Below are 52400 nucleotides of genomic sequence, written 5' to 3' on the forward strand. Positions count from 1 at the left end.
CGGCGGGGCCAATACCAAGCCATGGCCAACAGACCAGTGATCAACACAACCGGGATCAAGCGCTGGTCAAACAAGCTGAGTGCCAGAAAGACCACCGCAGCAAGCAACAAAGCAACCCGATCATTCCAATACTGATCAAGAATCTTGAAGCCCATGGAAAGGGCCATCCCTGCTGCCGCAGCCACCACCCCGGCCAACACCCGATCTACCGAGGGGATGGTGTGGAAATGGAAGTAGGCCAAACCCAGCCCCATCAACAGGCTGAAGGGGAGCAGCAACATGCCGGCCAGGGCTCCCAAAGCTCGTGAAATGGGGTCCTTCGGACCGGTTGCAATAACTGGATTTACTGGCTCAAAACCATTGTTGTCACTGGCTTTTGCCCTGCCAGCCGATGGCGGGCAGTGGCGGAGCGTGCCAAGCTTAAAAGGTGATTCTCTTGCAGATTCTCTTGCAAGGGGTGTCGTGCGTGCCTGATTTCCTAGAGCCGTGCCAAAAGCCACCACTGCCTCTCGCCCAGCACGGGCAGCCAAAGACCGTGGCTGGGTAGCAGCGCTGCGCTTGTCGCTCACCTCGGATCTGGGACCTCGCAGTGGCTGGACTGTTTCTGAGATGCGTGGGCGGGTTCTGCTGAACGTCTCAGCTTCTGCCGCAGGTGGTGCACGCCAGCAGCGGGTTTTGCTATTTGATTGGGCCGCTTCTGAGCGGCAGGCCATTCATGCAGCCATTCTTGCTATTCATGCCGATTACAGCGATGGCGTACCCCTTGATCTAGCCATCGAGACTCACGCGCGAATTCCTACGGAGGAATCAAGCCATATCAGATTGACGGTTAGCGAAGCAATCAACTGGCCTCAATTAATTCAAGGATTCAAAGATCACAAACTCAGCAGTGGGGCAATCAAGCAGAGCACCTGGGATCAGCTCTATTGGCGGCGAATGGGTGTAATCCTCGAGGCCGTTGGCGGAAAGCGTCGACCCATTTCACCTAAACAATTACTGGAGGGCGTGATTGAGTCCTGGAAGGACAGGCCCGGATCGCGTGGCCGTCAGTTACAGGTTCAATTCACGGCAGCACTTTTACGTTGGGGCGTCGATTCAGAACGCTTACCTTCATCCTGGGCACCGCCGCTTGATCTCTCTATCTATGTGGGCCGCAAGCGAGAAGAACGGGGGATTACAACACCCATTGAGACCAGCCATGTGCTGGATTTGGCAGAGGCCATACCTGATCTGCGCTGGCGATTGGCGTTTCAGTTAATGGCTGCCTACGGTCTGCGGCCGGAAGAATTGCAACACCTGGAGTTCCAGAAAGGGCAGCTCTGGACCACCTACCAGAAGGTTTCCAGTCGAGGTCGCACCCGATCAAGGGTTTTGCGACTGCTGCCATGTGACGAATGGGCCAAGCCCTGGGAGCTCGAGAAAGCATTTCGAGCTGACCGCATGCCGCCGATGCGACCAGGTCATGGCGCTGAGGACCTTGGCACCTATATGCGGCGGCGTCCTCTCTGGCAACAGCTACGGCGCGAATATGAAGAAAAGGGCGAAAAGCTGGTTCTCTATTCCTGCCGCCACGGTTATGCCCATCGCGCTCACGTTATTTGCGAGCTACCGCCCAAGGTGGTTGCAGCAGCCATGGGCCACTCAGTGGAAACCCATCTTGCTGCTTACAGCCGTTGGTGCGGAGATGACGTGGTTGATGATGCCTTTGCGAAAGCAGCGCGCCGCTTAAGCGATGAAGCACTTTGACGCAGGTTGAGATGGGCAGGATCCTTGCACTGACATAGAGGCCTAAAGCTTTTTGCCTGAGCCGGTTGTATTCCTGCTCATCAATCAGACCCTTCTCACGCAGCTTCATGAGCTCGTTAAGCCTTTCTTCCACTGATTGAATAGATGAATCAACCATGCGTGGCGGTTCGATTTCATCATTTTGGTTGAGCACCGCGACTAGCAGCTTCCGAGATTCATCCCCAACCCTGTAATTGCGATACTTATCCCATGTCGTCTTAATAGTTACAGGGATGCCGTCACTAGCCACCATCGCCTGCCTTAGCGCAAGTGGCAAGTAATATCGATACCGGCTCTCGTCGGTCATTACCACATCAAACTCTTGGCTCCCGACGCTGATCTTTATACGAGAGTCAGGCTTTGGGAAGGTGATTGTATTGCAGCCGCCAGCCAGTGCAAAACATGTGCTCTCGTATGGCTGTAGCTCCAAGTAATAACTACTCCACTTTGAAGTGTAGCCGTCATAGAAATGACAAGAGATGAAGCAAAGCCTGCCCCTGTAAGCCTGATCGAAAAGCACCTTTCGATGCCACCTTGACCCGTCGAGAGTACTTTTGAAAAAGGTAGCGCCTTTGCCTTGTAGTCCCTGATGTACAAATCAAGGTAGTTGACAACTTCATTGCTGCTGGAAGGCATGTTCTCGACCGCTATCACAGGCAGTGCAATGTGAAAGCAGACGAGAGTTGCTATCAAGGCACTTCTTCTTGTTCTCATCGGAGGGGCTAGCGCAACCCACTCCTAGCCGCTGCCGACTCGAGGGGATTCATTACAGGCATGAATCTTTGCCTAGAGAAACTCAGATCTCCGCCGGCCATTCGCTACTAGATCTCTCCTGTAGTTGCAACTTCCTGGCTTGAGCCTGCAAGACAAGCCACTCTTCGGTAGGAGCGTGTGCCTCTGTTGAGGCTGCGCTTGCTGGCCATTTGGCTACGGGAGGGCAGGCATTAGGCCAAGCGTCTGTGCCGCTTGCTGCATCCGAATATCGAAGCTGGCCAGCTGGGTGCAGCGGCTGTGCAGCGCCACCGCCAAATGCAAGGCGTCACCAGCCCGCAGGCCGAGGGCCGGATCCTGAAGCAGCTCGGCCGCCTGACGGAAGCGGCCGCGATCGAGCGAGCGCAGTTCAACTCCGCCCTGCAGCAGGCGCTCGAATTGCTCCCCAGCGGCCAGGCGTGCCTCAGCACTGAGGCCGTGAAGACGCTGCTTCATGCCAAGGGCGCTGTGGGTTTCGGTGATCAGCCAGTCGCTACTGATCAAGGGTTCGCGGGACTGCGCAAACCAGTCGAGGGCGAGCGAACTGCTCTCTTCCGGGGTGAGCAGAGCCACCACGACGCTGGTGTCGAGATAGATCATTGATGGTCTGTCATCACCAGCGCTCACCAGCGCGGCACTGCTCGATCACCGATGGGGTGAGGGGCATGGTGGCCTGCAGCTGGCGCAGATCGGTGGCAAGAGCAGAGCGATCCAGCTTGCGCAGAGGCTCCAGGCTCAGGCGGCCGTCTGGTCCAACGACGATGTCGATCTCATCGCCTTCTTGCAGCCCGGCCTGACGCAAGCAATCCGCCGGGAGCCTGACCGCCAGGCTGTTCCCCCAGCGGCGGATCGCTTGCGGGAAGTGCTGGCTGGCGTCAGCTGAACGACCTTGAGGTTTGGACTGGGTCAAGGAACGCCTTGGGCCGTTCCCGGCCACCCGTAGAGACACGACTCTACGTCCGGCTTGTGGCTTTCAGTGCCGCAGATGCCGCCTGCTCCAGCCCGTGATGCTGGCCTCCACGTTTTCCAGGTGCCACTGCAGGGGCCCTTTGCCTTCGGTGCAGCCCCAGCGGCGAAAGTGCTTGCCGGGTTGCAGCACCCCGCGCAGCCGCAGCTGACGCAGGGTTTCGCGGCTGATGCCGAGTAATTCACAGGCTTCGGCGGTGCTGATCCAGGCCCGAGCTGCTCGAGGAAAGGAACTGGTCATCGCAGCAGAGGGCTAATGATTGATCTCGGCACCGGTCCAGCGGTGACCAGCAGCAAGGTGCTCACCTGAAAGATCAGCACCAGCCAGAGCAACTGATGCAGGTGCCGCAGGTTGGTGATCGACACCAGGGTGTGGCGATGCTGCGCCCGGCGGCAGAGCGGCGGCAGCTGGGGTCGCCGTGGGGTGGAAGGCCTGCTCATCAGAAGGGCAGCTCCTCGTCGTCACCGAACTCGTCGGCGAAGTCATCGCCGGCGTCCAGGGGGATGGCGCGCTGCTGACGTTCAGCGCTCTGGTCATTGCGATAGGCCTGCTCCGCCGCTTCTATCCACTGGTTGCTGGTTCCTTCTGTGAGGTGCACCGGCCCGTAGAAGCCCACCGTGACGTTGCGGGGCACCGCATCAGCCTCGGCCTGGGTCTCAATCTTGGTGCCCTTGGGGTTGCCGTCCTGGTCGTATTGCAGCGCCCAGCGGGTCTCCAGCGTCAGCACGTCGCCGACGTTGAGCTTGCCGCGGCGGTGCTGCTTGCGGGCTTCGATCCAGTCCCCGAAGCCCTTGGCCTTGAGGATCACGCGCACCCGCTCGCCGGGTGCCGGCACCGCGGCCTCATCGCCGAGCTTGGCCTCCATCGTTGTGCCCGGCATCGCCACGCAGTGGATGACGATCTCCTGCTTGACCTTGGGGTTGCCGCTGCGGTCCTTGCCGTTAGGGATCGGCTCCATCTCGCCCGTAGCCAGGTTCTTGCGCAGCCGGTTGCGTTGCTCGGTGCGCACCACCGCCAGCTGGGCCACCTCGCCGAGGCGCTGCAGCCGGATCACAGGGGCGGCGCTGCGGGCGCCGTCGTTCAGTTCAATCGCCATGAGAAGAGGTGTGGGTGTTGAGGGGAGGGAGGGGATCGAGTCCTGCGCCCAGGCGCATCAGGTGATGGGCGGCGCCACTGATCGAGAGGCCGTGCTGCTGGCGCAGCTGCTCCAGCACCTGCCAGACATCGCTGCGCACCTTTGCTTGCAGGTAGTGGCCCGGGTCTCGGCTGGCGGACTGCTCGTGTTGCCGGTGGCCGTAGGCAATCCGGCGGTGGCCGCCGCGTGGTGCGGGAGGTGCGGGTATGTGCTCAGCCATCGACGATCCACTGGGGCGTCCGCCCCGGCGCAGGTGGGCACCGCTGGATCGCCACCAGCCGCAGCTCCTCGATTGCCGCGCCGAGTCCATCGACGTCATGGATCAGGGCCGTGGCCCGCTGGGGCAGGTGGAACTGCCAGGCCGCCTCAGGGCTGGATGTCCAGACCGGCATCCACTGGCAGATGGTCTGCAGGAACTGGCCGGTGACCTTGTGCTGCAGCAGCCAGTGGCGGCTCGCAGCAGCTTTCGACGGCGCTGGCGAGCCAGCGCAGCAGATGAAGGTCACAGGCCCCCCGCAGCAGACCCTGGATGCGGCCATCGGGGACATCCCGGTAGAAGCGATCGGCCAGGTCGCGCTCGCGTTGATCGGCCACGGCGTTGAGCAGGAGAACGGCATGGCGCAGTTGCAGCTGCTCATCCGATCGGCTCCGCGAGTTCCCGCTCGAAGCGGTCGATGAAGTCGGCATGGCGGCGCTGGGTGACGCGATCGGTGATGGTGCGGGCGGTGCTCGGCACCTGGAAGTGGGAGCGGAAGGCGATCGTGAAGCGCTTCCAGCTCTCCTTGTCATTGCGGGCCATCGCCTTGAGCATCGCGGTGAGGGTGGTGATCTCTTCTGCGCTCAGCGGCTCGAGCTGGGGATCGAGGGGCTCAGCAGTAGAGGGGGTCTCCAGCTCAGGATCCAGAAGCTCCTCGTCGCCTTGCTCGGGCATGACTCCCTCTGGCGCGTGCTCAATCACTGCCTGAGCTCCAGCGGCTGATGCGGATGGGGCCGTGGTGACAACCTCGGCCTTCTGCTTTGGAGTGCTCTCCTCGTCCTTGCTGGGGCGAGGAGATGCGAACACGGGAATGCCTAGCAGGCCGGCGAGCAGGCGGGCGCTGATCGAGAAGTCGGCGTCGTAGCTGTCGTCATCGGCACTCTGCTGGGAGCCACCCTTGTGCATGAGCAGCACCGTGGTGCCGCCGCTGCCGCTGCGCACCGAGAAGCTGAAGCCGCGCGCAAAGGCCGGCTTGGCGGCCTCGATCACAGCCAGCAGCGTCAGCTCACTGGCGGGTTGCAGTTGGGCCTGGAATTCCGAAAGGGCCTCCGCCATCTGGGCTTCCGCGCGCCAGTGCTGCTGATGGGGCGAGAGCGGCTCCGCCTCAGGCGGAGCATGGTGAACAAGGGGATCCATAGGGCCTAGGGCGGGACCGTCGCCCGCATGGCGCGAATCTTAGGGGCTCGCTAACGCAAGCCGCAATACCTCCTCGGAACTACGAGGCCTTGCTGCTTTGCTTGGTTGCTGGTGCTGAGCAGCTCTCCTTCCAGCTGCGGATCCAGCACTCCGGCAGCCATTCGCCGTCCCATAGCTCCTGCAGGTCGGCCGGCTCGTAGTCGCCAAAGGAGGTGAGCACGGTGCGTAGCTGCTTGCGTTGGCCCGCCGGAGCCAGCCGGGCAATCGCCTGAATCGCCTCGAAGGGATCCAGTCCACTGCTCTCCACCGCCTGGCTGACCTGATCTCGCCAGGCGCGGCTCAGCTCCTGTGCCTCCTTCATGGCAACCGAGGGGGCCTCGGGACGGGGCTTGACGGCGTAGGCGGTTGGTACTGGCCGCAACCCGACGTAGCAGCTCCAAAGCTCGATCGGCCCCCAGGGGCTGCCGTCGTCATCGACGATCGGCGTGGCGTCCTTCAGCCGCTCCTTGAGGGCCTGGGTCTTGATCCGGCCCCAGTCCTTTTCAATTAGACGGCGATTCACCTCGGCGAGCTGGAAGAAGGCCGGCCGGCGCAGCTCGCCGGCCTTGCCCTGCTCGATCACGCTGAGGTTGCCGTAGCTGATCGCGGCGAAACCAGCCTCCTTGCCCCAGTCGGCCACGGTGTACTGGGTCCAGCCGTTGCGCTCGCGCCACTGCCGCAGCATCCGCCCGAAGGCGAGGCGCGCATCGGCCTGGCGAGCCTCGATGTCAGCGAAGGATTCGGCCATGCCTCACAAGGCTGAGGTTTTCAGGGCAACGCTAAGGCATAGGACGCGATACGCCCAGCAATCACAAGCCTTGCTGCAGCTTGGCTCTCCTGGGTGCCTTCTCGTCCTTGGTGCTGCCCGAGGACTGGAGCGGGCCCCCTTTTGCTCGGCCGCTAATCCGCTGCAGCTGCGCCAGGGAGATCAGAGCGGCCGCCTCCTGTTGCAGGGGCGCCGGCCAGCAGCAGGCTGTGCGCAGCCGCTGCTCCAGCGCCCGACGCGATGCGGCAGGTAGCAGGGCCACCGGATCGAGAACCCTGGCCTGCGGCCCCAGCGTCCAGTCGTCGCGCTGACATCCGTAGACCCAAGTCCGGCCATCGGGAGCGGTGGCCGACTGGCAGGCCCCCAGCTGATCGCGCTCGATCCCAATCGCCAGGCGCCAGCCGCTGAGCAGGTCGAGCCGCATCACGCCCCACCAGATCTGCTGCCAGGGGCGATCCGCCAGAAAGGCCTCGCCGGCAATCAGGCGCTCCAGCGCGGCGGCGATCTCGCTAGCGCAGCAACGGCTCATGGCGGCAGGACGCGGCGTCTCCACGCTCTTGCCGGCGAGTCCGCCATAGAAGAATTTTCCTCGCCCTTGCAAGGCTGGGGCAATCGGGATACGGTGCAGCTCCCAGCGATGCCGAGCCTTGCGTCCTCTTGCAGTACGCCTGCCCGCCGAGCTGATCCTCTGGCTGGACGAGAACCGCGGCGGTGAGCCGCGCACCACCTTCCTGCGTTGGATCCTGCGCGAGCACATCCGCCGCCAGCAGAAAGCCGCCCAGCGCCTCAGCCGCTCCCATGGCCAGCGCTGATGGCCCGCCCCAGGGCAGCTGGCGGCCCCGCAGCCCCGCCCATCGCCGTCTGGCCCGATCGCCCCGGGACTTCTCCGCGTTCCGCCGCGGTGATCGGGTTGGGGTGTTCCTTGGCTGCCACTGGAGCGGCGGACTGGTGGTGGCGCTCAGCGGCGCCTCCGCCCTGATCAGCGCCCGCCGTCTGCCCGGCGGTCCCCGCCGCTGCATCGCTGTTCACGACGCCCGCAACCTGGTGCCCGCCGCTGAGCTGCGCCCCGTTGACGCAACGGCGTCCTGCCAGCCCCGCCTGCTCTGACCTCCCTTCGCCCTCAGGTCTCCTGATGCCCCTGCATCCCCAGCTGATCGAGAGCCTGCAGGCGATCGATTCCGACTGGGCTCTTTTGCCGATCGATGGCCGCAAGCGACCGGTAGACCCCCAGAGCGGTCAGCCCCTGGAGGCCTGGGCCCGTTGCCGCTACGACCTCGACGCGATTGCCGCCCTGGCGGCTAATCCCCATGTTCAGGCGGTGGGTCTGCTGCTGGGCTCAGCATCGGGGGTGTTGGCAGTGGATTTTGACGGCCGTGGCGCCGGGGCCTGCTTCCGGCGGATCTACGGGCGTTCACATCGGGAGCTACCGCCGACGGTGGGCTGGTCATCGGGCCTGCCGCACCGCGGCCAGCTGGCCTTTCGGGTTCCCCGTGAGCTCTGGCCGCTGCTGCGGGGGCGCCGCTGCTGGGTCAGTGGTGGCGAAGTCGCCTCCAGGCGCACGGTCTTTGAGCTGCGTTGGGAGGGTCATCAATCGGTAATCGCCGGCGCTCACCCCAGCACTGGCGGCTACCACTGGATCACCGGCCAGTCGCCGGCAGAGCGGCAGGTGGCTGATGCACCCGAGTGGCTGCTGGAGCCGCTCTTTAAGCAGCCGGATGAGCCGACCACCGCCGAGTACGCACCCTCGGCCCAGGACGTGCCTCGAGCCCTGGAACTGCTGCGCCACATCCAGCCCCGGGAGGACTACGCCAGCTGGTTGGCGATCGGCATGGCGCTCCACGCGGTGGACCCGGGCCTGCTGAGCGACTGGGTGAGCTGGTCACGCGGCTGCACCAACTTCGATGAGGCCGAGTGTCTCGCCAAGTGGAGCTCCTTCAAGGGGAGAGGGGTGACGATCGGCACCCTGCACCACTACGCCGGGCTCGATGGCTTCCACTACAGCCGCGAGCCAGCTGCCAGCCTGGGCCCAGAGCGCACCGGCCAGGCCTCGCTTCCCCCACCCGCTGAACCACCGCGGGATGAGCAGATCGCTGAACTGCTGGAGCAACTGCTCAATCTCCTGCTCGAAACGCGGGACACCTGGGCGCAGGAGCAGGCCGTCCGCGCCTCCCTCTGGAGCCTCGGGGTGAATGGCCAGGCGATCGACGAGCGTCTTTATTACGCCCTGGCAGTGCGCTGGCAGCTGCCGCTGCAGAGCTCCCATGGCGGTGGCAGCCGCAATCGCCGGCTTTGCGATCCGATCGCCTCGCCGGCGGAAGACCTACTGCCGGGTTTCCTGCTCTGGCGCCGCGATCACCTGCTCTTTGGAGCGGGCGGCACCGGCAAGACGATGGCGGCGGCCGCCATGGCCGTTTGCTGCATCAAAGGGCTGCCGTTCCTCGACCAGGAGATCCCACCCACCCGCAGCGGCCGGGTGCTGTGGATCGGCACCGATGGCGGAGAGGGCGCCCGGGCCATGGTGCGCGAATACCTGGAGGACCTGGGCTATGCCGATGACCCGGAGGTCATCGAGCAGCTGACCATCTGGAGCGCCGAACCGGCCGAGGCCATGCCCTCCTGGTGCTGCACCCCATCGGGTCTGCAGGAACTGCGCCAGGAGCTGGCCGCCGGCGACTACGCACTGGTGGTGATCGATTCGCTCAAGGCGGTGCTCGAGCTGGCCGGGGTGAACTTCGGGATCGGGCCGGTGGGCACCCTGCTGCGGCTGATGCAGGCGCTGGTCTGCCGTCATTGCTCGCTGCTCTGGCTGCACCATCCAGCCGGCGGCAAGAGCGCCGGTAAGGGACTGCAGGCCGCGGCCGGCAACCAGAACATCAACCAGATCCCCTCAGCGGTGCATCAGCTCACCCGCAAAACCAGCGACCGCGGCCCCTGCAATGTCTGGAGCGTGCACAAGCTGCGCGGCAGTCAGCCTCGGGAGTTCAGCTACCGCCTTACCGAGGACGGCTTTGAGATCACAGAAGGCGTGATCACCCGCAACTGCCGCGTGGCGGTGATGGATGCGATCGAGCTGCGCCAGGCCGGTGGCCTGCCCAGCAGCACCCCCTACCTCTGCAACGACCTGGGCACGTTCCATGAGGGCTCCGTGCGCAACAACCTCACCTGGTTGCGCAAGCGCGGCCTGGTCCGCAAGGGCGGCACCGCCTGGTGTCTGACACCCCAAGGCCAACGGGTGCTGGAGCTGACCCGCCAGGGCAGTGGCGGCTGTGAAGGCTGGTTGCGATGACCTCTGCCAACCCTCACTTCCACCCTCTCTCCCTCCCCCTATCCAAAGAATGAATGGATGATTTTTTCTCTGATAAAGCCTGCAGTGCAGTGGTTCTTAGCGTTCAGAGCGGATGGAAAAAAAGATGAACGGCGATGAAACCTCCGTGATTTCACCGATTCACCTGTGCTCATCGCTGAATCAAGCTGGCGCAATCCTCGAAAGCCGCTGCTGCGCGGAGGATCTGCCGGAATTTTTCACGCCTTCACGCCCCTCTCCTAGGGACACCCCCTCCCCCTTGCTGCGTCCGGCATGAACACCACCTGGCTCGATCCCATCCCCGGTCTGCAGCGCCGTGATCCGGAGCACCGCTACTGGCTGGGCGACCACCTGTTCCCGGTGTCGATCACCGGTGTGCTGCAGGTGGCCAAATCCAGCTATGCCCTGGCGCGAATAGAAGCCAGCCGGCCGGTGTGGGAACCGCGGGGCAACACCTGCCACCTGGCCCTCGAGCTTTTCCTGGCCGGCCGCTACCGCCAGGACGGCGATGTCGATCTTGCCGAGGTGCTCAACCGCCTGACCAGCGAGGAGGACTTTCTGGATTACCGGGAGTGGATCGAGCCCTTGATCAGCCACGAGCGCTGGGACGAGGTGGAGGTGCTCGCCTCGGAGCGAGCCACCTGCTGTCTGGTGCGCAACGTCGCGGGGACCTTTGATGTGGCGTTCGTTGATCTGCAGCTTCCGGTGAGCGGCGGCCGGCCGGCTGGCGTGAGCGGCCCGGCGCGGGTGCTGGCGGATCTCAAGAGCCTCTCGGCCAGTGGCAGCACCTACTGCACCCGGGCCCAGATCGGCGGCTACATGGCGCTCGAATGGAGCCATGGCCACTGGTACGACTACGGCCAGACGCTCTGGTGCCGTCCTGGCCGCAGCCAGTTCTCGCCGCTCTATTCACGGTCGGAGTGCCTGAGCGCCTGGGCCGCGGCCTGGGCCCACTACGCCGGCCACTATCGGCCCTTCTGATAGCCGCAACCTTGCAATCGAAAGGTATTACTTGCGGCTTGCATTAGCGAGCCGCTAACTTTCCTCGCAATGGCAGGGCTGTTCGTCCCTGTTGCTGAGGCTCCGTGGATCTCGCTCCTGCTGCCCTGCGCCCTGCGCAGGCCGATGTCTCGCCAGGCGTTGGCCTCGGCGCTGTTGCGGCTGACCCTGCTGATCTCGATGCGGTGCTGGATCGGATCACGGCGCTCAAGGCTTCCCAGAAGACAATCGACGCCGAGCTGGCGCCCCTGCTCGACGCCCTCAGCAGCGCCCTCGATGCCGGCGAGCTCGATGCCTCCTTCTGCCACAACGACTTCAGCTTCTGCTGGTCCGCCGGCCGCACCAGCTACGACTACCCCGAGCCGCTGCGGCAGCAGGAGCAGCGGCTCAAGCAGGGCCAGAAAAACGCGATCGCTTCAGGCCAGGCGACGGCCAGGACCGGCCAGCCCTTCTGGACCGTCAAGGCACCCCGGTCCAGCTGAGCAGCGCCATGGCCAATCCCCAGAAGCGCAAGGGTGACGCGGCAGAGCGGGAGGCCTCCCAGCTGATCGCCGATCTTTTGGCAATGCCGGTGCGGCGCAAGCTCGGTGCCGGCCGCACCAACGGCGCCGGCGGCGACATCGGCGACATCGATGGCGTGCCCGGTCACGCGATTCAGATCGCCAGCTGGTCAGACGTGGCCGCGGCCGCCCGAATCAAGCCCGGCGAGGCCCAGCTCCAGGCCGCCAATGCCGGTGTGCCCTTTGCCGCCACCTGGGTGCGCTTCCGCGGCGGCACCTGGCGGGTGGTGCTCACCCCCGAGCAGTGGGCCTCCTACGTGCGCGCGGCGCTGCCGCAGGGAGCGGTGGCCGCATGAGCCGAGCCCAGGCCACGACGGCGGAGCTGTTTGAGCTGCTGCGCGATGCCGCCCCCCAGGAAGACGACGACGGCACCCCCCGCTACCCAGACCCCCAGCCGGCCGGTTCCCCGCGGGGTCTGGCGACTCGCTTTCCGCACCAGAAGCTGCCGCCCCGCCCCTCCGTCGCCGAAGTGGAGCGCCGCATCGCCGAGGCCCAGCTCTGGATCGCCCAGCGCCTACCACTGGTGACGATGCGGGCAAATGCGGCCGCTTCCTGGGGGGTGAGCAACACCCGCACCATCAACCGCTACCTCGATCTGGCTCGCAAGCGGATGGTGGAGGAGCTGATCAGCAACCGGCTTGAACACCAGGCCCAGCACATCTATGCGCTCTACGACTGCGCCCGCCGCGCCATGGATGCCGAGCAGTTCTCTGCAGCCGTCGGCGCCCTGCGGGTGATCGCCGAGATCGGCGGCCTGCTGCGGGCACCGATCAAGCCGCCCGACCCCCAGGGGGCCAAGGCCCCATGAGCACCAGCGCTGTGCCCTCTGCCGGCGGGCTGTTGCTGCAGGGCACCACCGACCTCTGGGCTGACTGGGGTCTGCTGGGGGTGCCCGATCCCGACCGCCAGAGCCAGCGCCGCCTGCCCCAGAGCTTCCAGGCCTTCATTGCCGAGGCCTACCCCAGCTACCGCTTCCACCGCTGGACAGAGGTGCTGATCGGCCTGCTGCAGGCCGTGGCTGACGGCCAGCTCTCGCGTCTGATCGTCACCTGTCCGCCGCGGCTGGGCAAATCGCTGCTCGTCTCCAAGCTGTTTCCCGCCTACTGGATCTCCCGCTACCCGAACCTGTTCTGCGCCATCGCCTCCTATTCCGGTGAGCTGGCCTATGCCCACTCCCGTGAGGCGCGCCACTTCTACAGGGTGAGTGGCCATCCGCTCTCCAAGGATTCCGCCGCCGTCGGCAACTGGCTCACCCCCCTGCGGGGCGGCTGCATCGCTGCCGGCGTCAACGGACCCTTCACGGGCAAGGGCTATTCGCTCGGAATCATCGATGACCCCTACAAGGGTCCGGCTGATGCCAGCTCAGCTCTTATCCGCGAGCGGTTGATCGACTGGTTGCGCACCGTCTGGTTCACCCGCTCGGAACCAACCGCCAGCACGATCGCGGCCCAAGTGATCGTGCTCACCCGCTGGGATCACCAGGACATGGTGGGCTGGCTGATGGAGCAGGAGGGCGGTGATGCCCCCCAGGGCTGGCACCTGCTCAACCTGCCCGCCATTGCCGAGGTTCCCGCCGAGCGGCAGCAGTTCCCGCCCACCTGCACCGTGCAGCCCGACTGGCGCCAGCCGGGTGAGGCCCTCTGCCCGGAGCGCTTCCCGCTCGAGGAGCTGCTCAAGATCCGCTCCCGCATGGGCTCGTACTGGTGGCAGGCCCTCTACCAGCAGCGACCGACCCCGGCCCAGGGCTACGTGTTTCTGCGCCAGTGGCTGCAGCCACCCCAGAACCGCCGGCAGCGGCGCTACAGCCCGCTGGTGCTCTCCTGCGACCTGTCGTTCAAGGGGGAGGACGACTCGTCCTATTGCGCCTTCATCCTCCAGGGACTGCTGCTGCCGGAACCCCACAGGGCAGAAGCCCAGACCAGCCCGGCCCCAGCCAGGCAGGAGCTCGACATCGAGGTGCTCTGGGCCACCCGCCATCACTTCGGGTTGCCCGAGACGATCCGCTTCCTGCTGCAGACCCTCTCGGCCCTGGAGCAGCAGGGCCTGCGTCCCCATGCCGTCCTGATAGAAGACGCCGCCAACGGCCCGGCGGTGCTGCAAACCCTGCGCCGCAAGGTGCCAGGCCTGCTGCCGGTGCCCGCCCGCGGCAGCAAGGAGGCCCGCGCCCACGCTGTTGCTCCCCTGGTGGAGGCGGGCCAGGTGCGCTTTCACCACCGCGCCGATCCCCTGGTGCAGGAGATGCTGCGCTTCCCCAAGGGCACCAAGGATCTGGTGGATGCCTTCTGCCATGGGGCCCTGTGGCTGGAGACCCGCTACTGGCGCGGCCTGGGCATCCAGAAGGAGCCGGTGCCGATGCTCCTCTCCCGCTGAGTCGCCATGGCCGTCTTGCTCTACGCCGCAGCAGCCAGCACCCCGTCCGGCAGTACCCAGCTGCCGCTGCCCCTACGCCCCGCCGTGCCAACAGCGCCCCACGCCCATCAACGCCGCAGGCTGCCCTGCAGCCACCGGCCCCATCCGCCCGCTTGGCACATGCAGCTGGTGCTGGCCTTCCCCGATCCGATCCCGCCACCACCACCGCCGCCACCTCGGCACCGGCACCGGCAGCGATCTCAGCCGAGGCGGCGTCCCGTTCACCCCCATGCCGCCGCCAATGCCCTGGTGCTGCAGCACCTGGATCTGGCCGAGAAGATCGCCGGCAACTTTGCCCGGCGCACGGTTCACTGCCGCGACGACCTGCTGCAGCTGGCCACCCTCGGGCTGATCAAGGCCGCCCGCCGCTACGAGCCCGGCCGCGGTCCGTTCCGGCCCTATGGCCGCACCTTTGCCAACGGCGAGATCACCCACTGGCTGCGGGACCATGGCTTTTTGATCAAGGTGCCGCCCACCTGGCGGGAGCTGCATGTGCGCGGGCAGCGGCTGCTCCAGCAGGGCCGGGCTCTCGCCGAGCTGCCGGGACTGCTGGGGATCACTGCCGAGCAGTGGCAGGAGATCGTCCTGGGTTGCAGCCAGCGGGTGGTGGCCTACGACAGCGCCGCCATGCCGGATGACAGCAGCGACCTCCCCTGAGGGCCGGTGGCAATAGCCAGCAGTTCCCCCGCATCCAGTGGCCCCTGCTTCCGCCAGACGCCGGCGCGCTGCCAACAAGTGGGCGCCGCCCACCCCGGAGGAGCTGCTCGCCGATGCCCAGCAGCCCAGCTCCGCTTCCTTCATCCCCTGGATGGAGCACCCCACCCTCTCGGGACTGCGCGAGCGGCTGCAGCTGACCTTCGATTGCTGGAACCTGCTGGATGCCCCCGATGGCAGCAGCCGGCGCTCGATCTACCTACCCCCCGGCCAGCAGGAGCCGCCCGATTGCTACCGCCGCCGCCTGGATGCGGCGCGGCCAACCGGCTTTTTCCGTGATGCCTTGCGCACCTACGCCGGCATGCTCGCCCACTGCCATTGGCTGTCGCTGCCGGCCTCGCTGCTGTCGGTGCTCACCGATGTGGATGGCCGCGGCACCGACCTGGGGGTGTTCCTGTTCCTGGCCGACCTGCTGGTGCTGCGCGATGGCGGCTGCCTGATCCTGCAGCTGCCGCCCATCCACCGCTGGCCCTCAGAAGGGGACCGATTGGCGGCCCTGCAACGCGGCGATCGGCTATCGCTGCCGCGGCTGGCCCTAGTGCCCCGCAGCGACCTGCTCAACTGGCGCCTGCCCAGCCCCAATGGCCTGCCGGCGCAGATTGTCTGGCGCGAACCGGATCCAGAGGCCATCGCCCCGGTGCTGCAGAGCTCGGTGCCCCAGCAGATGCTGCTGGCTCACCACGGCCTGCTGCCGGAGCTCGATCACTGGATCTACCGGGTGGCGACCCTCAGCGACGACGGCCTCGTCTACCGCAGCTACCGGGCCCAGGCCTCGCCGCAGCAACCCGGCGGCCATGAGGCGCAGCTGCTTGCCAAGCCGGAACTGTTCCCCCAGCAGCACACCCTGCCGGCCTTCTGGTACACCGCCGATGGGGCGGCCTTCGGGGAGGGGGACCTGCCCCATCTGGGCCTCGCCAACCAGTACCTCAACCACTACCGCTGCAAGAGCGAATACGAAGACCTGCTCTCCCGCACCGCCCTGCCCGTCGGCGTGCGCACCGGCATGGTCGATGAATACGGCTTCCGGCGGGGCGAGCACGGCGAGGCCTCCAAGCCCGATCAGCTCGTGCTCTCGACCTCCACCTTCATGGACCTGCCCCAGGGGGTGACCTTCGAATGGGTGGAGATCCGGGCGCGCTCGTTGGCCGAGCACCGCGCCTACCTGCAGATCCTCGATGACACGATGCGGCGCGATGCCCTGATCCCCTCTCAGAACCGGGGTGCCGCCCGCACCGAGATGGAGGTGTCGCTCACCGCCGGCCAGAGCTACGCGCTGCTGCAGTCGATGGCGACGCAGAAGACCTCGATGTTTTCGACCTTGCTGCAGCAGTGGTGCCGCCTCAGCGGCGAGCGGTTGGCAGACAACCCCGGGCTCTCGATCACCGTGACTCCGCTCACTCCGCCCAGCCGGCCCCAGCCCTCGATCGGCGAGTGGCTGACCCTGCACGAACGGCAGGTGATCAGCACAGAAGAACTGCGCCATCAACTGGCCCTTGCGGCCGGTTCGGGGCTCACCGCCCCGGTGGGTTACAGCCGCAGCGATCGCATCGCCCCGCCAGGCACCCCCCTGCCATGAGCGAGCCACTTTCCGTAGTCCTCTGGCGGCCGAACGACTTGGAGGCGGTACGCGTAGCCATGCGCATCCCCGTCACCCCGGCCTCGATCCGCGCCATTGCTGAAGCCATGCAGCAGCTGGAGCGCCACTATCCCGACGCCATCCCCGCAGCCCAGGGCCACCTCGATGCCATCGCCGCCATCGACAGCCAGCTCGCCGCCCTCACCGCTGTCGATCTCGCCTCACCTGTGAAGGTGTCGCGCAAGGGCGCCGCCGGCGAGCCGCCTGACACCGCTCCCATGAAGAAGCTCGATGTGATCGAGTACGACACCTCGCTCTTCCTGGAAGAAAGCGAGACCGAATTCGCCAGTGGTGCTCCCTCCGCCGCATCGGTGCTGCAACAGCAGCGCCGCAGCCATAGCGATGCCGTGTTGCTGGTGCTGCCGCGGCTGGAGGGCTGGATCCCCCAGCGCGGCGGCAGCTTCTCCGGCCACCTCTGCCGCGGCTGACGATGGCGCCGTTATCTCCCCTGCCGCTCTGGCTGGCGCTTCAGGCCCATGCCAATGCCCGGTTGATGCTGTTTCAGGTGGACCGGCCGAACAGCCGCGAACCGCAGCCGATCGCCCGCCACGTTTTTGACCTGTTTCTAAAGTTCGATCAACTGGTGGGCAGCCGCGACAACGGCCCGCTGGTGGACACCGGCGACAACGCCTACGCCGGTTACCTCTGCCGCGCTGCCGTGCTGCCTCTCAGCACCACCAACCCCTGGGACTGGCTGGCTGCTGAGCAGGACTGGAGCACCCCCGGCTTTCGCGGTGCCATCCCCCTGCCCTGGGATCCGCAGCTGCTCGGCACCGTGGTCGCCCCTTGCGAGGGCGTGATCTGGCTGGGCGATCTGGTCCTGCTGGAGCCAACTGGCGTGCTGCCCAATAGTCCTCGCGCCCAGTTCGCCGCCTGCTCAGTGCTGCAGTTCGGCGCGGACTACGGCCCCGGTGGCATCGGCCGGCTGACCCAGCCGCTGCTGGGGGAGCGCCTCTCGCTGGTGCTTAAGCCCCACCGAGTGCTGGTGCTGCGAGATGGCGACAGCCTCAACGGCCTTGCGGAGCGCTACGGCACCACCGTGCAGACGCTGCGGCGCATCAACCCGGCTCTTGAGCGCTACGAGGAGATCAGCACCACCGCTGGCGACACCCTCTCGCTCTTGGCCGGACGCCATGGCACCACCGTCGACTACCTGCGAGACCTCAACCCGGAGCTGCTGCGCTCGGACGGTCACACAACACAGCAGGGCGACACCCTCAAGAGCGTGGCCGCGGCATACGACACGACCGTGACCACCCTGCGCAACTACAACCCCGACTACACACGCTGGCCCCAGAGCGATCCCCTGCCGGTCGGCGTGGTTCTGGCGGTGCCAGCGATCCGGCCCTCCACGCCGCTGGATCCCGGTCAGGCCCTGCTGGTGCCGGCGGTGCGCCCTTCGACGCTGCTGCCTGGTGGCGGCTGGATCTACCTGCCGGAACCCCGAGCCGCTGCGGCGGAGAACTGGGATCTGGACATCGACCCGACACCCTCCAGCGGCTGAGGTGACTGCCGCTGCCGACGGGCTGCGGACGGTGCTGGCAATAGGAGAGGCGAGCGCAGCCCGGATGGGGCGCTTCGCAGCACCACAGCCGTGATGGGTGATGCCTCTCAACAACCAGTTCCAGGCACCGTTCGGTGCCACCTTCCAGCAGCTGCAGCAGCAGCCCAACCAGGAGCCACCTGCCTCCCAATCACCTGCAGGCCATGCCGACGAGGACACCCTGCTTGACGAGGAGCTCGACGACGGCTCAGGCCTCGACAGCACTGACCTCGACCCAGAAGCCGACAGCATCTCGGCTGAGCCCGCTCCCACGCCTGCCCCGGCACCGGCTGCGGATCCGCTGAACGCTGAACGGCGCCGCAGTAACCAACTGGAGAAGGAGCTACGCAAGATGCGCCAGCAGCTGGCCCGCTTCTCGGAGATCAACCCCGAGGAGTACAGCCGCCTCCAGGACGCCGAGCGCAAGAAAGAGGAGCTCGAGCGCCAGGTGGCCGAACGCGAGCGCCAGCTCAACGATGCCAATCGCCGCAAAGTGCTCAGCGTGGAGAAGGAGCGCGATGAAGCTCGCCAGCAGGTGCTGGGCCTGCGCAAGGAACGGCTGCTGGAGCGGCTCTTCTCGGAGGCCGATGGCCGTCACGGCGGCGATGTGCGCGGCACGTTCTTTGACATCTTCAAGGCGCAGTGCGGCAGCTCCTTCCGCCTGGCTGCCGATGAGCACGGCCGCGACCTGCTCGAACCGGTAGACGGCAAGGGCCAGGTGCTTACCTCCGATGGCGTGGTGATCTCCGCTGCGGACTACGTCGAGGAGCTACGCGGTCACCCCGTCTATGGCTTCCTGTTCCAGCAACGGGGTGCACCGTTCATGGCGTCGGTGCCGGAGCTGACCTTCGATCACAACGGCGCACCGGTCAGCCTGCAGTCGATGAGTACGGCAGAGCTGTACCTGGCGTCGATCCGCAAGACCACACCCAAGTCGCGCAACCACAGCCCGGTCTCACCCTGACGGGGCGCAACTACACCCGCGCCAACCGAACGGCATTCAAAAGGGGGGTATACCCCCAAAAACAGGAATGCTGCGGAACCCTGCTGCTCAAATGTCCCAAAAACTGGAAAATGCCGGTTCAGCTGGGAACCATCGGTTGGCCTGCTCTGGTTGAGGGCCGACACGGGCCGGTGGCCTGAAACCCTGACCAGGCGGGAGCGGGTGGAGGGTCGCCGGCAAGAGGCCTGCTGCGCATTGCATCGGCACCGGCGCTGCCGGCTCTGCTTCGGGTTGTGCATTTGAGCCGGGCCGCGGCATCCTGTAGGCCGAGGTGAGCCGATGACCAAAGCTCCTGCTGCCGCGATCAGCGAATTCCAGCTGCAACAGATGGCTGCCGAGATCCGTGATGAGATCCCGGGTGCTGAGGTGCGCCTGTTTGGCTCCCATGCCCGCGGGGAGGCCCGCCTTGATTCCGACGTGGATCTGTTGATCACCGCCAGCGATAGCTGGCTGAGTCAGCACAACCGCTTTGACACCCTTGGCAAGCTCTGGCGGCGGTTGTCCCACCACCGGATCCCAGTGGACCTGCTGCTCTATTCCCACAGCCAGGTGGCGCAGAAGAGGCACTGGCTCAGCCATGTGATCGCCCGGGCTTACCAAGAAGGTCGCGTGCTCCATGGCCAGTCCTGAGGCCCAGGCCCTGCTGCAGATCGCTCGCCGCGATCTCAAAGCGGCAGAGGTGTTGCAGGATCCGGCCGTTGATGAAGCCAATTGGGGCTTCCAGATTCAGCAGGCGGTGGAGAAGGCCCTCAAGGCCTGGCTGTTCAGCCTTGGCGAGGAGCCACCACTGATCCACAACCTCACGGCGTTGCTGGACCGGGTTGCTGATGCGGGCGATGTTGTGGAGCCGTTTCTGGCTCTGGAGGCCTTCACGGTGTTTGCTGTGCAGTTCCGCTACGACGCGGAGCCTGAACCCATGGAGCTGAATCGCCCTCAGTGGCAGCAGCGGGCCGTGGACCTTGTGGAGCACGTCGAACGTATCGTGCACGAGGGCTGCTGAGCTGCAGGTACATCAGTCTTGGTATGAGGAAGGGGGCCGTGAGGCCCCCCTGGGCTCAGATCACCGAGACGGTGCAGCCCTTGGTGCCTTGCATTGCCTTGGCGATCGAGAAGGCTTTTTCCGCCGGCACGAAGCGCATCTTCTTGACGGGCTTGCCGCGGCGGCCAAAGAACTGCTGCTCGCAGGGATGGGCACCGCCTTTGATGCCAGCGGGATAGAAGTGGACCACCACGCGGCGGATTTCGCAGCTGGGGGCAGAACTGGCGGCCATGGGATTGGGCGCGAGGGACCCAACCGATCAGCCCGGCGTGTGATGGAGAAGGCAGGGGCGGCGTTACGCCGCTTGCGCAGCCCTTGCCGAGCCGCGCCGCCAGGGCACCGTGCTGGGGCCCCTCGAGACAGCCCAGCCGCTAGCGCCCTGTGCTGCTGACCGGTCGCTGTGGTGCCACAGGCAGAGCAGTGGCTTTAAGCGGTATCCAGACCCGCTTGCTGAGCAGCGGCAGCGGCGGGCTTGCCGGGATCTGCGCTGTGTGGTGGCTGGCTGGAGTGATGGCAGGGCAAGGCGAGGCAGCGCTGCTACAGATCGGAATCAGGCGGGAACCCGCCCGAGTCAGGCGCTTAACGCCCCGTTACAGTTCTCGTAACAAACCGCAACACTCATGGCTGAGCCCACTCCCCGCTTCGGATTCGTTGCCTTCGCCGAGACCTGGAATGGCCGTCTGGCCATGCTCGGCTTCGTGATCGGCCTGGGCACCGAGCTGCTCACCGGCCAGAGCATCCTCGGCCAACTGGGCCTGGGCTGATCCCATGAGCACCGATTACACCGCCGCTATTGCCACCGTTATCGCCCTTGTCGTTGTGCTCGGTGGCATGACGACCTACATGCTCAGTCGCCCTACCGACCTTGCCCCGAGGGCTAGATGATCGCCACCCTCTGCGTTGTGCTTTTTGGCTCCTGGGTCATGGGCGCACTGCTCCAGCCCGATCTTGCGGACTGACGGTTTCACTTTCAGCCCACCCCTGAACACCTCCCCAATGATCAATACCCCCGCCAACAACCAGTGGCTCGAGCACCGCGCTGAGCAGCTGATCCTTCTCGATCAGCTCAAGCGCGCTGAGCTCTTCAATGGCCGCGCCGCCATGCTGGGCATCGTGCTCGGCATCGTCACTGAGGCCATCACCGGCTCGGGCATTGCCCACCAGATCGGCCTCGGCGCCCTGGTGGATGGCTACGCCGCCTGCCGAACCCAGTTCCTGCCTTTCTGCTTCTGAGCCATCCCCAGGACCTTGGCCCTCAGACCCCTGGGCTTTGCTCGGGGGTTTTGTTTTGGCTGGGCCGGATCTCCGCCCAGGGCTCTCCACTGGCCAGCAGGTCAATGGCTTGTGGCACGGTTGTTGCCAGGACTTGCTGCAATTCGGCATTGCTGCAGTTGCCCATCCGCAGCCAGATGACATGGGGAGGTGGGCCCTGAGCATCGAGCAGGTGGATGAAGTCCCGATCTTTGGTCATCACCACGGCAGTGCTCTGGCGTGCGGCCTGGAAGATTTTAGGATCGGTGCATCGCGCAGACCGAGTTCGCGCACGGCCACGGCCTTGATCCCGACAGGATCATCAGCCATGTGAGGAGGATGCTTGCCTGAGCGGCTCAGCTGCCGAACTTCAGCCTGAGCTAGCAAATATTGAGACTACTTGCATTTCCGCGTAAGGCAGTCATGCATGCACCTGCTGGCCACCAGGGACGCGCACGGCCAGAGACTTTCAGTTCAGGACATCAGGGATGAGGTAGTGACCCTGCTCCACATTCTTTACGGACCTCCGGCTTCCCTGACGCGTGTCGCATTCGCCACCCATTGCACCGTTTAGGAGCTCAGCACCAGGCCCCCCCCGAACCCAACGGGAAGTCCCAAGAGTTAAGTACAGACAGCCTGCCCCATTTGGGGACAATCGCCAAAGCGGTGCGCTTGGCGACCGTTACGGCACAAAAGATTCGACATCGTGGTCCTCACAGCACAAGCGAGAATCATGGGCGACCATCACTACCGTAACGATTGCGGCCAGATGGTGATCCTGCGCTGTATCGGGCTAAACGCTTTCTTCCAAGAAAAGATTGTTTTTCCTCTGGAAGACTGGCTATTTGATTGTCCATCAGAGAGCCGGGTTGACATCTAGACTCATGGTCTGACTGGGGTGGAATTGCTCGATTCAATCTCCGCCAATGACCTGCAGATAGCCGGTGATATTGTTAGTACCCCTGGAAGAGAACTGGATCAGAGGAATCTCAACGCACCAAGCTGCGAGCAACAGAGAGGAACGTCCGTAACGCCATTAACCCGGATGCTTGTCCATAGCTGAAAGTAGGAGTTCGGCCAACCTCCCGACTGGTTGACCTCTCTGCAGCGCCCCAATCTCGGCCTCCAGATCGCGAACCAGCTCCCCGCAGCCGATAGGAACTGCAACAGGTAAGGCGTCTTGGGCAACCCCCTTCCCCGCCCTTTCACCGTTGCAGATTGCATGCCGCAGTCAGCAACGGTGGCCAGCCTCTCATCCGGAGCAAATCGCCTCGGCTGGAAACGATCCCCTCGATTCACCCCCGCCAGGTGGGCAGGTCGCCACTAATCAGGGTGCCACGAATACGCCAGAGCGCCTCGGGTGACACCTCAACGCCGTGCTCAGCGGCCAGCTTGGCTGCAGCATCGGTGGAAGCGGTGGCACGCAGAACCTGGGCCAATGCGGCACCGCGCTCCAGCAACTCCTTGAGCTGGTGCAGGGCTGCAGCGGAAGGATTTTCGGCCTGGGAGGCCGACAGATCGCAGGTGGCCATGGGGACCCCTTCTTATAGTTCTACTAGTCTGTGATGTCGGCCCGATGGGCCTGGCTTGAGGCCGACACCGTCAGCTGCTGGTATCAAGCCAGGTCACATGCTGGATGCAAGGAGACGGCTCTTGTTCACTCATAGCGTTATGCTTCAAGGTTGATTTTGAGGCGCGCATGTGAGCCTCAGCTTGATTAAGCAGTGCAGGTATGCTGATATCATCCGCGCTGTAAACCGGCATGGACTGAGATGATCCCGCCGAACACGTGATGTCTACATTAATAGAGAATGTATCTTTAAACTTTTTACTAGATTTCGATAGATTTACATCCAATCTTTCAAGCAGTATTCTGACAAGGCCATTGGGATTCTCGGCAATGAGTATAACGGCAAACTCATCGCCAGAAAGTCGAGTTGGCACATCGCAGTGGGAGCCGCTACGTACTGAGGCTTGGAGTGCAGATGCGAAATGCTTGATAAAAAAATCACCGGCCTCATGTCCATAACTATCGTTAACAAACTTAAGCCTGTTTAAGTCGAAATAAAGGAAAATAAGGCAATGATGGGCTGACGCTGCGATATTGATTAATTGGTTTGCAAACGAAAAAAAGGCTCTTCGATTGCTTAGCCCTGTAAGGGGGTCACATGAGGCATATTGCATATTGGCAATGTCCGCCTCGACGCAGTTTGCGAGTTCAATCATGCTATTTATTTTCTCGTCGGTGGGGCTCATTGGTGATGAGCTGATTCCGCACAGTGTCCCTAGGGGCAGACTTGTCGCCTTGTCTCGTATCTTCACGCCAAGGTAAAAGCGTATTTTAGGACCATCAACAACTAACGGATTGCCCTTGAATATTTGGCTGCTACTTGCGTCTTCAACAAGCAGTATCCTACCTTGCTGATTAATGGCGTGCCCACAAAAAGATACTCCACGACTTGTTTCAGAACATCCAATATTGCCCGCATCGCTTTTAAACCATTGCCTTTCTGCATCAACCAAGGATATCAGGCAATGCTCAACTCCAAGCAAGGCTTTGCCTATGCGTGTATAGCGATCAAACTTTTCTTCTGGTTTGGTATCAAGAATCTTAAGGCCTAATAGAATTCTGAGTCGTTCAACTTCTTTGAAGTGATTTTCTGGGGGAGAGAAGGTTTCTACGTCTACTTTTTTATCTTCCATCTTAAGCTGCTCCCCCAGGCTGGAGTTTTAAAGCTCGATTTACCTTCGATTCGCTTTCGATGAGTTTTTTCGCAATAACTGGATCTGGAGGATACCGTGGCGGGAAACATCCTTCACTAGCCGCCAGTTCCTCATGGCTCAGGGCGGCGGAGAAAAGGTAGCCTTGAAAATGCTCAACGCCCGCCTCGCGCAGCAGCTGGAAGAGGACTTCCTCTTCCACACCTTCCGCCACCAAGGTGAGGCGCATGTCCCGGGAGAGGGTGCACAGCAGCCGGACAATCTGGCGCGCAATGAGATCGTCGGCGGCAGACATCACGAAGGATTTGTCGATCTTGATTTCATCTGGCCTCAGCCACATCAACAGACGCAGCGAGGAGAAACCGGTGCCGAAATCGTCCAGGGCCAGCTTGCAGCCAGCGCGTCGCAGTCTCCTGAGATTGTCGGTGAGCTCGACGCTGGCCTCCACCACTGCGGATTCCGTGATTTCTAACGTCACTCCTTCTGCTGCGATGCGCTGCTGGCTGAACTCGGCAAGCAGCATTGTCCCGAATCCTTCCTGTGCCAGTTGGCTGGCACTGACATTAAGTGCCAGGGGAAGTGTTGGCTGTTTCAAGTCTTGCCGCAGCTTTTTCAGCTCCTGCAGTGTTATGGCAAGCAGCAGGCGTCCAAACTCTGGCATCAGCCGATAACGCTCCGCCAGGGCAAAGAACACATCGGGCGGCACAGCTGCAAATTCAGGGTTGCTCCAGCGCGCCAGGGCTTCGACCTTCAGCAGCTGACCTCTTGCATCGACGATTGGCTGAAATAAAATGCTGAAGCGCTCCGGGGCATGGCTGATGTCGCTCTGCAGAGCGTTGAAGAGGCGGTAGTTGTTCTGCGCATCCCGGTCGCTCTCGATGTCGAACACTGAGATGTGACGCTCATGTCTCGATTTGGCCATGACCATCGCCGAATCTGAGCGCCGGATCATTTCCTCCGCCGTGGTGCCACAGGGATCGCTGATGGCAATGCCGATGCTCAGGTTGAATTTGATGCGTTCCGGCTGGGTGCTGGCTTGAGCTCGTAATTTCTCGAGGAGCTCAAACGCGCGCCCGTGGGCATAGCTGCGGACTGCGGCCTCGTCGCGGTCATCCAGGTCCTCTGTGTTGAGAATCAGGCTGAATTCGTCCCCACCGAAACGGGCGAGGAAGTCGTCGTCGCCGATCAGGTGTCGCAATTCTTGGGCGACGTCCTTCAGCGTTCTGTCTCCGGTGCTGAGGCCATAGGTATCATTAATCTCCTTGAACTTTTCGATGTTGATGAACAGCAGGGCGAGGGGTTTGCCGATGCGGCAGCTGCGCTCGCTTTCCCACTGGAGCCTTTCGAGAAAGTAGTGGCGATTGGGCAGGCCGGTGATGGGATCCAACAGCGCCAGGGAGCGCGCCGTCTGAAGCACCATCTCGAGTCGCTCAGCCAGTCGCTCGAAGCGACCCTGCTTCGGCATGCGCTCACTCGGATCATCCTCGTGACGTCTCAACAAACATGCGAAGGCCTTGGTTTCCGACCCCTCGCCGCCGATCTGCACCTGATCCAGCAGGCTGGTGAGCTCGCGCTCTGTATTTCGCATCCGTTGGTTTACCAGGCGCTCGCCGCGAATCCTCTCCAGCTGCAGACGTCTCTGGGCGAGCATCCAGCGCATCCGCTGGGCCAGGACGAGCAGTAAACCAACCACCACCAGCCCGCTGAGAGTCAGCCATTCCTCGCGCAAGCGTTCGCCTGAAGGGGGCTGACGCACCTGCAGCTGGCGCCCACCGACCGTCCAGAGCGATGGTTGAACCGTGCGCAGCCCATCTTGAGCCGTAGGGGGGACGCCCCCGTTGAGCACCAGTTGGTCGGCGAGGCTTCGCAGGCCTGATTGCAGCTGCGTCCCATCACTGGCCGACAGCAGAGGCACCAGGTAGATGAGGCTGTGATCGCTGCGCCGCTGCATGGCGGTATCGGTGATGACCGCGATCCCGCCAACCAGTGGGCCTGCTGTGCTCGGACAGATCAGCGGAAGATGGTCGGCGTCCTGGCGCAGGCGCTCCCGGAGCACGTCATGGAGGCAACGGATCAGAAGACTTTGGCTGGTTCGCTCCTGCCGATCCACGCCTTCCAGGGCCAGCTGCTGGCCGTCAGCGTCGTAGATGGCCATCACGGCGCCACCATCGAGCAGCGCGGTGGTGCGCATCAGACGGTCCACGAAATCTGGTTGCTGTCCTTCACTGAAGGCCAGAATCTCGTCCCATGCCGCCCAATCCGAGAGTGGGCGTTTGTTGTCCCGAACCAGCACCTGCAGCAATTCCAGCTGTTCCTGCTGCTGACGTACCAGCTGCTGCTGGGTGTTCTGATGACGGCGCAACCCCTCCAGGCCGGTGATCAGTACAAGGAGCAGCGCGCTCGCCCGAAGCTTCCTCATCCAGAGAAAGCGGCGGTTCCCAGCGACCGAGCTTTCCTGCTTTAGCCAGGAGCGCAGGAGAAGCAAGATCAGCTCATAAGTGAGCTTATTCTTTACGGCAGGCTTCAGCAGGGATACCCCCAAACAGGGGTAATCACGGATTATTCAGCAGGTCAGAAGCAGGCGAGCTAGGCCTCCAATCCCCAGCCCTGTTCGTTGATCCACCGCGCTAACAGGGGCGGAAGCTGGGCATCAAGCCAAAGCTTCATCCAACCAGAACCGGGTGATCGATCTCGCGGGCGGCGTAATCCAAAGCCGCTTTGAGGTCCTCCGCCTCCAGATCCGGGAAGTCAGCCAGGATCTGCTCGCTGCTCATCCCGGCGGCGTAGAGCTCAAGGACGTCCCGCACGCGAATGCGCATCCCGCGGATGCAGGGCTTTCCGCCGCATTGCGCCGGGTTGTGGGTGATGCGGGAGCTCATGAGCTCAGGCTACGGGGATTCAAGGCGTCTGGGCCCTGGGATCAGCCGCCGCCCATGGCTCGATCCGCCTGGGCCTGGGCGCCGTGTCGATCAGCAGGTTGTGCAGCAGCTCCTTGCTACAGATCAGCAGGTGAGCCATCCACGTGCCAGTCAGCTCAGGTTCCGCCACCGCATCACCCCGGCAGCGCCCGATGGCCCGCTGGATTTCAGCCATCTCCCGGCCGATGTTGCGGACCATCGCTTCTGTGGTCTCGCGGGGTGAAGGTGGGTGCGGTGCCTGCATCAGCTCCACTCTGGCGGCCCCACTGTTGTGGCAGTGCTCAACCAAAGCGGTAGTGCTTGCGCACTGGGGCATGCACCTCCCAAGTGCAGCTCAGCCCGGCATCAAAGACCACCAGATCACCGGACTCAAAGTGCACGGGTTCGCCGCCATCCGGGGTGACCGTGACATCCCCCTCCAGCAGCAGGCAGGTCTCCTGCTCGTCGTAGGTCCAAGGGAAGGTGCTGACCTCACAGCCCCAGGTGGGCCAGCTCATCACGCCAAGGCTCTGGAGGTGAGCAGGATCCGGATTGGACGTGACCTTGATCCCGCTGGCCATGGCGGTTGGACCGTGATGAGCTGAGCCATTCTCGGCTGAGCAGCCTCTGGCAGGCTGGCGCGATGCCCTGGACGCCCTACGCCGACTGGATCTTCACGGCAGTGAGCACCACCAGCCTGCTGTTGGTGGTGTGGCTGGTGCTGCGTCCCCGTCCCTGAGGGAAGGGTCGAGCCGGCGCTCTGATGGCCGTGTCTCGCTCACTGGCTCCGGCTGGTTTTGGCCAAGGCCACACCACCCAGCAGCCCGAGCAGGGTCTGGGTGGTGGCATCAAAGGCCGTGCGCAACCGATCCAGGAAGGTCAGGCAGGCACCGTCCTGCACCAGGCCATGCAGGGAGCGGTAGCTGCAGACCGCCGTGCCAGTGAGATAGACGAGCAGTTCCGTGAGGATCACGGCGGCCAGCAGCGTGAAGAGGAACCGCTCGCGATTGAAATATCCCGGTCGAGTTCCGACGGGCCCAGCTCCGGCTGGTTGCTCCGGCCCATTCGGTGGGGCAGCTGCCATGGCTCAGGGCCGGACGCTGAGAAACCAGCCGCCAGTGCCGCCGGGCATCCAGCGGGGGTTCCAGTTCTGGAAGGAGTAGTGCTGGGCTTCGCCGTTGGTGCTGGCGGTGTAGCCCCCGCCCACCAGGGCGGCTTCTCCGTTGGGATCGTGGTGGATCCACTGGCCATCGGTGTAGCCCACCACCACCGTCCAATGGCCGCCGCCGGTGGGTGCTGAGACAGGACCCTTGTGCAGCCAGCCGGTGGCCACGGGCAGGCCAGCATCGATCTCCGCCATCAGATCGGCCGGCCCGCCGTTGGTGTGGAAATCAGCCTGCAGCCCCAGGGAGCGCAGGGCTGCTAGCTGTGCTTCTGAGCTGGTGCTGTCGCCGTACTGCGCCCGGATGGCGTTGTACTCGTCGTCGCTGCTGACCTTGCCGTGGAAGGCGGCGAGCATGGCGCAGCTGGAGGAGAAGCACTCGCGGTAGCCCTCGCCGGAGGCGTTATCCAGCTGGGAGAAGTAAGGCACCGTCAGCGGATTGCTGCTGGTAGCTTCCGGCTTGGTACGCCAGGTGGCAGTCCAGCTGGCCGATTCGACCAGGATGGAGCTGTCGGCCCGGTCGATCGCGGCCTTGAGCTCGAGCAGCGCCGCATCCTGCTGGGGGTTGGCGTGGGCTGCGCCCTTGTAGTTCGCCCAGAACTGGAGCCAGCGCTCGTTGGAAAAGCTGTCGGTGTGCATGGCAGGGAGGTCACCAGCACCTCTTGCCAGCGGCCCTCTCCGACGGCCCGCTCCGACGCTCCTTGGCCATCTGGCAATAGGGGAGGACGTTGCTGGGGCCAGGCCCCGGGAGTTGCCATGGGCCTCACGCTGATCGAGGCCGCCAAATACGAGACGCGCATTGAGCGTCTGGCGGTGATCAAGACCTTTATGGAGGGCGAGCTGCTGCGGCGGCTGCCGTTCCGCAACCTGCAGGGCGGCTCGCTCGCCTTTCCGGTGGAGCAGAAGCTGCCGCGGGTGGGCTTCCGCGCCGTGAATGAGGGCTACCGCCGCGATTACGGCGTGGTCGACAGCGGCCAGGAGTTCGTGCACCTCTTTGGTGGCGATCTGGATGTGGACCGCTCGATCGTGGATCTGCAGGGCCCCGAGGCCCGTGCCGCCCAGACCGAAATGAAGGTGCGCTCGATGCGCCTGACCCTGGAGGCGGCGATCGTCAACGGCGATGACGCCTTTGATCCGCGCGCCTTCAACGGGCTGAGCAAGCGCATCCCCACCGATCACTCGATGGCGATCAATAACGGCGGCGGTGCCCTGAGCCTCAAGAAGCTCGATGCCCTGCTCGATTCGGTAAATGCCTACGGCAGTGCGCCGGTGCTGATCACCAGCAAGGCCGGCCGGCGCCAGATCAGCTCACTGTCCCGGGAGGCCGGCGGCGATCTCTACCAGGTGATCGACGGGCGGCACTACTACCAGGAGGCCGAGATCCTGCGGGTGGACAAGGACGCCCAGGGCCAGCAGGTGCTCGGCTACGACGAAGCCGGCGGCACCACCAGCTTTTACTGCTGCACCCTCGGCGACCTCGGTGTCACTGGCTTGCAGGGCCCGTTTGAAAGCCGCTACGGCATCTCCGTGCGGGACTTCGGTGAGGTACCCGATGCACCGGTGTTCCGCACCCGCGTCGATTGGTACGTGGGCTTTGCGGTGTGTGACCCGAGTGCCGCGGGACGGCTGTTCAACATCGCCCCGATGGCGGGCTGAGGCGGCCATACCCGCGCCCTGTTTCTTCCTATTCAACCGGAGACATGACCATGACTCGCCATGCGGGCACCCCCCTGATCGATGCCGCCACCACCCTGGTGGGCTGGATCAACTACAGCGCCACCGATCCGTTTGAGCGCACCCGCGTCAGCGGTGAGGTGGTGCGGCTGAGCACGATGCTCGATGTCAGCTCCCACTTCACCCTGGTGGCCAGCCACCCGGGACACAGCGTGGCTGTGACCGTAGTGGTGGAGCTGGCGCCGGTGCTGCGCGACGGCACGATGGGTAGCTGGATCACGGCCGCCACCGTGGCGATCCCGGCTGAGGGCGGGCGGATCGAGACGATGATCGGCGGCCACGGCCTGAGCGTGGCGTCGGCTGACCTCGATGACGTGGACCTGCCGGCCCTGTGCTTTGCCCGCGCCAGTGTCAGCCCGGCGACGCCCAATGGCTGTTACGTGGGTCTGACCGCCACCGTGCCGGCTTGAGGTGCGTGATGAGCGACCTCAGCACCGATCTCCTGGCGGAGGCCAGGAAGGGCGACGGCCAGGAGGCGCCGCGCGCGCTGGTGCGGCCGGTGGTGCCCGGCAGCCCGATGGCGTTGTTTCAGCCGGCCGTGCCGATTAGTGATCCGGAGCTGCCGTTTGCGCCGCCGATTGATCCAGTGGCGGCGGAGCAGCCGCCCACCGATGCCCTGCGACCCAGTGACCCCACCGAGCTGATGGCTGTGACGACCGCTGATCCGATCCTGGAATTGCCGCCGGAGGGGATGCTGCGCATCACCAAGGGCGGCGAGAGCCGCTTCATCTGGCCGGTGCATGCCCAGGGCTGGATGGAGCTGGGCTGGACAGTGGTGCTGCCGGTGACCCCAGAGCGCCCGGTTGCGGCCGATGCCCTGGCGCCAGCGCCGACTGCGGCGTTGCCCGCCGAGCTTGCGCCGCCGGAGTCAGCGGAGCCGCTCGATGCAGCCGCTGTGCCCCTGGATCTGTTGGCTGGAGCCGGGGAGTCCGCTGAGGAGCCGATGGCTGTTCCGCTAGAGGAACAGGTGCCGGTGCTCTCGACCAGCGAGGCCGGCGGCGTTCCGGACTACGCCGGCATGACCAAGGCGCAGATCATCGACCACTGCGCCGAGGCCCATGCGGTGATGCTGGATGGCAGCCTCACCAAGGCCCAGCTGGTGGAGGAGGCCGTGCGGCTGGATGGGGAAGCCGCGTTGCTTCCGGTCAGCGACGACGTCTGAGGCGGGGGAGTCGCCATGCCCTACCCCCTCCCCGAGCCGGCCGCCGGCTATGGCGATCGGATCCGCCTGTTGCCTCCTGCGGGCTGCCCGGGAGAGGAGCAGTGGGTAGTGCCCCATGAGGTGCCGCGCTGGCTTGAGCTTGCCTACCGGCTCGGACCGGTACCGGCGGATCCGCTGGAGCTGTTCTGGCTGCCCTCACCGCCGCGCTGGAACGATCCGATCGGCAGTGCGGCGATCGAACTGCTGATCCATCCGCGCGGGCTGATCCCTCAGCCGATCCAGGTGAGCTGGGGCGACGGCCATGCCGAGAGCTTCTCCTGGTCGGCGCTGAGCCGTCAGCTGCCACGGCCCCGGCACATCTATCTGGAGCGCAGCGATCTGACGCTGCAGGTGCAGATCGGTCTGGTGCTCGGCGAGCTGGAGGTGGCGTTGCTGGGTTGCCCCGTGCCGCCGGCGCTGGTGCAGCAAGGCGCCGGTGCCATCAGTGACGGCAGCGGGGTGGTGCAACCGCTGGTGCCGGGCGATGGCATCGCCGGAGCGGTGTACGACGGCCGCCAGGCGGTGGTGTGGAAGCTGCGCCTGCACCCTGAGGGCGGGTTGGCGTTGCTGCCGAGTCCAGTGGATGGCGAACCCGCCCTGGTGGTGGTGGGCGGCAGTGGCGCTGCTAGCCGCGGCACGCGCTGGTACTCCGGCGAGGGGGCACCGCTGAGCGAGTTGTTGCTGCCTGCTCCGGCGCCGGGCGACTTCTACCTCGATCGGCTCAGCGGTCAGGTGTACGAGCTGGTGGTGTGAGTCATGGGCGTTTGGACGACAACCGGTGATCGCTTGCAGGGTCCGGCGGGACCGGCCGGGCCGCAGGGCACAGCAGGAGCTGCCGGGCCGGAGGGATCTCCCGGCGCCATGGGCCCCCAGGGTCCGGCGGGCCCCGCAGGCCCGACCGGACCACCTCTGCCGGGCTGGGATCAGTTGGTGCTGGCGGCCGATGTGCCGATCAGCGCGGCCGCCACCTATGTGACGGCGCTGAGCGCCAACTTGAACAGCGGCACCTATTTGGTGGGCGCCACGATCACGATGCGGCGCGGCGCCACCACGCTGTGGACGGGCCGGGCCCGGATCTGGAACGGCACGACGACCTACGCCAGCGGTGAGGCCACCACGGCCTCCAGCAACCCCTCATCGGTGGCGATCAGCCTGCAGTGCCTGGTGGCGCTGACGGGCACCACCACCGTGCAACTGCAGGGTTTTGCCTCAGTGGTGAGCTCAACTGTGATCGATGCCGATGTGGGCGCGGGTGCCAACACCACCCGCCTGTGGTGGTTGCAGCTGGCCTGAGCGGCCTGCCGCCTCTGCTGGCAATAGGGGAGAGCTGATCGCCTCGGCAGCAGGCAACGTCCATGGGTTGGAACGCAACCGGCAATATCCGCGGCCCCCAGGGCGCCACCGGGCCGCAGGGCTCGCCGGGGACGACCGGCCCGCAGGGCACCGCTGGACCCCAGGGCATCCAGGGCAATCCCGGTGCCCAGGGCCTGGCCGGTGCCCCCGGTGCAACAGGCCCCCAGGGTCCCCAGGGGGAAGCAGGCGCGCAGGGCATTCAGGGTCCAGCCGGCCCCAGCGGACCTGAGGGTGCCCAGGGCCCTACCGGCATCCAGGGGCCTGCCGGTACCGGCATCAACCTCAAGGGCACCGTGCCCACCGCCAGTGCTCTGCCAGTCAGCGGCATGGTCCAGGGCGATGCCTACATCGTTCAGGACGAGGGCGACACGCTCTACAGCTGGGATGAGGCCAGCAGCAGCTGGGTGAATGCCGGGGCGATCCAGGGCCCGGCAGGCCCGGCTGGAGCGGCCGGACCCCAGGGAGAAACGGGACCGGCGGGTCCCCAGGGACCCAAGGGCGATCAAGGCAGTCAGGGCATCCAGGGGAGCCAGGGCGTTCAGGGATCTGCTGGCGTTGCCGGCCCCCAGGGGAGCCAAGGTGTGCAGGGCCCCGCCGGCGCAAATGGCCTCGATGGTGAGCGGGGCACTGGTTGGTTCGTTGGCAGCGGGCCTCCACCGGCGGTGGTGGAGGGGGCCCGCGACGGCGATCTCTATCTCGACACCGTGAGCGGCGATGTCTACCAGCTGCAGCCCCTGCGGGTGGCGGACCTGCCGCCGCTGGGTTCGCTGTTCCTCGGCGGCTACTACGCCGGGGTGATCTCCCTGGCCGGTGATGGGGTGGCCAGCCATGCGCTGATCGTGGCGCCGCGGGCTAGCGGCGAGGCCGCCAAGCAGTGGAAGACCAGCACCGCCGATGACACGGGCAGCTTCAGTGTGATCGATGGGTTTGCCAATTCCGAGCTGGTCAACGACGCCAATCACCCGGCGGCGCAGTGGTGCCGCAGCTTGACGATCGGTGGTTACAGCGACTGGTACTTGCCTTCCAAGCTGGAGGTGAACCTCCTGTACTGGCACTTCAAGCCGGAGGACACCGCCGGCAACGAGGCGGAGATGGGCTACGGCACCAACCCCTATGCCGTTCCCCAGAAGGGCGACTACACCTACAGCAATCCACCGACCACCTCGGTGGTGGCGTTCCAGTACCCCAACGGAGCGCAGATGTTCGATCCGCTCGAGAGTTTCTGGAGTTCGACGGAAGCGGCTGCCAGCACCGCCGCCTCCTATGAGTTCGGCTCAGGGGTGCCGTTCAACGCCAGCAAAACCACCAGCTTCTTGGCGCGGGCGGTGCGGCGGGTTCCGGTGCTGCCCTGATGGCTTCCCCTTCTACGGGCACACCAACCAGCGGGACCGCCGGCACTTGGGTGCCGCGGATCGACACGCCGCGGCGGGTGTTGGAGCAGCAGTCCACCGCAGCGCTGACCTACCCGGCGAGCGCAGATCTGGAGTTTGTTGGATTGGGGGTGTTTGGCCAGTTTCTGGCGGTGCGCTGCAGCCAGCCGGCCTGGGTGAGCTTCTATTGCAGTGCCCAGGCCCGCGATGGGGATCGCAGCCGACCGCTGAACCAGGACCCCAGCCCGTCGGCCGGGGTGATGCTCGATCTGCTGTTTGAGCAGGCCGGTGAGCAGTTGCTGATGCCGCCGGGGGCGAGCTACTACAACGCCGCCAATCCACCCCAGCGGCGGTTGTTTGCCCTGCTGCGGCCCCAGACCCCGGGTACGGCGGTGTGTGAGCTGGACGTGACGGCGGTGGTGCTGCAGGACTGATGGCAGCGCTGTTGAGCCATCTGGCCAGCTACGACAAGGTGTACCGCTGGGATGCGGTGGCCCTACAGATCCAGGCGCTACTGGCGGACTGGCTGGCGGTGGTGAACGGCCAGCACCCGAGCGAGCCGATCACGGTGCTCAAGGGCCCAGCCGACGACGGCCTCTACTGCGGCTGGACGTTGCGGTTGCAGCAACCAGAGGGGGCGGTGATCGCCCAGTGCGTGGCAGGGAGCATCAACGCGCCGGTGAGCAGCGATGTGAACCGCATCGATGCCTGGTTTGGCTTTGAAGCCCACTACGACCCACTGGACACCACGATCGGCAGCCACGGCCTGGTGAAACAGGCCTCCGGTTCAGCCACGGCGATCACCAGTCGCCGCGGCACGATCGCCAACCTTCTGGCCTATCAGGGCAGCTACCGCACCCCGGTGGACACGGTGGTGTTCCAGGGAATGGCACCCGGCCAGGAGTACTTCGGCTGGAGCACAACTGCGTTCGACAGCAGCAGCTACCAGCACCTGCCGCTGCTGATCGCCCGCTGCCAGGCCAACCAGCGCTGGTTGCTGCTGGCGCGGATGGCCCAGACCAAATGGACGACCTTCATGGCGCTGCCGGCCCCACCGAGCAACTGCCATGTGCTGGCCAGCAGCACCCCCGACAGCGTCGAGACCCTCACCAACAGCAAGACGATCCACAGCCCGTTGCAGCTGACGACGAGCTTCGGGGCAACGGAGTTCATCGCCCAGCCGATCCGCCGTTACTGGTCGCCGCAGCTGCCGCCGGACTTTGCGCACGCGATCAAGACCACACCGTTTCAGCTGGTGGATTCAGCCGAGAGCGAGAGCCACTGGTTCAACCCCAACCGCTATCTGCAGGTGCTGATCTGAGATGGCGCTGCTGGCGGGGCTGCAAACCTGGAGCGCCATGGACTGGACGGTGAACACGGCAACGGCGGTGTTCCCCCAGCTGATGGCGGCGCTGCAGGGATTTATTGCGGCGGTGAACGCCAACCCGGGCAACGCCAACGCGCAGCTGGCCCTGCTCAAAACCCATACGTCGTCGCTGAACGGCAGCAAGCGGGGCTTCCTGCTGGAGATCGGAGGGCCGGTGGACCCCTGGTGCCTCCTATGGGCCCAGCCACCGGGGGACACCAGCACCAATGCCCTGACGATCCAGCTGCAGCGCAAACGACTCTGGAGTGACGACGGCAGCCAGGACGGCTATGGCAGCTTTGCCAACCCGTTCGCTGAACCCCTGGTGGACCTGCTGCCCAGTGACTGGGGCAGCCGGCAGGGGGCCCAGATCGTGAGCGATGGCGCCAAGGGAGGCCTGTTTGTGCTGCAGGAGCGGGCCGCTGGCCAGGAGTTCTTCCTGGCATCGATCCATGACACCAAGGTGCCGATCACCAACACCATGGGGCGCACCTGGATCCTGCTGCTGTGGCGGACAACGGCCAGCCCCTCCTGGAACGTGCTGTTTCCGGTGGCCACAGCCTGCGGTACGGCCTGGAGCAGCAGTGGCTGGTTGGATGGCCTGCAGGCTGACAGCCGGCGCTGGAACGGCGGCATCACCCTGGCTGCCCCCAACTGGGTGATCCCCAAGCTGCGCAGCATCAGCGGCAGCAGTTCCTCTGTGGGCGAGGACAGCATCCGCGTGCCACTGCCGCCACGGATCTGGCAGGGCAGCTCGGCCCACTACGTGAGTGGGGATGGCCGTGACCTCCACAACCTGGGCCGGATCAGCCAGCCCGATGGGGCCAGCCGGCTGTATCAACTGACCAAACCAGCAGTAGAGCTGTGGGTGGAGCTGGTGGATGGGGAACTGCAGCCGATGGGCGGCAGCTGGTTGTCATGGGCGAGTTGGAGCGAGTGGCGTGAGCGCACCCATGACTGCGATCTAATCCGGCGGGTGGTCCCCCAGAGCGAAACCCTGCTGGGGTTGACCTGGGACTGGAGCATCGGCGGCCACTACCCGAGCTACCTGCTCTCCCATCGGCTGGCCCGGCCATGGCTGGAGGCGGCCCTCACCAGGGAAGGCAATGCCGGTGGCGGTGGCGAGAGCGAGAGTGGTGGAGGCAACGGAGGCAGCAGCCGGCCGAGCCGCGGTGTGCTCTGGCCCCGGGGAAGTTGCTGATTTCGGCTCTACGGCTCGTCCACCAACCACCTGCGGTGGAAATCGTTCAGGTCATCAAACTGCTGGCCCACGACCCCGAGCCAGCCTCCGGACCAACTGGAGAATGCGGGAGAACCATCAAGTTCGTAAACATTCTCGGGCATGGTCCGCAGGGTGTAGATCACGTTCTGTACTCCGTACTCGTCACCGAGTTGCTTGAAGTAATCGCCTTTCAGGAGAAAGATCGGCTTGCCTTTCTGCGCCAGCAGGACGGAGGTGAACTTTCTTCCCTCTAATCGCTCGGCGTACTGAAGCAGAATTCTTGAGACGTCGGCCGGGCTTGCAGATGATGCTTCATCCACGCTGAAGACCAGAACGCCTGGATTGATCATCCATTGGTAGCTGGCGCTCGCCTTGATGCCGGAGTTTCGGTAGTCAGACGAGATGACGCTATTGAGCGGTGCCTGCAGTGAGATGAAGTTGATGCCCCACACTGTTGCCACGCCCCCCAGTGCGATAACCCCAGCTTTGATCAGGGGAGTGCGGCCTCCATTCTCAGGTGGCTTTGCCAGGTTTAGCTTTTCCTTCGCCATCTTCAGCCATGTACTGGCTTTAGCCTTGAGCTCAAGAAGTTTCTGGCCCCTCTCCTCTTTTTCTCTGGCTTTTTCTTCTGCTCTGCGCTTGACCAGGGAAGAGAGTTTGCCTTCCAGGTCTCCAAAGCGACCGGAAGTCAGTGCATCTTTTGCCTGTTGAGAAGGGATGTGCGCAAGCAGCTGGCCATCAGCTGATCGGAGGGTGATGCGCGAGTTGCCGATATGGGACTTTTCAGGGCTGGGCACGGTCACACCCTCCCGGTCCTTCAAATAAATCAAAGCGGCGGCATTGAATAGTTTCTCCTCGCCTGTCATTGCGTCAATTGCTATTCCCTAGCCCGAAGGCTATCTCTCTGGGGCTGTAGCGTCATCAACGTTGTTGGCATTGGCTTGACGCCGCGCACCGTCTTCTTCCGCGGCCGCCGCTGCGGGTAGGCCGACAGGGCTGTCTTGTGCCACTGCTGGTGTTCCTGCCGCAGGGCCAGGGGGGCGTCGATTCGGACGCCGCCGCCGAAGCTGAACAGCCAGCGGCGCAGCTCGAGATCCCTGGTAACAGTCCAGGGTGGTAGATCGATCTCCACGGGATAGAGATGGCTGCTGCCCAGAACTGACGTGCCCGGATCGCAACGCAGCACGTGGGCTGGAGATGACGGCCACCAGAGATCGCCCGGCGCCGGGTGTGACAGGCGCAGGGCGCCGGCGGAAAAGCGCTTGATCTGGCGGCGGATCACCGAGAAGGCCGCGGCGGTGGCGTGCAGCTTTACGGTGACGAGCAGGGCTTGGCGCTGCTCGGCTGTGGCGTTGCAGAGCTCCAGCTGGGCGGCGGGATCGTCACCGAAATCGAGGCTGGCGCAGACCTCCTGCAGCAGTTGGGCCCGCCGCACAGCCCGACCATGCTCGGCGCTGCTGCGGCGGCTGCCCCGCTCGATTGTCTGCAGTGCCAGCTCCTCGATGGGACGGCAACCCAGCAGGCCACTGGCGTGACCGACGGCATCGGTTTCGTAGAGCAGGAACCAGGCATTGGTATGGAAGATCAGCTGCAGCGGCCACACCCCCAGGGGAGCAGCAGGGGTGGCATGGCGGTGCTGCCCCTGCAGGACAGCCGCCAGCACGACGCGCTGGCGCTGCTGGATAGCTCCCATCAGGCGCTCGGCCTGGCGCACGTTCAGCAAGCTGGCCTGCTGGGCTTGGCCATCGCCCTGCAGAGCTCGGTTGAAGTAGCTGCGCACCGGCGTGATGGCCTCGATAGCCACACCGCTCCAAAGCAGGCGCTCGCTGAGTTCCTGGCAGATCTCTTGGCCGGTGGGATCACCGAGGTGATCGGCGTTGGCGCGCATCAGCGCCAGCACCTCCACCAGCCGAGGGATCGACAGCAGGGAGGCCCCGAGGGCATAGCCATTGCGGCGGTGGTCATTGGCACTGCGGAAGCCGTAGGGCGTCAGGACATTGGTGATGTCCTGATGCACGCGGCGCTGCTGCCAGAGCTCACCGTCGCCGCTGCGCTCAGCCAGTTGCTGGGCCAGATGGGCATGGACCGGCAACGCCGGGTTGTGATCCAGGGGGGCGTGGAGGATGTGTCGCAGCAGGGTCATCACCCGGCAGAAGCTGGCCCGATCAGCAACGCTGGCCCAGCCGCCGCTCAGCCCTGCGTTGCCGGCGCTGGTGGGTCCCGCCGGCCACGGCGGTGCCTCGAGGTCACACCACTGCTGCGTTGGATCGTTACTCCTGAGCGTCGGCTGGCGGGAGCAGAAGCCCTGCTGCTGCAGCCAGTTGAGATCGGCATCCACGGCCGCGGCATCGCCGTAACAAGGCCCGTGCAGCCTGGCCAGATAGGCCGCGGCGCGCTCGGCCAGACCGCCGGATGGCAGGGGGGTGACCAGAGCCTCCAGCGCCTGGCCGGTGAGTGCATCATTGGCCGTGAGCTCGGGGAAGCGGGTGAGTAGCTGGATCAGAAACAGCAGCCGCTCGAAGTTCAGCAACCGCGAGTAGCCATGCAGCTGGTAGCGGCTCTCGCTGTTGCGGGCGCGGCGGATGCGGCAATCGAGCCGGCCGAGTTCAGCGTTGAGGTGGGCTTCCAGCTGGCCATCGCGCTGGGAGATATGGCCCAGCTCGATGGCGACGATGGCCGCAAAACCCTCGGAGCGGCTGGGGGAGAAGGGCGTATTGGCCAGGGCCGACCACTGCTCGTGGATCACGGTGTCTGGCACCTGATGGCTGCTGCGGCAGCGGTTCCACTCCAGGCAGAGCTCCAGGGGGGTATTCACCCACCAGCCGATCCATTCCACGGGAACCGGCAGCTCCAGTGCCTGGGTGATCGCCAGCCGCCAGGGCCGGCGGGCGTGGGTGGCATCGACGATCACCGGGGCTCCACTGCGCAGAGCATCGGCAATGCGCTCGTTCATCACGGCTTCCAGCTGGGCCCAGGGGCCAAAGACGCCGCGATCACCAAAGAGCTCAATCCGCAACTCGCGGGTGGAGATGATCTGCGCCGGTGGCCGATCAGTGCTGCTGAGCAGCCGGGCCAGGATGCGAGCAACGGTGGACTTGCCGCTAGCGGCGGCACCGATCATCAGGTGGGCGCGAATCGGTGCGGAGGTGGTAGTTGGGGCCATGGCGCAATAGTCATGACCTCAGTATTCCCACGGATGCCTGTTTTGTGACCAGGCTGAATCCGGCGGCTCCAGAGCTGTATGGGGCCTCCAGGACTTGCGGCTGGGGGAGAGGTTCTTGTCACTGTCTCTGGGAATAACGCAATGGGGCCAGCCCCGTTGGAGCCTTTGAAGCCCGTTGCTCGCCCCGTCCCGTGCACCGCTGTTTCCCAACGCCGCCCGTTGGAGGCTCCGCTGGCTTAGCCGCTGCTCTCGTCGATCACGGGTTGGGGCGGGATTCAGAGCAGCGCTGGCAGCGCGTCGACAGTGGGCAGGCTCAGCTGGCGGCTGATCTGTTCCATCAGCACCTGCTGGAGGGAGTGGGCGTTGGCGCCGACTTGCCGCAGGCCTGGCGCAGCCCCCGGCAATGGGCTGAGCTGGTGCGTTGCGGAGCTGTGGACGCCGTGCTGCTGCAGACGGGGCAGGGCGAGAAGGCCTTGCAGGGCGCAAAGGGGGCGGACCAGCTGCTGGCGGGATCACTCGTGCGTGTGGATCTCGGCCGTCGCCCCCTAGTGCTGGCCTGCAAGCCCCCAGCCGCCGGGGGCCATCGCCTTCCCATTCCCCCTCTACGGCTGTTGGCACCGCCGCGAGCAGCGGCCATGGAGCTGCATCAGGCGCTGGAGGACATGCAGCTGGCGCCGCTGATGAGTTGCGCCAGCACCAGGGCCATGGAGTGGATCACTCAGCTGGAGCAGGGCGGTGTGTTGTTGCCGGTGCCGGCCGAGCTGCTGCTCCAACCGCCCTGGCAGCAGGCCCAGCTCACGGCGGTGCCGGCCTGGGAGCCGCTCTGGGAGCAGCTCGATCTGCTGGTGCCCCGCTCCCTGCTGGGATGCCCTGGGTTGAAGACCTTGGTTGAGGAGTTACGCCTGCGGATTGAGGGATGTCAATGCGCGCAACAGACCACTGACTCCTGTGCCGCTGGCAAGGGGTGAATTGCTATCGGGGCGAGGGGTAGTCGGACTCCTTCCACTTGAAGTCCTTGGCTTCTCGCTTCACTTTTCCGAGCGGCAGACCTGTAGCGGCCTGGATTTCCGTTTCAAAGAAGCGGCTGGCATCACCGTTGTCGAAGGCAAAGGCAAGCTCAGCGATCTCCCCTTCCGCGTTGTAGTAAGCGATGGAGAAGGTTGACTTGAACGACCGCAGACCAAAGGCCAGCAGCCCCGGAGCGCCAAAGAGAAGCGTGGCGCCTGCACCCAGTACGGCATTGGATTGGCTGCCGGGCCCACCTTTGGCCCAGCTGGTGACGGCATCAACAGGAACGGTTTTGCCGTCAACGACTAGGCGGTCGCCAAGGATCTTGACGAGGCAGTCACGCTTGCTGGCACAGCGGGCTTCATAGGAGCCCGCTTGGACCGCCAAGGGCGCGAACAGCAGCTGAGCCGTCAGCAGGACGGGAAGAGCACGGAAAAAGCTCATGGGCGATCCTCAGTTCATCGACCGCACATCTGTGGGCTTGGCCTTGGGATCAATGGCTGTCTTGCCGACCTGGACGCCGCCGTTTTCCTCCCACTTGAATTCAAAGAAGTAATCAAAGATCGACTCCCCTTCCGGCAGCTTGACGACATTGCCGTTGCCGATCACACAGCTCGATGGGTCATCCCAGCCGGTCTGGGTCTGCTTGCAGGCACGGGTGGCAATGACGTTGTGATCCCACCACTTCGAATAGCCCGTCCAGCCATTCACAATCAACGTGCTCTGCTTGAGGATCACACTGCGGCCATCGACCACATCAAAGATGGCCCAGCTGTTGGGTGCGCCCGTCACCCAGGCGTTGCCTCCCGCCAGCTTGACCTTGTAAACGACGATCTTGCCTTTGAGATCGGCCGAGTAGCCGACGCCCTTGAGGTCCACGTTGGCTGGAGTGCTGCTCGGCGCGCTGATCTCATCCCGTGGTGCCGCGATGGCTGCTCCGGCAGAGGCGAGTAGCGCAAGGCCGCCAAGAACTATGCGCATTCTGCATAGATTTCTCGTCATTGTTCTTGGGCGGCTGCTCAACAACATATGCGGGCACATTGAAAAGCAGGCTTGAGGGGCCGGCAGCCGCAGCCCCCGGCCCTGATGGCTGCTCAGGCCATCTGCAGCCGCCGTGTGGCCAGCTCATCGCGCTCGGCCTCGAGCGTGCAGCGCCGCAGCAGCTCCTGCTGGGCCAGCAGCCGCTCATCGAGCTCATCCACCCTCGCCAGGCACTGGCGGATGGCGGGCAGCACCTCTTCTTCTAAGAGGGTGATTTCCTCTTGTCCATAGGGCTGCTCGATCCAGGTGCGACGCAGCGGCAGATCGCGCCTCAGCATCAGCACCACCTCGATCGAGCGGAGCGTGGATTCGAGCAGCAGGAACGGATCTTCCTCAGGACGGCAGAACGGTGAAGCGGCAGCTGAATGAGAAGCCATGATCTTCTGCGCCATCGGGCGCAGCGAAGGGACTTCCCGAAGCAGAGGTCCGACGTCAGGAGGGCCTCAGACTGAGGAAGGCCCGGAGCAAGCCACTGGTGGACAACTCAGGGGAGCAAGGTCAGGTACTGCTTGGGTTGCAGCGGAATCCCTGAGCAGGCGCGAACCGGTGGAGCAAGACCCGGTTTCCTTGCTGTTAAGCGCAAAGCTGGAATCCCCGAGTGGGAGCGAGTGGGTGGAAGGGCGTAGGCCGCTTACCGATCTACGCAGCACGGGATGATTGCCCAGCGGCAGTTCTCAACGCAGGAACCACGACGCAGGAAGCAGCCTGGGGGTAGTGCTGGTTCTTCTGGTCCTCATCCCTGCCTGTTCAGCCAGCTGCGCAACAGGTCATGGAGATCCTGGCCCTCAACTAGATCTGCGGCCATCACGCACAGCGGGCCTTCTGGATGGGTGGCTCGCAGGATGTCTTTGGCGTGGCTCCGATCCAGCGCCTGAACAAATTGGATGCCAGCCCCGGCTTCATCACTGAAAAACACCGCGAACCTGGGCATTGGGGCTGTCGGGTTGCCGGGTTGTTTCTAGCCGCTGGCACGAAGCAAAACCGGGTGGAGTGCCATCTACAGGCAGCAGAAGCTCCAGTGGCCGCCGCGCAATCCCCGAGCAGGCGCGAGTGGGTGGAGCAAGGCCGCTAGCTACCAGCGGCCTCGAGCTGCGCTGGCCTTAAACGGCCCAGCGCAGGGGCTGCTCCCAGGCTTCCTCTGGGCAGATCAGATCCCAGCAGCAGGCGAGCGGCTCGGGCAAAGAGAAGAGCACCAGCTGCTGAACGGCCGGGGCCGGCTTGTGCTGCCTTGTGCTGCTGGAGCGGAGCAGGGTGGAGGTGGCTTGCATCGCAGGAAGGAGAAAAAACGCCCCCACTCGCGCCCAGCAAGCCGCTGGGTCAAGGCCGCCAGCAGGGCGCTCGCCTTGGCCTTGAACCTGCGGCGCTGCCAGCCCGTCAGGTTGCTGGCGCTTGGGCGAACCATCGGGGAAGTGCTCTCCCCTGCGCTGCACCACCCCTGACCCTGAACTCCAGCAAAACAACAGGGTGAAAAAGCCGGGATTTGCCCCCCGGCCGGGCTTGAGCCTGTGGCTCCTGAGCCCTTGGCTCCTGGGCCTTAGGCCAGAGCGTGCCGCTTGGCTTCTAGCTCGCAGCGCAACACCAGCAACTCATGCTGGGCCAGCAGCCGCTGATCGAGCTCATCAACGCGGGCCAGACACTCGCGGATGGCGGGCAGGACCTCCTCTTCCAAGCGGGTGATTTCCTCCTCTCCATAGGGCTGCTCGCTCCAGGTGCGGCGCAGTGGCAGATCACGCCGCAGCATCAGCACCACCTCGATGGAACGAAGGGTGGACTCGAGCAGCAGGAACGGATCTTCTTCTGGCCTGCAGAACGGTGAGGCGGCAGCAGAGCGGATGGCCATGGGATTCGGCGCCAGGTGTGGCGCAGCGATGGGACCGATCCCAGAGGCGTACTGACGCAGGAAGGAAGCACAATGGAGAGGACCCTGAGTAAGCCTGCCTCAAACTCAGGCAATGCGATCGAGCAGTGCGCTTAATGGAGTAGCGATCTATCGCGTTCAGATGAATGTTGATGCCCCGATGGAGTGATCGGTTCTGGCATCCCACCCTTCGGTACACCCAGGCTGGTGAACAGCGGCAGAAGGTGTCCATCGCGTGGATTGCGTCTGGCGAAAACATCAGGAATACGCACCCGGCGATCCCACGGCCATCACGACACTTCATGGTTGCCACCCCTTTCATCAGCAACATGAAATCCCAAACGGCAAACACATGGTGCTGCATGAACAGACGCAGCTGATCCATGGTCTGAATTGGCAGGGAGGCAGCTATTACAGAGGAAGCCTCAGAGCCCAAGCTCCGTCAGACCAGGGAAGTTCTCAGGTCGCGGCCCATCTCCCCAGGTGAACAGTCTGTCGCCTTCTTGAATGGGCACATCGTTGATACTGGCTTCACGGCGTTGCATTAGTCCAGTTTCCGAGAACTCCCAATTTTCGTTGCCGTGCGAGCGAAAAAAATTACCGGCGTTATCGTGCCATTCATACTGGAAACGCACAGCAATACGACTGTCGGTATACGCCCACACTTCTTTGATCAGTCTATAATCAAATTCCTTGGCCCATTTACGTTTCAGAAACTGGAGAATCTGGTCGCGGCCTTGGATAAATTCGCTGCGGTTTCGCCAGCGGCTGTCTTCTGTATAGGCCATGGCAACGGCCTGTGGATCACGGCCATTCCAGGCATTTTCAGCCATCCGAGCTTTCTGGATGGCGGTTTCAAGAGTGAATGGCGGAAAAGGAGGCTTGCTGGTCATGGTTATGTACTGAAGAAGTTGTTTCGCTGTGATCAGGTATTAAGGGCGCTGATGCGAACATTCTCGCTAGCGCTGTAGTTGGCGATCTTTTTCTTCAGCTTCACTGCCTCCTCGTCGGTGCGGGTGCAGGCAAAGCCATAGCGCGCTCGCACACGCTCAGAGGCCTCTTCCAAAGCGGCAAGACCCTTCTGCTCCAGCTCGGCGATGCTGAGAGTGTCGCCGGGTTTGAAAAATTCATAGATCACCGTAGATGGGGAATAGAAACTACTGGCGTCGCCATCAGGCCAGCACAGCTGAAGAACAACTTCGGGCATGAGAGTGGTTTGCTTTTGTTGGCTTTTGTGGGAGTGAAGACTGCGTTCTGCAGTGCGGGTAAAGGCGGCTAAGTGCTCATGGCCGCACTGAAGCCTGTGAGTGGTGTTGCGGCATTCCAAACCTGTTCGTTTTGTCCTTCGCTTATTAGCCATACGCCGGTGATCTCCTGGCTGAATTGGCCGATCTGGCAGTTGATCAGATTGCTGTAGGGCTGCAACATCCTCTGGAGATCAGAGAGCCTGTCTGCTGGAACTGCCAGCAGGAAGCCAAAGCTGGGGAAGCAGCTGAGCCACGCCAGCTCATCAACTCCAGTGGGACGCTCAACGGCATCCCGAGCGATCTCGATGCCCAGTCCACAGGCCTCGCAGAACATGGCCGCAGTGCCCACAAGGCCGCCCATGCTGATGTCCTTTGCGGCTCGCGTGATCCCGGCCTTGCTTAGCTGGGGGAGCAGGCCCAGTTGGGTCTGCAGGCGCTTGGGATCAGCGCTGGTGGCTGCATCCCAGAAGGGGTAGTGGCGATAGAAGCTGCCGTCGCCATCGATCAGCAACACCAGGGCATCGCCCGCCTGCGCAGAGCGTGCGGAGAGTACCGGTCCCTCAGCAACACCCAACACGGCAACGGAAAGCGCCGTGTAGGGGCTGTGGCTGTTGCTATGGCCACCCACCATCGGAATCGAAAACTTGTCACAGGCGAAACGCATCCCCTCCAGAAGCGGGGCGGCCGCCTCTTCCCCCACGCTCCAGATGCTGTTGACCAGCGCCAGTGGCCGGCCTCCCATGGCGGCGATATCGCTGAGATTTACCAGCACAGCACTCCAGCCCGCGAACCAGGGGTCTTCATCCACCAGGTCCGGGTGCATTCCTTCACAGGCCAGCAGCAGCCCACCGCGCTGTGCCGGCAGCAGGGCTGCGTCGTCGCCAAGCAGGGCAGCGACACCAAGCTCAGGAAAGGGTTGGTGGGCGAAGACAGCTGCCGCTGCCTGGATGTCGCGTTTCGACTGCAGACCACTTAGGGCCCTGAGCTGGTCTGCCAAAACGGGGTGCTCGACAGTGCTCATGCCACCTGCAAGCTGCAGGGACGCCGCTCTACTGAGGGCAGGTAGTAGGGCAGATCAGCCTCCATCAGGTGATGACGGATGCCTTGAATCTCCAATTCATCGATGGATGACCAGTGCAGCCTTTGGAAGAACCGCACGTTCTGAATCTGCACGGTGGCCAGAAAACGATCGCAACCCCAGCCATTGGCCGTCGTGACCGCTTTCCAGATCAACCCTTTGCCGATTTGGTTATGGCGGCGGAAGGCGTGATGAACGCCGAGGCGACCTCCGTACCAGAGACGGGGGCTCTGCTCCACGATCCGCACAACGCCTACCACTTGGCCGCCATGGTTTTCCCCGTGGTGCACGGCTGCGATCGGATAAGCGCGCTCGTCGAGCTCATCGAGATCGCTGGTTTCAAAAAGGTGCTGCTCTTCGCAGAAGATCGCACTGCGCAGTTGCCAGTACCCATCTATCAAGGAGGATCTATTCCTCAGCAGGTGAAACGAAAAGCGATCAGAGCTTGCCGTTGGGGAGAGTCGGAAATCGTCGGCGTCGATACCGATGCCCCAACGCACCGAGGGAGTAAACGAGGCCGGAGCTGAACTGGGGCTTCGGCCGATGTCATGGCTACTGGGATCGATGAAGAACATGGAGGTCAACGATCGGTTTCAAACAACGAAAGAGCTGAACAAGCGCCGCACTTCGCACATCCGGCGGCCATGGCTTCAGAGCTGATATCCGACTCCCTGAGCCGGGTCGCAACTGCGGAGTAGATCTCCACCATGAAGTCGGTGGATGGAGCGGGGTGGTCCTCGAGGGGAGTCCCCGAGATCGGTACGAAAGGAACCACAAAGGGGTAAACCCCCAGCTCAATCAGCTTTTTGCTGCAGGTGATCAGGGACTCGGCGCTATCGCCGAGTCCGGCCAACAGGTAGGTGGAGACCTGGCCGCGACCAAAGACCACCACAGCCTGCTCGAAGGCCCGGTAGTAGTCGTCGAGGGTGATCTCGGATTTGCCAGGCAGAATCCGGCGCCGTACCTCTGGCTCGACCACCTCCAAATGCATGCCAAGGCTGTCGACACCGGCCTGCTTCATGCGCGAGTACCAGATCGGATCTTCAGGTGGTTCGCACTGCGCCTGGATGGGAATATCCACCAGCTTTTTCACAGCCATGGCGGTTTCCGCCATCATTCGCGCCCCACGGTCATCGCTGTTCGGGGTGCCGGTTGTCATCACGAGCTGCTTGATGCCATCCAACCGAACGGCGGCTTCTGCGACCTCCGCGATCTGCTCTGGTGTCTTGCGGACAATCGTGCGGGAATCCTCAAGGGATTGCTCGATGGCGCAGAACTGGCAGGAGTCGGTTCGATCGCGGAAGCGAATACAGGTTTGAAGCAGGGTGGTGGCCAATACATCTCGCCCGTGCAGGAGCGCGATGGATCGATAGGGGGTGCCGTCGGCTGTGGAGAGGCTGTAGAAGGAGGGCTCGCTCGTCACAGCGACAGAACTCAGCGCCTCACTGGCGCAGCTGGCGAGTGCGATGCCGCCCTGTGGATCGGTCTCCAGGCTGTAGGGGGAGGTCTTCGATGCAGCGTTGTAAACGGGCACCATCACGGTGGCGCCATCGATAGTGATAGCCCGGTGATCGGAAGGGCCAGCGCCTCCACGCCGGCCTTTGTTGCCAGGGAGTGCAGGGTCGGCAACGCCATGCACCTGCAGTTCCGTGATCAAGCGACCCAGTTCAGACATCACTCATCTCCTGGTTGAAGGTCATCAACTCCGTGGCATCGAGCGGCTCAACAGCCATTCCCATGGCAGAAACCTGTGCAGCGGCTGTGTGATTGATGCGAAGGCTCAGCAGATCAGGGCGGCTGTAATGCCCCACGCTGTCCATCATTCGCTTGCGTTTGGTGATCAAGGCACGATCCAGCTCGGCAATGGCGAGCCCTTCGCCATCTGGCAGTGGACCAGCCAGATAGCGCCCCTCGGGGCTGATCACAGCGGTGTGGCAACCACCCTGAAACGCCTTGTGCAGAGAGGTATCGGGCGTGATGGTGCTGTAGTCGTCGGGGTCGAGCCAGGCTGTGGAGCAGATCACAAAGCAGCCGGCCTCCAGCGCGTGATGCCGCATGGTGACGGCCGTCTGTTCGCTGAAGATCTGGCCCACAAGGGAGCCCGGGAACTGAGCGCAATGGATCTCCTCGCCCTGTGCCATCAAGGAGAAGCGCGCCAGCGGGTTGTAGTGCTCCCAGCAGGCGAGAGCACCCACCTTGCCGAGGCTGGTGGAAACAACCTTCAAGCCCGCCCCGTCCCCCTGCCCCCACACCATGCGCTCGTGGTAAGTGGGTGTGATCTTGCGGCGTTTGAGCACGATTTCGCCGTTGCCATCGATTAAGAGCTGGGTGTTGTAGAGGCTGCCGCCATCGCGTTCGTTGATTCCCAGTAAGACGTGCATGCCGTATTGACGTGCTGCAGCAGCAATGGCATCCGTTGCTGGACCAGGGACAGTGACAGCCTGCTCATAAAGCGCCAGATGGGAGCGTCCCATCAGCACGGCAGGCTCGACGAATGAGAAGTAGGGGTAATAGGGGAGGAACGTCTCGGGGAAAACGATCAGCTCCACCCCTTCGCCTGCCGCTTCTTCCATGGCCGACAGCACCCGCTGAACTGAGCCTTTAAGGCTGAACAAAACCGGGCGGATCTGAGCTGCAGCAACCTTGATCGTGTTGACCATTTCGGCAGAAGGCGCAGTGAATCAGAGGGTCCAGGTGTCGAGAATGAAGGCATTCTCCTTGCGGTGCATCAACACGATGTCGAGAACATCGAGTGGGTTGACGGGCCGGATTCCAGGCATCAGAGCTCCTTCGCCATGGCCGTAAAGAGCCTGCAATGCAAACCGGCAGGCATACACCTTGCCGCCCTGATCCATGAACTTCTGCAGACGTGCATTGAAGTTGAGATGGCCATCGAAGGCTGCATCACCAAGCTTCGGGAAACCGCGCTGAACGCCAAGCGTGACACCAGGGCCGTATAGGAGAATCGATGTTTCAAATCCCTTGTTAATCAGGCGACTTGCCTGGAGCAGGTTCACCAGGCCGATCGAACCCTCGAAGGCCACTGTGTGAAAAGTGATCAGTGCTTTTTCGCCCGGTTCGGCTTTGACGTCGGGAAAGACCTTCTCCTCGTAATCAACCAGAAAATCGCCCGGCTCGTTTGCAGGACGGCTGACAGCAGGCATGAGTGAATGTGAGGACTGGTGCGGACTGAGCATTGCCTTGTGAGGTGGGGTACAAATGTCGCCGATGCCACCAAACGTGCTTATTCGCTGAGACTCATGTTGCATTAAGCGGTTTCGTGCGCATCGATACAGACCTCAACAGTGAATGCGTTGAAAATTAAAGATTGAGGTTGCTGCCGCTTTGAACGGATACTCTCAAGCTCGGCATCACAGTGTTGTGGTTGTAGGTGGTGGCCAGGCAGGACTTTCTGTTGCTCATGCACTTCAGAAGCGAGGCGTCACACCAGTGGTGCTCGAAAAGAACAGGGTGGGTTACGCCTGGGATCAACAGCGCTGGGATTCTTTCTGTTTGGTAACCCCCAATTGGCAGTGCCGTCTGCCGGATTTTCCTTATGACGGCCCCGACCCTGACGGGTTCATGGTGAAGTCCGAGATCGTTGCCTATCTGCAGAGCTTCGCAGCGTTTGTCGGCGCTGATGTGCGTGAGGGTGTGAGTGTCGAACGGCTCGTGCACAACGGCACTGGCTACCGCTTATTTACAACTGAGGGAGAGATTCTTGCCGACCATGTTGTGGTGGCCACGGGTGGCTATCACGCTCCTCGCCGGCATCAGGAATCACCGCGTCTACCTTCATCAACGCTGCAGCTTGATGCCCGTGAGTACCGGTGTTCCGCGTCCCTGCCAGAAGGTCCGGTTTTGGTCGTAGGTAGTGGCCAATCTGGCGCCCAGATTGCGGAGGATCTATTCCTCGAAGGCCGTGAAGTTCATCTGAGCGTAGGGTCCGCGCCGCGCTCACCTCGGCGCTATCGCGGCAAGGACACGGTGGATTGGCTGGATCGCATGGGCTACTACTCCATGCCGATCGGTCAGCATCCGGATCCGCGAGCCGTGCGCACAAAAACCAACCACTACCTCACGGGACGTGATGGGGGCAGGGAGATTGACCTGCGGACTCGCGCCTTGGAGGGGATGCATCTGCATGGAAGACTCCGCTCGATCACGGCCGATCAGATCCGTTTTGGCGATGACCTGGCGACCAACCTCGACCAGGCCGATGCGGTGTACTGCCGAATCCGAACCAGCATCGACAACTGGATAGCTAAGGAGGGCATCGAGGCCCCGGAAGAAGCTGCCTATTCGCCTTGCTGGCAGCCCGGACCGGGCGAGGATCCGGGTCTCGATCTGCGATCCCAGCCTCTGGCGGCTGTGATCTGGTGCACCGGCTACAGCAGCGATTTCCACTGGATCGACGTGCCTGTGTTTGACGGCTCCGGTCATCCGGCCCATGACCGCGGCATGACCCAGAGCCCGGGTCTCTATTTCCTTGGCTTGCCCTGGCTGCACACCTGGGGCTCGGCCCGCTTCTGCGGCGTGGCCGATGACGCAGAACACCTTGCCAGCATGATCACGCTGCGTCTGCAGCGGCGCGATGCAAGCCAAGAACGGTTGGAATGCACGGCGTTATTGGGGTCTTGATGCTGCCCTGCTGATTCACCACAACCAGGCTCAACCACTATCTGCCTGCCTGAGAGACCCTGAGGTCATCTGATGCGCTGGCAGAAACTGTGAGGTTCATTCCGCTTTGCAGGATCGGCTGTGCAACGCGCGATCGACCACTGCATCTCACAAAAGAACCTGCTCGTCTCGTCACGGCGGTTCGGCAACCGGCTCAGGCGAATAGACCTCCATCGCACTTAGGAGGAGGAGCATTTCGAGGTCATGACACCCCCCCCCACAGTCCTCACGTCAGCTCAGATCTTGCGCAAACGCGGCTTGCCAAGGTGATGCACCGCATGCACCACCACGCCAAATAGCCCTGAGCGATCAAAGACCTCCAGGTCCAAAGGAATTGCTAGTTCTCCTGGCCGCACCGGCTCAAGTAACCACTGCTCCCCCTGGCGCAGCAGCGGCCGCATCAAGAAGCTGCCCTGGTGGGCAACGACGACGACATGGCCGGAGCAGGGTTCCACACTGCGGTCGATCACCATCAGGTCGCCGTCGTTGATCCCGTGCTGGCGCATGCCATTGCCGCTGGCCCGCATGTAGAAGGTGCAGACCGGGTTGGGAATCAGGGCGGCATGGAGATCCAAGCCCTCACCCAACGAGCCCGGGCAGAAGGGCACAGGCTCGCCAATGGGCAGGTCGGCCAACATCAAACCAGCAGTGGCGGCAGTACAGCTGTTCTACTACTGATGGGGTGGGTCGGCTCAGCTGCCTGCCTCTGGCCAGGGAACCAGCTTCATATCCCCCACCTTGTTCCAGGATTTGCATTTGGGGTCGGCCAGCCGGTAGAGGGCGTTGCCGTCTGGCCCGTTCTTGGTGACGACCAGGACCGGCGCACCAGGCCAGCCGATCCGCCAAAGCTGCTCACCACCTGCCAACACAATCAAATCGCCGGTGGCAGGGTGCTTGAGATCTGGGGCCATCGCTGCACCGTAGAAACCCACAGGCGATTGGCTGCCAAGCCGCAGCGCAATTTGTAGGGGCTCGCACGGGTTAGGGGCGCCTGGCTCCGCGCAAGGCGGCTGGGCACTAGGCCCCCAGCTGCTGCCGCAAAGCCTCAAGCGCTTTCTTCTGGGCACGCTGCACCGACATGGCGCTGATTTGCAGCTGCTCTGCCGCCTGCCGGAGCGACAGGCCCTCGAGGATGGTGAGCCGCAGGGCTGTGGCTTGAGCTGCCGGCAGCTGATCTACTAGCTGCTCCAGCGCCAGATCATCAGCGGGCCCGGCTGCTTCTTGCTCAGGGCTGGCTAGCTGATCGAGCAGGCACGGCTCGCCAGCGGCGTGGCCATCAAGGCTGATGTGACCCAGGGGGCACTGACCCTGCTCATGCAGCCGGCGTGGAATGCGCACCAGCCGCACCCGATCGCGCAGGTGATGCTGCAGGGCACCTGAGATGCAGCGCCGCAGATAGGGCTCAGCCGGTGTCAAGCGACATCGAAAACCGAGCCACTTCCGACATTGAAAAGTGAGCCACCTCCGGCCCGGTGAGGGCCGGAGGTTTGGCGTCGGTATCGAGTCGTTGCTTGTGGTTGCTCATGGGTCCTGCGTTGGCTTGATGGGTTTCCGTCGTTGCTGCTGGTGGGTGCAGTTGGCTGCTTGCCTCAGCCCTCCTTGGTAGGCACAGGCGGGGAGGTTCCTCCCGTCTGCGGGCGGAACAGGCCTGAGCGGCGCTTCTCCCTGAGGCGGTAGCTGTCGCCGCGGATCGTCACCACATGGCTGTGGTGCAGCAGCCGATCGAGGATTGCCGCCGCCACCACCTGATCGCCAAACACCTCGTCCCATTCCTCAACGGGGCGGTTGGAGCTGATCAGCACACTGCCCTGCTCATAGCGGCGGGAGATCAGCTGGAAAAACAGATGCCCCGCCTGGGGTTCCAGCGGCAGATAGCCCAGCTCATCGACGATCAGCAGCTTGCTCTTGCTGTACTGCGCCAGCCGCATCTCCAGGGAGCCCTGCTGCTGGCCCTTGACCAGCGAGCCAAGCAGCTCCATTGCCGTGGTGAACTGCACGGTGTAACC

73 protein-coding genes (1 of these 73 running past the window's edge) are annotated in these 52400 nt (G+C 63.8%); 30 read left to right on the forward strand and 43 right to left on the reverse strand.

What is annotated here, in order from left to right:
- A partial coding sequence (locus tag KBY75_RS07730) for a chromate transporter (protein ID WP_396098102.1) occupies window positions 1-281 on the reverse strand: 281 nt, incomplete at its 3' end.
- A gap of 394 nt (window positions 282-675) precedes the next feature.
- Here KBY75_RS07730 and KBY75_RS07735 point away from each other — a divergent pair.
- Window positions 676-1746 (forward strand): hypothetical protein, encoded by a 1071-nt coding sequence (locus KBY75_RS07735; protein ID WP_255016878.1) that lies wholly within the window; start codon window positions 676-678, stop codon window positions 1744-1746.
- A gap of 966 nt (window positions 1747-2712) precedes the next feature.
- Here the strand turns inward: KBY75_RS07735 and KBY75_RS07740 are convergent.
- The 11 genes from KBY75_RS07740 to KBY75_RS07790 form a co-directional block, all read right to left on the reverse strand.
- Window positions 2713-3162 (reverse strand): type II toxin-antitoxin system VapC family toxin, encoded by a 450-nt coding sequence (locus KBY75_RS07740; RefSeq protein ID WP_254929288.1) that lies wholly within the window; start codon window positions 3160-3162, stop codon window positions 2713-2715.
- Entirely contained in the window at window positions 3149-3445 is a 297-nt protein-coding gene (locus KBY75_RS07745) for an AbrB/MazE/SpoVT family DNA-binding domain-containing protein (RefSeq protein ID WP_255016876.1), read from the reverse strand. The genes KBY75_RS07740 and KBY75_RS07745 overlap by 14 nt, the downstream gene beginning before the upstream one ends.
- Before the next feature lie 63 nt (window positions 3446-3508).
- Complete coding sequence (locus tag KBY75_RS07750) at window positions 3509-3742, reverse strand: helix-turn-helix domain-containing protein (protein WP_254929290.1); 234 nt, start codon at window positions 3740-3742, stop codon at window positions 3509-3511.
- Window positions 3739-3942 (reverse strand): hypothetical protein, encoded by a 204-nt coding sequence (locus tag KBY75_RS07755; protein ID WP_254929291.1) that lies wholly within the window; start codon window positions 3940-3942, stop codon window positions 3739-3741. Before KBY75_RS07755 ends, KBY75_RS07750 begins: the two co-directional genes overlap by 4 nt.
- Window positions 3942-4598 (reverse strand): hypothetical protein, encoded by a 657-nt coding sequence (locus KBY75_RS07760; RefSeq protein WP_254929292.1) that lies wholly within the window; start codon window positions 4596-4598, stop codon window positions 3942-3944. Before KBY75_RS07760 ends, KBY75_RS07755 begins: the two co-directional genes overlap by 1 nt.
- On the reverse strand, window positions 4588-4857 hold the full coding sequence (locus KBY75_RS07765) for a hypothetical protein (protein ID WP_254929293.1): 270 nt from the start codon (window positions 4855-4857) through the stop codon (window positions 4588-4590). Before KBY75_RS07765 ends, KBY75_RS07760 begins: the two co-directional genes overlap by 11 nt.
- Window positions 4850-5029, reverse strand: a complete 180-nt coding sequence (locus KBY75_RS07770; RefSeq protein ID WP_254929294.1) for a hypothetical protein — start codon at window positions 5027-5029, stop codon at window positions 4850-4852. Before KBY75_RS07770 ends, KBY75_RS07765 begins: the two co-directional genes overlap by 8 nt.
- Window positions 5004-5324 carry a hypothetical protein gene (locus KBY75_RS07775; RefSeq protein ID WP_255023555.1) on the reverse strand — a complete coding sequence of 107 codons (321 nt, stop codon included), beginning with the start codon at window positions 5322-5324 and terminating at the stop codon, window positions 5004-5006. Before KBY75_RS07775 ends, KBY75_RS07770 begins: the two co-directional genes overlap by 26 nt.
- Window positions 5272-6030 (reverse strand): hypothetical protein, encoded by a 759-nt coding sequence (locus tag KBY75_RS07780; RefSeq protein ID WP_254929296.1) that lies wholly within the window; start codon window positions 6028-6030, stop codon window positions 5272-5274. Before KBY75_RS07780 ends, KBY75_RS07775 begins: the two co-directional genes overlap by 53 nt.
- Window positions 6031-6109: 79 nt before the next feature.
- Window positions 6110-6817, reverse strand: a complete 708-nt coding sequence (locus tag KBY75_RS07785) for a helix-turn-helix domain-containing protein (RefSeq protein ID WP_254929297.1) — start codon at window positions 6815-6817, stop codon at window positions 6110-6112.
- A gap of 61 nt (window positions 6818-6878) precedes the next feature.
- Complete coding sequence (locus KBY75_RS07790; protein WP_254929298.1) at window positions 6879-7436, reverse strand: hypothetical protein; 558 nt, start codon at window positions 7434-7436, stop codon at window positions 6879-6881.
- A gap of 46 nt (window positions 7437-7482) precedes the next feature.
- Here KBY75_RS07790 and KBY75_RS07795 point away from each other — a divergent pair, with 46 nt between their 5' ends.
- From KBY75_RS07795 to KBY75_RS07865, 15 genes are all read left to right on the forward strand, one after another.
- Window positions 7483-7647, forward strand: a complete 165-nt coding sequence (locus KBY75_RS07795) for a hypothetical protein (RefSeq protein ID WP_254929299.1) — start codon at window positions 7483-7485, stop codon at window positions 7645-7647.
- The gene (locus KBY75_RS07800) at window positions 7634-7942 is read left to right on the forward strand and encodes a hypothetical protein (RefSeq protein ID WP_254929300.1); all 309 of its coding nucleotides are present in this window, start codon (window positions 7634-7636) and stop codon (window positions 7940-7942) included. The genes KBY75_RS07795 and KBY75_RS07800 overlap by 14 nt, the downstream gene beginning before the upstream one ends.
- Before the next feature lie 25 nt (window positions 7943-7967).
- Complete coding sequence (locus tag KBY75_RS07805) at window positions 7968-10121, forward strand: PriCT-2 domain-containing protein (protein ID WP_255016869.1); 2154 nt, start codon at window positions 7968-7970, stop codon at window positions 10119-10121.
- 291 nt (window positions 10122-10412) lie between these two features.
- Entirely contained in the window at window positions 10413-11120 is a 708-nt protein-coding gene (locus tag KBY75_RS07810) for a hypothetical protein (RefSeq protein WP_254929669.1), read from the forward strand.
- A gap of 104 nt (window positions 11121-11224) precedes the next feature.
- Window positions 11225-11620 (forward strand): hypothetical protein, encoded by a 396-nt coding sequence (locus tag KBY75_RS07815; protein WP_254929670.1) that lies wholly within the window; start codon window positions 11225-11227, stop codon window positions 11618-11620.
- Window positions 11621-11628: 8 nt separating this feature from the next.
- Window positions 11629-11994 carry a hypothetical protein gene (locus tag KBY75_RS07820; RefSeq protein WP_255016868.1) on the forward strand — a complete coding sequence of 122 codons (366 nt, stop codon included), beginning with the start codon at window positions 11629-11631 and terminating at the stop codon, window positions 11992-11994.
- On the forward strand, window positions 11991-12506 hold the full coding sequence (locus KBY75_RS07825) for a hypothetical protein (protein WP_254929672.1): 516 nt from the start codon (window positions 11991-11993) through the stop codon (window positions 12504-12506). Before KBY75_RS07820 ends, KBY75_RS07825 begins: the two co-directional genes overlap by 4 nt.
- Window positions 12503-14068, forward strand: coding sequence for a terminase (locus tag KBY75_RS07830; protein WP_255016866.1), 1566 nt, complete (start codon window positions 12503-12505; stop codon window positions 14066-14068). Before KBY75_RS07825 ends, KBY75_RS07830 begins: the two co-directional genes overlap by 4 nt.
- A 6-nt stretch (window positions 14069-14074) precedes the next feature.
- Complete coding sequence (locus tag KBY75_RS07835; RefSeq protein WP_254928844.1) at window positions 14075-14764, forward strand: sigma-70 family RNA polymerase sigma factor; 690 nt, start codon at window positions 14075-14077, stop codon at window positions 14762-14764.
- 37 nt (window positions 14765-14801) lie between these two features.
- Window positions 14802-16397, forward strand: a complete 1596-nt coding sequence (locus KBY75_RS07840) for a DUF4055 domain-containing protein (RefSeq protein ID WP_254928843.1) — start codon at window positions 14802-14804, stop codon at window positions 16395-16397.
- Window positions 16394-16885 (forward strand): DUF1380 domain-containing protein, encoded by a 492-nt coding sequence (locus tag KBY75_RS07845; protein WP_254928842.1) that lies wholly within the window; start codon window positions 16394-16396, stop codon window positions 16883-16885. The genes KBY75_RS07840 and KBY75_RS07845 overlap by 4 nt, the downstream gene beginning before the upstream one ends.
- Window positions 16886-16887: 2 nt before the next feature.
- Window positions 16888-17961 carry a LysM domain-containing protein gene (locus tag KBY75_RS07850; RefSeq protein ID WP_254928841.1) on the forward strand — a complete coding sequence of 358 codons (1074 nt, stop codon included), beginning with the start codon at window positions 16888-16890 and terminating at the stop codon, window positions 17959-17961.
- Between the two features lie 100 nt (window positions 17962-18061).
- Window positions 18062-18964 (forward strand): hypothetical protein, encoded by a 903-nt coding sequence (locus KBY75_RS07855; RefSeq protein WP_254928840.1) that lies wholly within the window; start codon window positions 18062-18064, stop codon window positions 18962-18964.
- 318 nt (window positions 18965-19282) lie between these two features.
- A complete protein-coding gene (locus tag KBY75_RS07860) occupies window positions 19283-19633 on the forward strand; it encodes a nucleotidyltransferase domain-containing protein (protein WP_254928839.1) in 351 nt (116 codons plus the stop codon).
- Complete coding sequence (locus tag KBY75_RS07865; RefSeq protein WP_254928838.1) at window positions 19620-20003, forward strand: HEPN domain-containing protein; 384 nt, start codon at window positions 19620-19622, stop codon at window positions 20001-20003. Before KBY75_RS07860 ends, KBY75_RS07865 begins: the two co-directional genes overlap by 14 nt.
- A 55-nt stretch (window positions 20004-20058) precedes the next feature.
- Here the strand turns inward: KBY75_RS07865 and KBY75_RS07870 are convergent, their stop codons facing one another.
- Window positions 20059-20274, reverse strand: a complete 216-nt coding sequence (locus KBY75_RS07870) for a hypothetical protein (protein ID WP_254928837.1) — start codon at window positions 20272-20274, stop codon at window positions 20059-20061.
- A gap of 388 nt (window positions 20275-20662) precedes the next feature.
- Here KBY75_RS07870 and KBY75_RS07875 point away from each other — a divergent pair, with 388 nt between their 5' ends.
- Window positions 20663-20806, forward strand: coding sequence for a chlorophyll a/b-binding protein (locus KBY75_RS07875; RefSeq protein ID WP_254928836.1), 144 nt, complete (start codon window positions 20663-20665; stop codon window positions 20804-20806).
- Between the two features lie 232 nt (window positions 20807-21038).
- Window positions 21039-21275, forward strand: coding sequence for a chlorophyll a/b-binding protein (locus KBY75_RS07880; protein ID WP_254928835.1), 237 nt, complete (start codon window positions 21039-21041; stop codon window positions 21273-21275).
- A 22-nt stretch (window positions 21276-21297) separates the two neighbouring features.
- Here the strand turns inward: KBY75_RS07880 and KBY75_RS07885 are convergent, their stop codons facing one another.
- Window positions 21298-21513, reverse strand: a complete 216-nt coding sequence (locus tag KBY75_RS07885) for a DUF5615 family PIN-like protein (RefSeq protein WP_254928834.1) — start codon at window positions 21511-21513, stop codon at window positions 21298-21300.
- Window positions 21514-22026: 513 nt separating this feature from the next.
- Here KBY75_RS07885 and KBY75_RS15445 point away from each other — a divergent pair.
- Window positions 22027-22173 carry a DUF1830 domain-containing protein gene (locus KBY75_RS15445; RefSeq protein WP_396095281.1) on the forward strand — a complete coding sequence of 49 codons (147 nt, stop codon included), beginning with the start codon at window positions 22027-22029 and terminating at the stop codon, window positions 22171-22173.
- Window positions 22174-22588: 415 nt separating this feature from the next.
- On the opposite strand, the gene KBY75_RS07890 is transcribed toward KBY75_RS15445, so the two are convergent.
- From KBY75_RS07890 to KBY75_RS07925, 8 genes are all read right to left on the reverse strand, one after another.
- The gene (locus tag KBY75_RS07890; protein ID WP_254928833.1) at window positions 22589-22825 is read right to left on the reverse strand and encodes a Nif11-like leader peptide family natural product precursor; all 237 of its coding nucleotides are present in this window, start codon (window positions 22823-22825) and stop codon (window positions 22589-22591) included.
- A 70-nt stretch (window positions 22826-22895) separates the two neighbouring features.
- Window positions 22896-23996 (reverse strand): sensor domain-containing diguanylate cyclase, encoded by a 1101-nt coding sequence (locus tag KBY75_RS07895; RefSeq protein WP_254928832.1) that lies wholly within the window; start codon window positions 23994-23996, stop codon window positions 22896-22898.
- A gap of 1 nt (window position 23997) precedes the next feature.
- A complete protein-coding gene (locus KBY75_RS07900) occupies window positions 23998-26307 on the reverse strand; it encodes an EAL domain-containing protein (RefSeq protein ID WP_255023562.1) in 2310 nt (769 codons plus the stop codon).
- A gap of 370 nt (window positions 26308-26677) precedes the next feature.
- A complete protein-coding gene (locus tag KBY75_RS07905; RefSeq protein WP_254928830.1) occupies window positions 26678-26893 on the reverse strand; it encodes a DUF433 domain-containing protein in 216 nt (71 codons plus the stop codon).
- Window positions 26894-26912: 19 nt separating this feature from the next.
- Entirely contained in the window at window positions 26913-27176 is a 264-nt protein-coding gene (locus tag KBY75_RS07910) for a hypothetical protein (RefSeq protein ID WP_255023556.1), read from the reverse strand.
- A 37-nt stretch (window positions 27177-27213) separates the two neighbouring features.
- A complete protein-coding gene (locus KBY75_RS07915) occupies window positions 27214-27492 on the reverse strand; it encodes a cupin domain-containing protein (protein ID WP_254928828.1) in 279 nt (92 codons plus the stop codon).
- A 197-nt stretch (window positions 27493-27689) separates the two neighbouring features.
- Window positions 27690-27995 (reverse strand): hypothetical protein, encoded by a 306-nt coding sequence (locus KBY75_RS07920; RefSeq protein ID WP_254928827.1) that lies wholly within the window; start codon window positions 27993-27995, stop codon window positions 27690-27692.
- 3 nt (window positions 27996-27998) lie between these two features.
- Entirely contained in the window at window positions 27999-28712 is a 714-nt protein-coding gene (locus KBY75_RS07925) for a C39 family peptidase (protein ID WP_254928826.1), read from the reverse strand.
- Window positions 28713-28829: 117 nt separating this feature from the next.
- Here KBY75_RS07925 and KBY75_RS07930 point away from each other — a divergent pair, with 117 nt between their 5' ends.
- The 9 genes from KBY75_RS07930 (at window position 28830) to KBY75_RS07970 (ending at window position 36298) form a co-directional block, all read left to right on the forward strand.
- Complete coding sequence (locus KBY75_RS07930) at window positions 28830-29729, forward strand: major capsid protein (RefSeq protein ID WP_254928825.1); 900 nt, start codon at window positions 28830-28832, stop codon at window positions 29727-29729.
- Window positions 29730-29779: 50 nt separating this feature from the next.
- Complete coding sequence (locus KBY75_RS07935; protein WP_255016855.1) at window positions 29780-30217, forward strand: hypothetical protein; 438 nt, start codon at window positions 29780-29782, stop codon at window positions 30215-30217.
- An 8-nt stretch (window positions 30218-30225) separates the two neighbouring features.
- Window positions 30226-30969, forward strand: coding sequence for a hypothetical protein (locus KBY75_RS07940; protein WP_254928823.1), 744 nt, complete (start codon window positions 30226-30228; stop codon window positions 30967-30969).
- Window positions 30970-30984: 15 nt separating this feature from the next.
- Complete coding sequence (locus tag KBY75_RS07945) at window positions 30985-31761, forward strand: hypothetical protein (RefSeq protein ID WP_254928822.1); 777 nt, start codon at window positions 30985-30987, stop codon at window positions 31759-31761.
- A gap of 3 nt (window positions 31762-31764) precedes the next feature.
- A complete protein-coding gene (locus KBY75_RS15330; RefSeq protein ID WP_261347304.1) occupies window positions 31765-32301 on the forward strand; it encodes a collagen-like protein in 537 nt (178 codons plus the stop codon).
- A 62-nt stretch (window positions 32302-32363) separates the two neighbouring features.
- Window positions 32364-33713, forward strand: coding sequence for a collagen-like protein (locus KBY75_RS07955; protein ID WP_254928821.1), 1350 nt, complete (start codon window positions 32364-32366; stop codon window positions 33711-33713).
- Window positions 33713-34165 carry a hypothetical protein gene (locus KBY75_RS07960; protein ID WP_254928820.1) on the forward strand — a complete coding sequence of 151 codons (453 nt, stop codon included), beginning with the start codon at window positions 33713-33715 and terminating at the stop codon, window positions 34163-34165. The genes KBY75_RS07955 and KBY75_RS07960 overlap by 1 nt, the downstream gene beginning before the upstream one ends.
- Window positions 34165-35052 carry a hypothetical protein gene (locus tag KBY75_RS07965; RefSeq protein ID WP_254928819.1) on the forward strand — a complete coding sequence of 296 codons (888 nt, stop codon included), beginning with the start codon at window positions 34165-34167 and terminating at the stop codon, window positions 35050-35052. The genes KBY75_RS07960 and KBY75_RS07965 overlap by 1 nt, the downstream gene beginning before the upstream one ends.
- A gap of 1 nt (window position 35053) precedes the next feature.
- A complete protein-coding gene (locus tag KBY75_RS07970; RefSeq protein ID WP_254928818.1) occupies window positions 35054-36298 on the forward strand; it encodes a hypothetical protein in 1245 nt (414 codons plus the stop codon).
- Between the two features lie 8 nt (window positions 36299-36306).
- On the opposite strand, the gene KBY75_RS07975 is transcribed toward KBY75_RS07970, so the two are convergent.
- Entirely contained in the window at window positions 36307-37185 is an 879-nt protein-coding gene (locus KBY75_RS07975; protein WP_254928817.1) for a hypothetical protein, read from the reverse strand.
- A gap of 11 nt (window positions 37186-37196) precedes the next feature.
- Window positions 37197-39482 (reverse strand): ATP-binding protein, encoded by a 2286-nt coding sequence (locus KBY75_RS07980; protein ID WP_255016854.1) that lies wholly within the window; start codon window positions 39480-39482, stop codon window positions 37197-37199.
- A gap of 191 nt (window positions 39483-39673) precedes the next feature.
- On the opposite strand from KBY75_RS07980, the gene KBY75_RS07985 reads away from it, so the two are divergent.
- On the forward strand, window positions 39674-40450 hold the full coding sequence (locus KBY75_RS07985; RefSeq protein WP_255016852.1) for a hypothetical protein: 777 nt from the start codon (window positions 39674-39676) through the stop codon (window positions 40448-40450).
- A gap of 4 nt (window positions 40451-40454) precedes the next feature.
- On the opposite strand, the gene KBY75_RS07990 is transcribed toward KBY75_RS07985, so the two are convergent.
- The 14 genes from KBY75_RS07990 to KBY75_RS08055 form a co-directional block, all read right to left on the reverse strand.
- Window positions 40455-40934, reverse strand: a complete 480-nt coding sequence (locus tag KBY75_RS07990) for a hypothetical protein (protein ID WP_254929149.1) — start codon at window positions 40932-40934, stop codon at window positions 40455-40457.
- A gap of 9 nt (window positions 40935-40943) precedes the next feature.
- Entirely contained in the window at window positions 40944-41471 is a 528-nt protein-coding gene (locus tag KBY75_RS07995; RefSeq protein WP_254929150.1) for a hypothetical protein, read from the reverse strand.
- 113 nt (window positions 41472-41584) lie between these two features.
- Window positions 41585-41908: a hypothetical protein gene (locus tag KBY75_RS08000; protein ID WP_254929151.1), complete on the reverse strand. Its 324-nt coding sequence runs from the start codon at window positions 41906-41908 to the stop codon at window positions 41585-41587.
- A gap of 356 nt (window positions 41909-42264) precedes the next feature.
- Window positions 42265-42462: a hypothetical protein gene (locus tag KBY75_RS08005; protein WP_255016846.1), complete on the reverse strand. Its 198-nt coding sequence runs from the start codon at window positions 42460-42462 to the stop codon at window positions 42265-42267.
- A 169-nt stretch (window positions 42463-42631) separates the two neighbouring features.
- Entirely contained in the window at window positions 42632-42799 is a 168-nt protein-coding gene (locus KBY75_RS08010) for a hypothetical protein (RefSeq protein WP_254929152.1), read from the reverse strand.
- A gap of 266 nt (window positions 42800-43065) precedes the next feature.
- A complete protein-coding gene (locus KBY75_RS08015; RefSeq protein ID WP_254929153.1) occupies window positions 43066-43371 on the reverse strand; it encodes a hypothetical protein in 306 nt (101 codons plus the stop codon).
- On the reverse strand, window positions 43259-43774 hold the full coding sequence (locus tag KBY75_RS08020) for a DUF3050 domain-containing protein (protein WP_254929154.1): 516 nt from the start codon (window positions 43772-43774) through the stop codon (window positions 43259-43261). The genes KBY75_RS08015 and KBY75_RS08020 overlap by 113 nt, the downstream gene beginning before the upstream one ends.
- Window positions 43775-43814: 40 nt before the next feature.
- Window positions 43815-44282, reverse strand: coding sequence for a nuclear transport factor 2 family protein (locus tag KBY75_RS08025; protein ID WP_254929155.1), 468 nt, complete (start codon window positions 44280-44282; stop codon window positions 43815-43817).
- A 32-nt stretch (window positions 44283-44314) separates the two neighbouring features.
- On the reverse strand, window positions 44315-44596 hold the full coding sequence (locus tag KBY75_RS08030) for an MSMEG_0570 family nitrogen starvation response protein (protein WP_254929156.1): 282 nt from the start codon (window positions 44594-44596) through the stop codon (window positions 44315-44317).
- 68 nt (window positions 44597-44664) lie between these two features.
- Window positions 44665-45657, reverse strand: coding sequence for a sll0787 family AIR synthase-like protein (locus KBY75_RS08035; RefSeq protein ID WP_254929157.1), 993 nt, complete (start codon window positions 45655-45657; stop codon window positions 44665-44667).
- Window positions 45654-46289: an MSMEG_0567/Sll0786 family nitrogen starvation N-acetyltransferase gene (locus tag KBY75_RS08040; protein ID WP_254929165.1), complete on the reverse strand. Its 636-nt coding sequence runs from the start codon at window positions 46287-46289 to the stop codon at window positions 45654-45656. The genes KBY75_RS08035 and KBY75_RS08040 overlap by 4 nt, the downstream gene beginning before the upstream one ends.
- A gap of 5 nt (window positions 46290-46294) precedes the next feature.
- Complete coding sequence (locus KBY75_RS08045; protein WP_254929158.1) at window positions 46295-47389, reverse strand: MSMEG_0568 family radical SAM protein; 1095 nt, start codon at window positions 47387-47389, stop codon at window positions 46295-46297.
- The gene (locus KBY75_RS08050; protein ID WP_255016845.1) at window positions 47382-48374 is read right to left on the reverse strand and encodes a Nit6803 family nitrilase; all 993 of its coding nucleotides are present in this window, start codon (window positions 48372-48374) and stop codon (window positions 47382-47384) included. The genes KBY75_RS08045 and KBY75_RS08050 overlap by 8 nt, the downstream gene beginning before the upstream one ends.
- Window positions 48375-48395: 21 nt before the next feature.
- The gene (locus KBY75_RS08055; RefSeq protein ID WP_254929160.1) at window positions 48396-48878 is read right to left on the reverse strand and encodes an MSMEG_0572/Sll0783 family nitrogen starvation response protein; all 483 of its coding nucleotides are present in this window, start codon (window positions 48876-48878) and stop codon (window positions 48396-48398) included.
- Window positions 48879-49059: 181 nt separating this feature from the next.
- On the opposite strand from KBY75_RS08055, the gene KBY75_RS08060 reads away from it, so the two are divergent.
- Complete coding sequence (locus KBY75_RS08060; RefSeq protein ID WP_254929161.1) at window positions 49060-50355, forward strand: MSMEG_0569 family flavin-dependent oxidoreductase; 1296 nt, start codon at window positions 49060-49062, stop codon at window positions 50353-50355.
- Between the two features lie 275 nt (window positions 50356-50630).
- Here KBY75_RS08060 and KBY75_RS08065 read toward each other — a convergent pair whose 3' ends face one another.
- The 5 genes from KBY75_RS08065 to istB all read right to left on the reverse strand — a co-directional run.
- Window positions 50631-51032: a LexA family transcriptional regulator gene (locus KBY75_RS08065; RefSeq protein WP_255016844.1), complete on the reverse strand. Its 402-nt coding sequence runs from the start codon at window positions 51030-51032 to the stop codon at window positions 50631-50633.
- A 54-nt stretch (window positions 51033-51086) separates the two neighbouring features.
- Window positions 51087-51326, reverse strand: a complete 240-nt coding sequence (locus tag KBY75_RS08070) for a hypothetical protein (protein WP_255023557.1) — start codon at window positions 51324-51326, stop codon at window positions 51087-51089.
- Window positions 51327-51411: 85 nt separating this feature from the next.
- The gene (locus KBY75_RS08075) at window positions 51412-51810 is read right to left on the reverse strand and encodes a sigma-70 family RNA polymerase sigma factor (RefSeq protein ID WP_255016842.1); all 399 of its coding nucleotides are present in this window, start codon (window positions 51808-51810) and stop codon (window positions 51412-51414) included.
- Window positions 51797-51919 (reverse strand): hypothetical protein, encoded by a 123-nt coding sequence (locus tag KBY75_RS08080; RefSeq protein WP_255016841.1) that lies wholly within the window; start codon window positions 51917-51919, stop codon window positions 51797-51799. Before KBY75_RS08080 ends, KBY75_RS08075 begins: the two co-directional genes overlap by 14 nt.
- Window positions 51920-51983: 64 nt before the next feature.
- On the reverse strand, window positions 51984-52400 hold the 3' portion of the coding sequence (gene istB / locus KBY75_RS08085) for an IS21-like element helper ATPase IstB (RefSeq protein ID WP_315859079.1). It continues 459 nt past the right edge of the window; 417 of the gene's 876 nt are visible here — the last part of the coding sequence; its start codon lies off the right edge, out of view; the stop codon is at window positions 51984-51986.

It is taken from the genome of Cyanobium sp. T1G-Tous (assembly GCF_024345455.1).
Lineage (GTDB): Bacteria > Cyanobacteriota > Cyanobacteriia > PCC-6307 > Cyanobiaceae > Cyanobium_A.

Coding starts and splice junctions, on each gene's coding strand:
- KBY75_RS07980 (WP_255016854.1), bottom strand. CDS start 39,482: ATGGCCCCAACTACCACCTCCGCACCGATTCGCGCCCACCTGATGATC.
- KBY75_RS08055 (WP_254929160.1), bottom strand. CDS start 48,878: ATGCCTGCTGTCAGCCGTCCTGCAAACGAGCCGGGCGATTTTCTGGTT.
- KBY75_RS08005 (WP_255016846.1), bottom strand. CDS start 42,462: ATGCCCAGGTTCGCGGTGTTTTTCAGTGATGAAGCCGGGGCTGGCATC.
- KBY75_RS07755 (WP_254929291.1), bottom strand. CDS start 3,942: ATGAGCAGGCCTTCCACCCCACGGCGACCCCAGCTGCCGCCGCTCTGC.
- KBY75_RS15330 (WP_261347304.1), top strand. CDS start 31,765: ATGGGCGTTTGGACGACAACCGGTGATCGCTTGCAGGGTCCGGCGGGA.
- KBY75_RS07860 (WP_254928839.1), top strand. CDS start 19,283: ATGACCAAAGCTCCTGCTGCCGCGATCAGCGAATTCCAGCTGCAACAG.
- KBY75_RS07920 (WP_254928827.1), bottom strand. CDS start 27,995: ATGGCAGCTGCCCCACCGAATGGGCCGGAGCAACCAGCCGGAGCTGGG.
- KBY75_RS07915 (WP_254928828.1), bottom strand. CDS start 27,492: ATGGCCAGCGGGATCAAGGTCACGTCCAATCCGGATCCTGCTCACCTC.
- KBY75_RS15445 (WP_396095281.1), top strand. CDS start 22,027: ATGGGCGACCATCACTACCGTAACGATTGCGGCCAGATGGTGATCCTG.
- KBY75_RS07875 (WP_254928836.1), top strand. CDS start 20,663: ATGGCTGAGCCCACTCCCCGCTTCGGATTCGTTGCCTTCGCCGAGACC.
- KBY75_RS07935 (WP_255016855.1), top strand. CDS start 29,780: ATGACTCGCCATGCGGGCACCCCCCTGATCGATGCCGCCACCACCCTG.
- KBY75_RS08045 (WP_254929158.1), bottom strand. CDS start 47,389: ATGTCTGAACTGGGTCGCTTGATCACGGAACTGCAGGTGCATGGCGTT.
- KBY75_RS07780 (WP_254929296.1), bottom strand. CDS start 6,030: ATGGATCCCCTTGTTCACCATGCTCCGCCTGAGGCGGAGCCGCTCTCG.
- KBY75_RS07760 (WP_254929292.1), bottom strand. CDS start 4,598: ATGGCGATTGAACTGAACGACGGCGCCCGCAGCGCCGCCCCTGTGATC.
- KBY75_RS07820 (WP_255016868.1), top strand. CDS start 11,629: ATGGCCAATCCCCAGAAGCGCAAGGGTGACGCGGCAGAGCGGGAGGCC.
- KBY75_RS08050 (WP_255016845.1), bottom strand. CDS start 48,374: ATGGTCAACACGATCAAGGTTGCTGCAGCTCAGATCCGCCCGGTTTTG.
- KBY75_RS07830 (WP_255016866.1), top strand. CDS start 12,503: ATGAGCACCAGCGCTGTGCCCTCTGCCGGCGGGCTGTTGCTGCAGGGC.
- KBY75_RS07910 (WP_255023556.1), bottom strand. CDS start 27,176: ATGCAGGCACCGCACCCACCTTCACCCCGCGAGACCACAGAAGCGATG.
- KBY75_RS07905 (WP_254928830.1), bottom strand. CDS start 26,893: ATGAGCTCCCGCATCACCCACAACCCGGCGCAATGCGGCGGAAAGCCC.
- KBY75_RS07895 (WP_254928832.1), bottom strand. CDS start 23,996: ATGGAAGATAAAAAAGTAGACGTAGAAACCTTCTCTCCCCCAGAAAAT.
- KBY75_RS07970 (WP_254928818.1), top strand. CDS start 35,054: ATGGCGCTGCTGGCGGGGCTGCAAACCTGGAGCGCCATGGACTGGACG.
- KBY75_RS07930 (WP_254928825.1), top strand. CDS start 28,830: ATGGGCCTCACGCTGATCGAGGCCGCCAAATACGAGACGCGCATTGAG.
- KBY75_RS07880 (WP_254928835.1), top strand. CDS start 21,039: ATGATCAATACCCCCGCCAACAACCAGTGGCTCGAGCACCGCGCTGAG.
- KBY75_RS07825 (WP_254929672.1), top strand. CDS start 11,991: ATGAGCCGAGCCCAGGCCACGACGGCGGAGCTGTTTGAGCTGCTGCGC.
- KBY75_RS08010 (WP_254929152.1), bottom strand. CDS start 42,799: ATGCAAGCCACCTCCACCCTGCTCCGCTCCAGCAGCACAAGGCAGCAC.
- KBY75_RS07835 (WP_254928844.1), top strand. CDS start 14,075: ATGGCCGTCTTGCTCTACGCCGCAGCAGCCAGCACCCCGTCCGGCAGT.
- KBY75_RS07965 (WP_254928819.1), top strand. CDS start 34,165: ATGGCAGCGCTGTTGAGCCATCTGGCCAGCTACGACAAGGTGTACCGC.
- KBY75_RS07785 (WP_254929297.1), bottom strand. CDS start 6,817: ATGGCCGAATCCTTCGCTGACATCGAGGCTCGCCAGGCCGATGCGCGC.
- KBY75_RS08020 (WP_254929154.1), bottom strand. CDS start 43,774: ATGGATCAGCTGCGTCTGTTCATGCAGCACCATGTGTTTGCCGTTTGG.
- KBY75_RS07865 (WP_254928838.1), top strand. CDS start 19,620: ATGGCCAGTCCTGAGGCCCAGGCCCTGCTGCAGATCGCTCGCCGCGAT.
- KBY75_RS07750 (WP_254929290.1), bottom strand. CDS start 3,742: ATGACCAGTTCCTTTCCTCGAGCAGCTCGGGCCTGGATCAGCACCGCC.
- KBY75_RS07955 (WP_254928821.1), top strand. CDS start 32,364: ATGGGTTGGAACGCAACCGGCAATATCCGCGGCCCCCAGGGCGCCACC.
- KBY75_RS08000 (WP_254929151.1), bottom strand. CDS start 41,908: ATGGCTTCTCATTCAGCTGCCGCTTCACCGTTCTGCCGTCCTGAGGAA.
- KBY75_RS07850 (WP_254928841.1), top strand. CDS start 16,888: ATGGCGCCGTTATCTCCCCTGCCGCTCTGGCTGGCGCTTCAGGCCCAT.
- KBY75_RS07925 (WP_254928826.1), bottom strand. CDS start 28,712: ATGCACACCGACAGCTTTTCCAACGAGCGCTGGCTCCAGTTCTGGGCG.
- KBY75_RS08015 (WP_254929153.1), bottom strand. CDS start 43,371: ATGGCCATCCGCTCTGCTGCCGCCTCACCGTTCTGCAGGCCAGAAGAA.
- KBY75_RS07800 (WP_254929300.1), top strand. CDS start 7,634: ATGGCCAGCGCTGATGGCCCGCCCCAGGGCAGCTGGCGGCCCCGCAGC.
- KBY75_RS08035 (WP_254929157.1), bottom strand. CDS start 45,657: ATGAGCACTGTCGAGCACCCCGTTTTGGCAGACCAGCTCAGGGCCCTA.
- KBY75_RS07810 (WP_254929669.1), top strand. CDS start 10,413: ATGAACACCACCTGGCTCGATCCCATCCCCGGTCTGCAGCGCCGTGAT.
- KBY75_RS08030 (WP_254929156.1), bottom strand. CDS start 44,596: ATGCCCGAAGTTGTTCTTCAGCTGTGCTGGCCTGATGGCGACGCCAGT.
- KBY75_RS07890 (WP_254928833.1), bottom strand. CDS start 22,825: ATGGCCACCTGCGATCTGTCGGCCTCCCAGGCCGAAAATCCTTCCGCT.
- KBY75_RS07940 (WP_254928823.1), top strand. CDS start 30,226: ATGAGCGACCTCAGCACCGATCTCCTGGCGGAGGCCAGGAAGGGCGAC.
- KBY75_RS07775 (WP_255023555.1), bottom strand. CDS start 5,324: ATGCCGACTTCATCGACCGCTTCGAGCGGGAACTCGCGGAGCCGATCG.
- KBY75_RS07770 (WP_254929294.1), bottom strand. CDS start 5,029: ATGCCGGTCTGGACATCCAGCCCTGAGGCGGCCTGGCAGTTCCACCTG.
- KBY75_RS07975 (WP_254928817.1), bottom strand. CDS start 37,185: ATGACAGGCGAGGAGAAACTATTCAATGCCGCCGCTTTGATTTATTTG.
- KBY75_RS08080 (WP_255016841.1), bottom strand. CDS start 51,919: ATGAGCAACCACAAGCAACGACTCGATACCGACGCCAAACCTCCGGCC.
- KBY75_RS07855 (WP_254928840.1), top strand. CDS start 18,062: ATGCCTCTCAACAACCAGTTCCAGGCACCGTTCGGTGCCACCTTCCAG.
- KBY75_RS07945 (WP_254928822.1), top strand. CDS start 30,985: ATGCCCTACCCCCTCCCCGAGCCGGCCGCCGGCTATGGCGATCGGATC.
- KBY75_RS08065 (WP_255016844.1), bottom strand. CDS start 51,032: ATGTTGGCCGACCTGCCCATTGGCGAGCCTGTGCCCTTCTGCCCGGGC.
- KBY75_RS07990 (WP_254929149.1), bottom strand. CDS start 40,934: ATGAGCTTTTTCCGTGCTCTTCCCGTCCTGCTGACGGCTCAGCTGCTG.
- KBY75_RS07960 (WP_254928820.1), top strand. CDS start 33,713: ATGGCTTCCCCTTCTACGGGCACACCAACCAGCGGGACCGCCGGCACT.
- KBY75_RS08025 (WP_254929155.1), bottom strand. CDS start 44,282: ATGACCAGCAAGCCTCCTTTTCCGCCATTCACTCTTGAAACCGCCATC.
- KBY75_RS07870 (WP_254928837.1), bottom strand. CDS start 20,274: ATGGCCGCCAGTTCTGCCCCCAGCTGCGAAATCCGCCGCGTGGTGGTC.
- KBY75_RS07995 (WP_254929150.1), bottom strand. CDS start 41,471: ATGCGCATAGTTCTTGGCGGCCTTGCGCTACTCGCCTCTGCCGGAGCA.
- KBY75_RS08040 (WP_254929165.1), bottom strand. CDS start 46,289: ATGTTCTTCATCGATCCCAGTAGCCATGACATCGGCCGAAGCCCCAGT.
- KBY75_RS07845 (WP_254928842.1), top strand. CDS start 16,394: ATGAGCGAGCCACTTTCCGTAGTCCTCTGGCGGCCGAACGACTTGGAG.
- KBY75_RS07765 (WP_254929293.1), bottom strand. CDS start 4,857: ATGGCTGAGCACATACCCGCACCTCCCGCACCACGCGGCGGCCACCGC.
- KBY75_RS07805 (WP_255016869.1), top strand. CDS start 7,968: ATGCCCCTGCATCCCCAGCTGATCGAGAGCCTGCAGGCGATCGATTCC.
- KBY75_RS07885 (WP_254928834.1), bottom strand. CDS start 21,513: ATGACCAAAGATCGGGACTTCATCCACCTGCTCGATGCTCAGGGCCCA.